The organism is Fictibacillus phosphorivorans, from assembly GCF_007673525.1.
GTDB classification, from domain to species: domain Bacteria; phylum Bacillota; class Bacilli; order Bacillales; family Fictibacillaceae; genus Fictibacillus; species Fictibacillus phosphorivorans_C.
Genome location: NZ_VDZU01000004.1, coordinates 1 through 55,842, shown reverse-complemented (window position 1 = coordinate 55,842; position 55,842 = coordinate 1). Strand labels below are relative to the sequence as shown.

Sequence of the window (55,842 nt, the reverse complement as noted above, 5' to 3'; positions counted from 1 at the left end):
AATAATGTTCTGTGCAACGGTTTTGGACAACCCAGATACATATTGAAGAAGAGACGATGATGCGGTATTAACGTTAACTCCAACTTGGTTAACTGCAGTTTCAACAACAAAAGAAATTTCTTCACCAAGTCTTTTTTGAGAAACGTCATGCTGATACTGACCTACTCCAATAGACTTCGGATCGATTTTAACGAGCTCCGCCAACGGATCTTGAAGTCTTCGGGCAATGGATACCGCACTTCTTTCCTCAACTTGAAGGTCTGGAAATTCCTCTCGAGCGACTGTAGAAGCTGAATACACACTCGCTCCCGCTTCGTTAACAATCACATATGCTACAGATTTCTCTAAGTCCTTTAAAGTCTCTGCAATAAATTGTTCTGTTTCACGTGACGCTGTCCCATTTCCGATCGCTGCGATTTCGATATCATACTGATCGATCAGTTTTTTTACAACCGCTGCCGATTTTTCTACTTCTGATCGCGGTGGTGTAGGATAGATCGTCTGGATATGAAGCACTTTTCCAGTTTCATCAACCACTCCTAGTTTGCAACCCGTTCTATAAGCAGGGTCAACACCTAAAACAACTTTCCCTTTTAGTGGTGCTTGTAATAGAAGACTTCTTACATTTTCAGAAAAAATATGAATCGCACGCTCTTCCGCTTGTTCGGTTAGAGCCGCGCGAATTTCTCGTTCGATGGAAGGCGCGATCAATCGTTTATACGCATCTTCAATCGCCTCTAATATAATAGGTGCAGCAGGTGAGCTCGAACGTTTCACTACTTTCCGTTCCATCTTTGATACGATCAGTTCTGAAGGAGCAGCGATACCTACTCTTAAAATATTCTCTTTTTCGCCGCGATTCACCGCTAAAACACGATGCGGAACAATCTTTCGGATCGGTTCTTGATATTCATAGTACATTTCGAATACTTTTTTCTCATCTAATTCTGCATTTTTCCCATCAGTTTTGATCTCGCCCTTGGAAAATGTATCTTCGCGAATCCACTTTCGCATATCTGCATCGTCAGACAGCATTTCAGCGATGATGTCTTTCGCTCCAGTCAATGCATCTTCAGCAGAATGCACTTCTTTTTCTTCATTTATGTAGGATGCTGCTTCCGTTAGTGGATCATCATTTCTTTGTTCTAACAACCATAAAGCAAGTGGTTCGAGACCTTTTTCTTTCGCTACAGTTGCTTTCGTTCTTCTCTTTTGTTTGTACGGACGATAAATATCTTCAAGATCTTGTAGCTTTTGTGCTTTTGCAATTGCTGCCGTTAATTCTTCAGTCAATTTTCCTTGTTCTTCTATTAAACGAAGGATTTCTTCTTTACGTGAAGCTAGATTTTGCAGATATGTCCATCGGTCCATAATGTCTTTAATCTGTACTTCATCTAAGCCACCCGTTAATTCTTTTCGATAACGCGCAATAAACGGGACCGTGTTTCCTTCTTCTAGTAGAGCAATAACCTGGTTAATTTGTTTTCCTTTTACGTTCAGTTCGGATTCCATTGTTCTCAATGCTTGTTCATTAATAGGTTGTCCCAATAAGAACACTCCTTTTTCAATCAATTAGTACTATTATAAACCAAGGAAGTGGTGGCGTAAAAATTGCAATCTTGTGAGTAGTTGATTTACGTTTCAGATGCTCGCTTTCCACGGGGCATGCGGTGAGCCACATTCGTACGTTTCACTTTTAAGTGTCTCACCTGGCTAGTTGCAGCGGCTAGCCCCTTCCACTTCAAGGACTGCCCACCTTTAGAAGTTCCTTGCTCCTGCGTCTAAAAGTTAATTCTCCGCAGTGAGCTTCCTCGTCGCATGCCATGCAAGAAGTATCTCATGTGGCTGGCACGCACCTTCCACTACAATCAACAGTCGAAGAAGTAACTAAAAAGATTTAAATGCAACAATCTTTTAGAAAACAGCCAAAACAAAAAAACACCACTCTACATACTGATGAAGGTGATGTTTTACGAAATCAAATTTATTTGTCCGACGAGACAGGTTGCATCGTCATTAATATCTTGAGGCAATCCACTGATATAGAGGACCGATTCTTTTGGTGATATCATTTTCGTTAACAACGAACGGCTCTGTGTATGAATGTCCATACCATCCGAATAAAGCATCAGTGTTAACTCTTTTTCGAACTTAAAGTCTTGTACTTTAAATTTTTCAGGCTTTCCTGCAAGAAAACCGACTTTCGGCAAAGGGTGTATGGCTCTTTGTCTTTCTGCAGAGATCATAAAACGGATGTTACCAACTCCTGAATAAGTAGCGGTATGATTATGATAATCGACTTTAACAATAGCAATCACGGCACCACGAGTATGTCTCAGACCTTCATTACAAAGATGCATTAACCCTTCGACAGTTTCATGATGATTTCGATCGATAATATCAGTAGCGGCCCCAGAAGCTTCTTTCGCCATCTTACCACTTCCTAGACCATCCGCTACTGCACAAATCAAATAATCTTCCGTTTCTTTTACATAAAAACTATCTCCGCAAAGATCATTTCCCTTTTTCGGTTTCTGATAAGAGGAAACAGATGCCTTGCTAAACTGATAGTGTTCGATCATTTAAGAGCCTCCGAAGGTGATACGCGCAACGCTTCTTTAAGCTTTTCAAGTGCTCGACGCTGAAGTCGGGACACATGCATTTGAGAGATATCTAGGCGTTCTCCCGTTTCCTTTTGGCTTAAATTCTCAAAATACGTACATTGAAGAATTTCGCGTTCGCGTTCGGAAAGAACGGCAAAAGCTTTTTCCAAAAGCATTCTTTTATCAATCTGATCAAAACCAACATCGTTGGAACCAACTAGATCGAGTAATGTAACCGTACTTCCTTCTTGATCCGCTTCAATGGAACTATCTACAGATAGAGCTTGATAACTTTTGCCCATCTCCATCGTCTCTAGAACTTCCTCTTCAGAAACTTCTAGGTACTCTGCGATTTCAAAAATTTTCGGTGATCTTTGTAAACGCGTAGTTAGTTCTTCAACGGCTTTCTTGATTCTTGGTCCAAGTTCCTTAATTCGACGAGGTACGTGAACACTCCATGTTTTATCACGGATAAAACGTTTAATCTCTCCGACGATGGTCGGAACAGCGAAAGATTCAAATGATCTTCCAAACGTTTTGTCGTACCTTCTAAAAGCCGCAAGCAATCCAATCATACCGACTTGTACTAAATCGTCATGAATGCTTTTGCCTTTAGAAAACTTCCGAGCTAGTGAATGAACTAAGTCTTGATACTGCAACACGAGGTTCGTCTGAATCTCTTCGTTCTTTGGGTCTTGCTGCAGTTCATCAATCCAAGCATAGACTTGTTCTTTACTGTGAAGGCGCTGGTGAGATTCTGTCGACATGTTCCTCCACCTCATCTCTGTGAAGATACTTCGTCATCATTACAACGACACCGGCTTCACTGCTTATTTCTACCTTGTCCATTAATGTATCTATCAGAAAGAGGCCTAAACCTCCCTCATGCAGTTGATCAACTGATTTACCATCTACAGGGCCAAGATTTTTAGAGATAGATTCGACATCAAAGCTTTTTCCTTGGTCGACAACCGTAATTTCCATGCGGTCATCATATATATTACAGCCAATACGAACTTGGCCTTTATCTTCAGTATCGGTATAGGCATGATTAACAACGTTCGTTACAGCTTCTGATACTGCAATTTTGATATCTTCAATTTCGTCAAACGCAAAACCCATGCGGTTGGCCAGGCCAGAGATCGTTAACCTGACGACACCTACATAATCCGGTTTTGCAGGGACCTTCATTTCAATATAGTCGGACGCTGTTCTCATAGCGCCTCCCCCTTTACTCCACTTTCAATATCCATTACTTCCGTTAATCCAGTAATTTCAAAAATGCGTTTAACGCGTTCTGTCATGCCTCTTAATTTTAAAGAGCTATGATTTGCTTTAGAAGATTTTAAAGCTCCTACGAAAATACCTAGCCCTGTGCTGTCCATATATTCAATTCCGGAAAGATCTACGATTACGATGTTTCCTTCTTTCTCTGTTAATGGAAGCATCACTTCTTTTAACTTAGGAGCTGTATAAGCATCCACTTCTCCTGTAAGGTTTAACTCGTATGTTTCATTTATTTGATCTTGATTTATTTGCAAATTCATTTTATTTCCCCCCAAGCTTTGTATGGAACCATATAAGGTACCTTTACCCTAATCAAATACTGTTTAAACCAGTCGTTTTAAAATAATTAAAGTAAAATCATCTCTTAGCTCAAAGCCTTGAAGGCGATCAAGCTCCTGAAATACATTTTCAACAATCTTTTGTGAGGGCAGATCCATATACTTTCGAATAAGAGCAACAACTTCTTCTCTTTCGATGAATCCTTTGCTTGTTCTACACTCGGTCACTCCGTCTGAAAGAAGGATAACCATGTCTCCCACTTCTATCATCTTTTCGTATGGGTGATAAGTGGTTGTTCTGGATACACCAAGAACCAGACCTTTAGCGATCAAGTCATGAAACTCGTCTTCCTTTGCGTGATAGAAAAAGCCTGGTTCATGACCAGCACCCGCATAGTAAAACTTATGACTTTCAGGTTCATAAACCCCATGAAACATCGTGATGAACATGTTGCTATGAACATTTTGTTCAACGACACGGTTTAAGTTCTCTAAAAGTAGATGAGGCTTCATCTGTTCTTCAGGTAAACTGTCCATCGCATATTTAATCATAGACATACAGAGTGCAGCGGGTATGCCTTTACCGATAATATCTGCTACAGCGACACTTAAACTGTTGCCGCTCTTAACAAAATTATAATAATCACCGTTCATTTTTTTAGCGGGAACACTCACTACGCCGATGTCTAGCTGATCAAACTCTGGCACATCACTGAGCAGTAACGTCTGCTGCATACTTGCGGCAACTTCAATCTCTGATTCAAGCTGTTGTTGCTTATCACGCAAACTTTGGTGCTCACGATAAGCAAAACCGTAGCCGATCATCGCTTCAAGCAGAAAGTCAAAAGAATCTCTCATTTCTTCAGACATATCTGGAAACAGTTCATCCATCACTTGGATGTGCAAACTGACAAGATCTTCTGGTGAGATCTGCTGTTCTAATAACTTTCTGCTGAATTGCTGCCCTTTGTAGAGGGTCGTCTCTGTTTTGGCTTTTAGATAGACCGATAATAAATCTTGATAACGTTCCGTTAGTGCGTCTTTTGCGGTCAAGAGCTCTCCTCCTAACGAAGCCATTTAGTAGCTGATATCTCCGTCCCCACATCTACAGTGGATTCGATTGAGAATTCATCCATTAATCGCTTCACGCCTGGTAATCCAGCTCCTAATCCGCCAGAAGTAGTGTATCCATCTTCCATAACTTTTCGGATCTCTCGAATTCCAGGACCATTATCTAAGGCTACGATTCGCAGTCCTTTTCTTCCTAATTGATCGATTGGTTCGATGCAAATCTTTCCTCGTCCAGCGTATAGATAGATGTTACGGGCGAGTTCAGATATGGCTGTTGTTATTCTTGCTTGGTCAACGTTTCCGAAACCGAGCTCTTTAGCCATGTTTCTTCCGAGTTGACGGGCACTTACGATGTCCCACTCGTTGCGTACTTCCACACAGGATTGGATGTCCATAATCATCCCTCCAGTTCCAGACGCAATTTATCAAGCCCCTGTTCTAAGTCAAGTGCTGTCGAAACTTCCCTCATTGAAATTCCAAGGTCAATTAGAGTAATAGCAACTGCTGGTTGTATTCCTGTTAATACAACTTGAGCTCCCATTAATTTTGACATCCTTACTACATCTCCAAGAACTTTAGCTATAAAGGAGTCGATCATGTCTACTGACGTTAGGTCAATAACCACTCCTTTCGCACCTGTATCGTGAATTTTATTAAGCAAGTCTTCTTGAAATTGAAGAGCTGTCTGATCATCCATTTCAACTTGAATGGTGATCAATAAATATTCGTGCAATTTTAAAATAGGAATTCTCATTTTTTTACTCTCACTCCCTATTTATTGCTAATTAACTGCTGATTTGTAATTTCTAGAGCGTTTTCCATACCCTTTTGAAGCGTACTCTTCGTTGGGAACAAACTAAGGTCGATTCCTAAGCTTACGATCGTCTGTGCAATTTCAGGACGTATTCCTACAAGGATACACGTAGAACCTAATAGACGCACAGCATCCGCTGCTTGAATAATATGATGAGCAACCATCGTATCAACGACAGGTACACCCGTAATATCGATTAGCACTACTTCCGAGCGATATTTGATCACACCGTTTAAAAGGTTTTCCATAATCAGCTTCGCGCGTTCCGTATCAATCGATCCGATAAGAGGCATAACACTGATATTTTTGAAGACTGGAATCAATGGAGCAGAAAGCTCTAATAATGCCGTCTTTTGAACGGAAACAGTTCTTTCCCATATTTGAGAGGAGTTTTCGACAACGCGATTTAGAATCGGGTCTAACCAGCGATCGATCTCACGGTAAACAGCTGCTACCTTCTCTTTGTCGTTTTCCGTCTCTACTAAAAGATTTAGAACAACGCGGCGTGCCGCTTGTAGTCCTTGCGTTAAATAACTTAATGGTAAACCTGTATGAAGAACTTGATCAAAAAAATCATCAAGTGTTCCGTCTTTAGAAATATCATGAAAATTAATGTGCTTGATTAGCATAGAAAAAAACTGTTGGTCCGTCTCTTCACTAAACTTCAAAGTAGTTCCAACAAGTTCTTTTTCTTTAAAAAGCTTAACTTCCTTAAGCCAATTATTTTTTAGGGTTTCTTGATTTTCATTAATCATCTGTACAATCAAGTTGTCCAATTTTTCTTGCACCCCCACTACATGTAGTCTCAATTTCTATTATTTCACTTCTGAATATATTGTGCAATGTTTACTCTTTTACTAACTTTGGATATATAACCCAAGATTCTGATTGTTAAACATGTATTTTTTACAAAATATTTAAATAGTATTCGTATACTAGTTACCATTATAAGGGGTTGGTTCCTTGTTATGTGGCAAGATGAACCAATATGCAACTTAAAACTGAAAAAGTCATTTCTTCTCAATTCCATACATCAAACCCTGAAATCTCTCATGAATCCTTAGTGCATGAAAGGTAAACAGTACCTGTTCTTCCAGTTTCCCTTATTAGATCTGTTGATAAAATAAAAAACCGCCAGACATCCCCGTCAGACAGTTTCCTAAATGATGTTATAAAATTAAAAATCAACCAGACCAGTACTGATCTGCAATGCGTCGTCTACCCTGCGCATCATGTCTTCATCCAGTTGTGTTATTTTATCTGTTAATCTTTGCTTGTCAATCGTTCTGATCTGTTCAAGCAAAATAACTGAATCCCGTTCAAAGCCGTATTTTTTCGAATCTATTTCAACATGTGTTGGAAGTTTTGCTTTCTGTATTTGAGCTGTGATTGCTGCTACGATAACAGTTGGGCTAAAACGGTTCCCGATATCATTCTGAATGATCAGTACAGGCCGAATCCCACCCTGTTCTGATCCAACTACCGGTGAAAGATCTGCAAAGTAAACGTCTCCGCGTTTGACTATCAAGGACTACACCCCGCTAACTAAGCGGTCCAAGGTATGATCGGCTTCCTCCTCTAACATAAATGCTTCTGAAGCAATCGTTAGATTGATCTTAGCCATTTCCATGTAACCCTGTTTCATCTCATCACGAAACTGACGCTTATTCTTCCGCTCACGAAGAAACATCTCAGTAGCTTGATGGATAAATTCGCTGCGGTCCAAATTCTCTTTCTTTATGACACGATCTACCTCACTTAGTAATTTCTGAGGAAGACTAATCACTATTCGTTTTGTGTTCAATTCGGACACAACATACACCTCCAGCGCAAAGCTATACTACGATCAAATTCCTTTTAACCACATTTAATCTTATCACTTCAATAATCCATTTGCAAAGCGATTTCAAAGTATTTATTCTACAAAATTTTCAATAGTCCTTCTAATATTCTGCTAAAAATTTAGAATTACATTCATATTTTCTAAAATTCGACCCTTTTTTGTATAAACTCTCGGCACTCGAGCAGAAATGAGGCACGGAATTTCATAATTTATCGTTTCGGCGACACGTGCGATCTCATCCATTTCTATTCTTTCCGCTTCCTGACTTCCTATTAAAGTGGCAACTTCACCAACATCTAATCTCTTTGGAAGTCTGACCATGCATTGATCCATACAGATCCTGCCGATGATCGGCATCCGTTCGCCCTTTATAAGCACTGAGGCTCCTGGAGAAAATCTTCTTTGCCAGCCGTCCGCATAGCCGATTGGAAGTGTACCTACCCACTCTTCTTCTGTTGCTGTATAAGTAGCTCCATAGCTTACAGTATCCCCAGGCATCAGTTTTTTAACATGAATGAGCCTGGAATGAAGGCTGAACGCTTCTTCTAGCGGAAAAGGCAAGTCTTGTTTTAATTCGTTAGATGGCGCCAACCCGTACATGCTGATTCCGAGGCGAACAAGATTGAATGGCCCTTTCACTTTCCTGAGAGCTGCTGCGCTGTTGGCGCTGTGGATGAGGGTTGGATTCAATCCCCATGTTCGCAACGAGTCTATATATTTAATAAACCTTTTTCTCTGTTTCTCAAAAAGTTCTGATTCCCATTCATCGGCTGTTGCAAAATGAGTAAACACCCCTTCTGCTTCAAAAACAGAAGATTGTTTGATGAAGTGCGCTACGTCTTGCAGCTCACTTTCTTCTTTAAATCCAACTCGCCCCATACCGGTGTCGATCTTCAGATGAAGCTTTATTTGATGTTTTGTTTCTTTTACATGCGATTGTGCCTCGATTAGCCATTCTTTTTGAAAGACTGTAAGGCTTATTTCATTTTCTGCCGCAAGATTAGCATATTCCGGACGTACACGGTTCATAACTAAAATCGGTGCCGTGATTCCTTGTTTACGCAAAGCTAATGCTTCATCGAGCATAGCAACAGCTAGCCACTCAGCTCCTGATCTCACAGCCTCTTCTGCCACTTGAAGTGCTCCATGACCGTAACCGTTCGCTTTTACGACAGCCATAATTTTTTGTTCAGGGAGATGTCTCTTAAAAGATTTTATATTTTGACTGATCTTATCTAGGTCGATTTCCGCCCAAGTGTCTCGATAATAATGATGTTTATCCATGATGTTGGCCTCCCCAGTTTAGATTACTGCCTTCTATTTTACCCTCTTACCGCCATTTATGTAAGCATCCTATCGCTTCAATCCATAAATATGTGTGTGCAATCCAAAAGTTTTAAGTGTTTATCCACGAGTTTTCGTTCTTATTCCAAAAGTTTTGGCATTTTATCCACGAGTCTACAATTCTCGACAATTTACGGACGTGTTAAATCCATCATACCCGCTTTCAAAACAAAACAGGCTAGCGTCTTCGCCAGCCTGCTCTATCAATACCTATATATAATGTAGAAATTATTTAATCGCCTCTCCGCTCACTGAGCGTGCAATCGCCATCAACTCATCCTGACCAAGATTATTGGAGACGAGCAAGTAATCTACACCGTTAAAATTCCATGTGATCGATTGATCCGTCATCGCCCCAACGGTAAAGCCCAGATCAACTGGTTCTCCACTCGACATCGTTAGGCGTGAAGCTGTTTCTACAGCTGTGTTCTTCTGCTGCATCAATGTAAATGATTTATCTTCGTCCGCATAGTTCAATACTACTTTGGAGTCATCTGCGCCTTGTGCCACTTCTCTTTCATTTACGATGTTTAAGTTCGCTGTATAAGTCGGATACAGCACTTCGAACTCTTCTCCAGCACCTGAGAACGTAGGAACCTCAAATTGAGCACTGCTCATGTTCGACTCCATATCGAAAGAGTTCTTATCAAATTTTGCATTGAACTTAACCTTTGAGAAATCCAGCCTGACTAGCTCTTTTTGGTCTTGATCCATAATTCGCACTTGTTGCGGATCAAGATCTTTGTTTAATGTGATCTCTTGCTGATAGAGGTTTTTGTTTTGATAATTTGTTTTTGTATGGAAGACATAGCTTTTCTCTTTTGATTTAAACCCTCTGTCCGTATCATTTAAAATGTCCGAGATGAGAGATTGGAATAAATAAACTTGGCTGTTGTTTTCTGGCCAGTCGCTTTGGAAACGGAAACTTTTATTTAGAGCTGGCGTAAGAACGAAAACTCCATCTTTGTTACGCAGTATCATCTGGCTTTGATCTTTTTCAGCATTTTTTAAGCTGACTCGGTAAAAATCCGGCTTCTTATGCCAAATTTCTAAATCATAAGTCAGTGGCTTTTCTCCTGTGCTCAATGTCATCTTGGCTTCCGCTTTGTAACCTGTCATGGATTCCATTCTTTCTTCTAACGAATCCAAAACATCGTTCTGGCTTTGTGCACCACAAGCTGACAGAACCAACACGATCATGAACGCCGTCAACATCATTGACAGTGTTTTCTTCATTTTTTGCCATCCCCTTTGTCCCAAAGTAATTTCGACATTGAAGGGGGACCAACTCTCTGCACCTTGCAAAGGACTACCCCTTCTACCGCATTACAATATATGAGACAACCCTGGACAATATGCAGACTAGCTTGACGAGCTTTCTAAAACCACTTGTGCGATCGCGTATTCTTTCGTATGAGAGATAGAAAGATGACATAAATATGGATAAGGGGAAGTAAGAAACGGTTTACCCTTTTCATCTGATTTAATCTCCATGTCCTGCCATGAAAGTTCAGCGCCGATTCCAACACCGAGAGCTTTGGCCATTGCTTCTTTTGCGGCAAAACGCCCTGCAAGATATTCAAATCTTCTGTTGCCGTTTAAAGAAGAAAATCTTTTTTGTTCGAACGGTGTTAACACCCGCTCCAAAAATCGAGGCTGGTGAGAAACAACCTGTTTGATTCGTTTTAGCTCGATCATATCGATGCCTGTTCCTACAATCATTTATAAAAACTCCTTTACAGCTATATCTTTCGCCCTATCTACCAACACATGGTAAACTTAAGGTAGATGTATAGTATGTTTTGAAAATTTGGCTGTTTTGTAACTTTGTTGCTCTTGTATGAAGTTGATTTCCGCTTCAGTGCTTCGCTTTCCGCGGGGCAGGCGGTGAGCCCCTTGCCACTTTGCGCCCTTAAGGGTCTCACCTGAACGCTTCAAAGAAGTACTGCGTCTAAAAGTTAATGCTACCGCAGTTAGCTTCCTCGTCGCATGCCTTGCGAGAAGTTGCTTTAAGTGGTAGGCACGCACCTTCCACTCCAATCAACATTCAACGAAGAGAAAGAAAAAACAGCCTATACTTTATAAAAAAAGGGTGATCTATTTCCATGTTTATAAGAGATGAAAGCTTTCAGACCTTTATTAGGCGTTATCCTGTTGTTACTTTTTTAGTAGCTGCACACATTATCGTTTTTCTTCTTATTAATTTTACCCCTTTTTCTACCTCTTTGTATCATTTTATGGTCGGGTCTAATTATTACATCACCGCTGGAGAGTACTGGCGTTTGTTTACCCCCATTGTTACACATGAGGCTGCAGGTCATCTGATCTTCAACTCGTTCTCGCTTGTCTTGTTCGGTCCTGCGCTCGAAGGAATCCTTGGGAAAGTAAGATTTATTATCGGGTATCTTGGTGCTGGTTTGATCGCAAATATTGCTACGTTACTCTTGCTGCCACTTTCTTACGCACATATTGGTGCCTCAGGAGCTATTTTCGGTTTGTTCGGGATCTACGTTTATATGCTTTATAACCATCGTCAATATATCGACCAAGCCAACACACAGATTCTTCTTGTTGTGTTAGGAATCAGTCTAGTAACCACGTTCATGAATGCAAGAATCAACGTGATGGGTCACCTGTTCGGATTGATCGGTGGAGCGGCTCTTGCACCAATCATTTTTGCTTCCCTTCATCGCAGGAAAAAACGATGGTAAAACAAAAAGCACCTCATCACACTTGAGGTGCTTTCCCTATTTGAAGATGCTCGATCAATACATCTTTTAATGAAGTTTCAAAATAGACGGGCCAATCCACGTCTAGTGCAGTCAGCTGCCTAGCATGCTTCGGCTTTACGCCGATAATTTTTACGGGTTTTCCGTTCATATATTGAAGCATGCGGAACAGTTCGCTTAACTTCTGAACGCCACCTTCATCAATTTCTCCTGTAGCAGAGAGATCAAAGAAGATTTCTTCAAATTGCCCTTCGTACGCCGCTTTAAGAGCGTTCCCTGTAACAGTAATCATCTTGCTCTCGTTCACATCCCCAAACAGAGGAACAAACGCCATCTTTTCAGAGATCGGTATGAACGGTCCAGACAATTCATCAAGCCGTTTCATCGCATCTTCTAACGCTTCCTTCTTCTCAAACAGTTCAAAATCTGTAGAAGATAGTCGCAGCCTAAGTTCTAAAAGCTTATCTTCAAGCCCCTGAACATGCTTTCCAATTGGGATAAAAACAACGTGAGCAAATTCCCCTTCCCAACAAACAGATATATCACAAAGCAAGAAAGGGTGATTCCTCGCCTTTATATTTGCTTCAAACGTTTTTTCTCCTTCAAAAGGCATCATATACTTCATTAATTTGTTATGACTTTCTTCGTCAAAGCAGTCCCGAATCGTTTCAGTCTGCAAGTCCAACAACTCAATGGCTTTTGCGGATCTATTAAGAATAACTCCTTGTTTATCTATCTTTACGTATGGTACGGGTAGGACACTGCTCATTTGTAGACGTTAATCCTCTCTTCGGTATATTCATCCAGCCACTTTTCTACCTGTTGGAGATTTTTGATAATGATTCCTTGCTTATTTACATATGGTTCTAGATCGTATTTTTCAGTTAGTCTTCCGCCTACTAAAATATCAGGTTTATTCGGCAATGCTGCGAGTGCACGCACATAATTTTTTAGCACCGGTAGATTATAAACGATGGAAACGGATAACCCGATGACTTCAGGCTTCCATTGCAGTGCTGATTTCAATGCATATTCTAACGGAAGACTTGCTCCATAATATTTTGTTTCCCAGCCTTTTTCATCAAAAAGACTATTGATCATCTTGATACCGAGATAATGCTGTTCTCCCTGCAGACATAAAAACATAGCTTTCTTTTTATTTGTTGCTTCATCTGCTGATACTTGAAACAGCCTAGAAAGAACAAAGTCACAAACTCCTGTTGCTAGATGTTCATCAGCGACGGAAATTTCATTATTCTCCCATAGGTCTCCAATCATATACATTGCAGGAGTAAACAGGTCTCGAAACAAAACCATTCGATTTTGGTCTGGCTGCTGTTTGATGAAACGCAATGCCTCAGCATGATTTCCTTCTAAGAACAGACGCGCCAACTTTTCAGCTTCTGAAATAGCCATGGATGGGACCTCTCCTTTTACTAGTGTGATTCCACTTTACTGCATAGAACATCATTTGCTTGTTTTAAATATTGAATATAAATACCAACACGGGTATTTTCAAACGTTTGTTTTTCCTGTTCTTCTAACAAAACCTCTATTATAAAATCAAAGTTATCCATTAAAAGCTGTGTACTCATCCCAAACTTTTGTAAGATACCATCTAACCAGATCGCATAATCGATAAAGAACGTGCTATTATCGAGTTCATATGCCGTCTCTAAGTGCTTAAAATGATGATGGTTATCTTCTATACACTTCGCTCTCCCCTTGTCACCATATCTTTCGACAAGAGAAGGATCTTTTTGGTAAATTTTTTCTGTTACTCTTTCTACCATAACATTTATGTTAAATTCCGTCATTTGGCAACCACCTTATATTGCTTTACTGTGGGTATGACAGCTGCTAATTCTTGATCAGGATATTTCTTTTCAAGGTCATGTATCTTCTTAAATTCCTCACTTCTTACCCACTTTAGATAAGCTTCTTTTGAAGTGAAAATAAGTTGAACGGTAAGCTCACCCGCCCGTTTATCGTTCTGAAGCAATAAAAAATCAACAAAACCATCGGCGTTATCTACTGATCTAGAACGGTTCTTATATATATTTATTACTTCGTCTGCTTTTTCATTTGGAACATCGAACGTAGAAAAGACGGTATACATGAAACATCACCTCTTGGATGTATTTAAATGACAAAATGTTTATCTCATAAAAGATTCAATAAAGACTCTATTTTTCCTGCTAGCTAATTTGACTAACAACATCTTTTAAATTGAACCATCCATATTACAGGAAAAAAGTGTAGAAGTCGAATCTAAGTGAAATAATTTGGCAGAAAGAAAAGCAATATAATTAATAATTTGTTGATTTTAGTAAGCTTTAACCACAGAAAAAAGGATAGAGCTCCCTTTTAGAGCTCTATCCTTTACTTTAATAAAGATCAAACATATTCACATCATGATTGGTCTGTTTTAGATAAGTAAACAGCTGTCCACGGTGATGGTAGCTATGCGTTACGATTTCCACTAGCCATCTTGCTTGCGTAGCACCTTTTTCAGCATAAAACGCCTTTGTTTCTTTCTTAAGAAAATCTTCTTCGGAAAGAGATAAAAAATAAGACTTGGCTAGATGATATCCTTCTTCTAAAACATGAGTTAATTCTGTAACATTTTCTGCTGATAACTTCTTTTCAAGCTGACGAATTTCTTGCTCTGATTTTTCCTGTAATATCGCTAAGTCGATATGAGGAATCTGAACCAAATGATTGGCTAGTTCTAAAAAAGAACGCATGTTTTCAACAGGTCGAAAATCGTAAACAGAAGGATCTGCTTTTTTTAATAATTGATTGGTCGTACGAACCACAACATACAATTCTTCGAGTAACGTCTCTGTTAAGGAAACTGTCGCATTCATCTTTTCTTTCCTCCTGCTATGTATAATAATTACCTGTATTATCTTCTTCGTCTCAGCCGTTTTTTCCTTCGTTTAATCCAGAAGCAATCTCCTGATGCGAGGAGTTACTCATCAAAATATTTTCCGAATTGTCTTCACAGATTAAAAGCATGTCGTAATAAGCACGAACAAACACTTCTACGATAAATGGATCATACATTTTTCCTGAATGGTTCTCGATCTCTTTCTTTGCTTCCCAAGGCGTCAATCCTTGACGATATGCACGGTTACTCGTCATCGCATCAAAAGAATCAGCGACTGCTAAGATACGAGAATAAATCGGTATATCTTTTCCTTTCAAACGGTGTGGATAGCCTAGACCATCGTATCTTTCATGATGATGAAGAATTCCAGTTAAAACACGGTCCGAATATCCGAAAGATTTTGCTAGCATCATCCCATCAACAGGATGCTTTTTCATAATTTCGTACTCTTCTTGTGTTAATTTTCCGTTCTTCAAAAGCACGGCATCTGGTGTTGAAATCTTTCCGATATCATGAATGAGAGCTGTCAACTCAAGCTCTTGCCAATCTACATTTTTGAATTGGCCATGTTTGGCAAGAATCATGGCGTAAAGTGCCACTCTCTTTGAATGTCCTTGTGTATAAACGTCTTTCGCTTCAACTGCTAACGAAAATGCTTTCACACCTTGCTGAATCGCTTCTTTTTCTGCAACCGATTGATAAACAATTCTCTGCGCCATGAACAAAAGTGAACAGAAAATCACATAAATCGAGATAAACGCCAGATAGTCTTTGAGTGGTTCGTTCGATAAAAATAGATATGAAATCAAGCCACCTATACTTGAAACATAATATAGCCTCTTATCATTTAAAAGTAGAGCAGATACAGGCAAAAAGAAGTAAGCAGCCTGCACGATCGGATATGTAACGAAAAAGTAGGAAATCGAAACAATATAGATGCTGCACATAACAAAAGCCAATTTTGTGTATTGTTCTTGTATACGGTTGACTCCCCATGCAGGAAGAAAACCAATTAAAAATAAGAAAAGAAAGGTGTAGAAACTTTCTAATGGTTCTATAAAAAAATGATGGAGAGCCTGTATGAAGGCACTCCCCACAATAAATAGCTGAGCTAGCTGTATATTACGTATCATGAATGAAACTCCAATTGTCGAATTTTGTAATTTAATGTAATTATATACTATGAAAGCTTTTTATCCTATAGTTTGTTGGAATTCAAAACACCTTTGCATAGCTCACTTTATTTTTAACAAACAAAAAACCGCCTATTGACGGTTTTATTTCACATAACTGCGTGCAACTTGTCTCATTTTTTTATGTTTGTGTTTTTGACTTCGCATTCTTAAGATCACTAGGAACGCGAGCAAGAGCAGCAGTCCACTGTATAAGAAGATACTTGCCTTCACAACAGATTGCATGAACGTCGAATCTACTGGTTCAACTGATTTACTATCGACCGTTGCGGAAGCTTCTTTTTCCTTTTCTTTCTCTTTAAATAATGTATGTGAGAGTAACACATATCCCGAAGAGTCTTTAAGTTGAAGCTCTCCATCTGAACTCACTTCTTGAACGGGTTCTTCTCCTTTTGGCAAGGTAACAGCCAAATCTTCTTTTAACGGATAAGTCTTTCCGTTTAACGCTTCTATCTTTGTACCAGCAGATAATGTTTGTCTTTCAAAGTTCGCAAATCCATAATCCCCAAGTGCCATCGTGTCCCAATATGCCGCTCGACTAGTAGGAGCCTTCAGAGTAACGATGATAACATCAAGATTATCTCTAGAAACAGCTGTAACTAAAGTATGCTTGGATTCATCAACATATCCGTTCTTCACACCAATCGTACCCTCATAATCCCACAAAAGCTGATGGTGATTTCTTAACGTCGTCTCCCAGCCTTCTCCGACCCAAGGCAATTCCTTTGTTGATACGATTTCACGAAATTCTTCATTCTTCATCGCGTATTGAGTAATCTTCGCCATATCTTCGGCTGTTGTATAGTGTTCCTCATCAAAAAGTCCGTTCGGATTAACAAAATGAGTATTTTCTGCTCCCACTTTTTTCGCGAACGCGTTCATTTGGTCTGCGAATGAATCGACATCCCCTGCCACGTATTCTGCAATCGCAACTGCTGCATCATTACCTGAGTTGATCAAAAGGCCTTGAACAAGCTTTTTCAGTGGTACTTGCTCACCTTCCATCAAATAAACTCGTGTCCCTTCAGCTCTCACTGCGTCGCTGCTTACAACAACAGAGTCATCCAACTTGCCTGATTCTATAGCCAGAATCCCTGTAATGATTTTTGTAATACTTGCTGGATACATTTGTTCCGAGCTGTTTTTTTGATATAAAATATCTCCTGTTTTCGCATCAATCATTACAGCGCTTTCGCTTTTAATATCTGGTGTGTTCTCCCCCGTCGCTTGAACAAACTGTGTGTTCACAAGCATAACCAGTGAAAAAACAAGAATTAGGCTAAGTTTTTTCATTTAATTCCGCTCCCGTTAGTCATTTAATCTTCATATCTCTTCGTTGTTTGTTTTGTTTCTTTTATGGTTGAAATCAAAATGAAATCTAGTAATATTCGCCATAAAAAAACAAGCGTTTTATCAATTGATACCGTTCGACAAAATCCGCCTGTTTCCTTTTATATATCGTTCATATTTTCAGTTTATTTAGTCAAAATGTTTTCTGCTTTTCTTTCCTCTTAATAAATCTCCCGTCCACCCTTTCATTCTTAGCCAAATATATATAGCTAATGTGGAGACAACGATTGAGATCATAGCGTAAAGGTAACCGAATTTCCAATCAAGTTCAGGCATATTCTTGAAATTCATACCCCAGACTGCCCCTAAAACCATTCCAGGAGTGAAAATAACGGTAAATACGGTGAGTGTTTTCATAATTTCATTTCCACGATGAGAAGAAAGAACTTCTTCAAGGTTTAACAAAGTATCAATGTCTTGTCTGTAATGAGATAGAAGCGAAGTTGTTCGGTCGATCCTAGTTTCAATTCGCTTATATGCTCGTGTTTCCGTGATTTCATCTAGAAAAGCTTCCTTAATGGCCATCTGCGTTTCATGCACGGGGAGTGTTAAATCGCTCCAGTTGATCAACTCGATGCGTCGATCATAGATGCTGTTTAATAAATTCGTATGATTATTTCTTTGAACATCCCTTTGGAGTTCTTTAAGCTTCACTTCTAATGCATCAATACCATCCAAGAAATAATTGACCAATTCACCGAGCAGTATGATAAAACCTTCCACAGGTGTTTTTTCTTCTAAAATCAAATGATCACACGCTTCACGGTTGTCTCCTTGGATACGTGAGAGATCTAATCCTACTGTTATTAAGGATTTGGGACGGATATAAAAATGAAATACCTCAAAATCAGATTGGTTCTTCGGATCTTGTTTATACGTGAGAGATCCACGAACAATTTGATCACCGTCACTGTCTTTTTCAATTCTTAAATAATTGACTTTATCTTCTTTAATATTACTGAGCCAATTTTTGCAACCTTTCGTATCTGCAATCAAGTCATGAATTGTTTCTTCGTGACACTCATGACGATGCCACTTCCAACCGTAAACACTCATTTCTTCCATAAATCATCCATCCTTTGTATACTGATCGTTTTAAATAACGGTATATTCTTTTGCACCTTTTTTTCTTAACCACTTTAGTGAGAATTGTATGAGATCAGGATGACTCTGCAAATCTGTATTCTTTGAATAAATCCAGATGTAACCCTTCTTTTCGGTTTCCTGTACCTTTAATAAGGCAATCGCTATAATTTCATGCTCTTCTTCTACAATCACAACGGTTGCATCATCATGACCCTCTAAATATTGAGAAAGTTTCTTATGATATTCCGGAGCGTCACTACACCATTCCAACAAACGGTTAAGGTCTTCCTTTTCTGCGAATATCGGTTTCACTGCCAACCTCCTCCATTAGAGTTCCCTTATAAAAATGAGAACAAACACTAGATTATTTTTTCAGATGGTGCCAGATAGCTTTGTAAAAGTTCTCGGTCTTCTGGAAAGGATAAAGTAAGTACTTCTAACTCTTTCAAGGATACCCACCTAATATCGTGTATTAAACCATCCGGATCTTGGATGACCGAAGAACCGCTCACTAGATCTGTTAAAAAATAGTGAACTTTAAAATGGATGTTTTGAGAGATTCCTTCTTTAATATGTAGCTTCTTAGTAACTTTTACGACATATCCCGTCTCTTCCCACACTTCTCGCATGGCGCATTCTTCAAGACTCTCGTTCCCTTCTCTGCCTCCAGAAGGAATACTCCACTTCTTCTCCTCAGCGGCTGTTCCTTGTAAAACCATCAATAACTTTCCATCGTTTACACAAATACAACTAGCACCTTCCCATTTCATATCTATTCCCCCTTTACAGCTATTTTCTGGACATGAAAAAAAAGTCCTGCGAGATAACCACAGGACTTTTCTACAATTATATGACTTTAAATTTCCAGCTATATGACTTGAGTTTGATCGGCTACTTTTTGAGTATTTACGATTCGGCATTTACAATGGTCCCAAGTATAGAGCGTCTTGCTGTTTTGCTCTAACAAAGAAAGAGAATCATCCGTACATTCTACGATCTTTGAATGAGGAATATCATGCTCCTTTTGTTCACCAGTCTTCATATCAATGTATACGATTCGTTCGCTCTTTCCCGTTGCAAGATCCAATTCATAGACTAATAGCTGGTCATCTACTTGGTAAAGAGCACGAGGAGAAATGGATAGCTTGTATTCTGTAACCACTTTATCTTTGTCATTTAACACCATGATTTTCTTTGGATCTCCGTTAAGAACTGGCGCACCTGACACGTATACAAGATCTTCATGACATAAAATATCAGTAGGTGCCATGTTGCTTCCTAAATTTATGCGCTTTTTCTTACCGTTACGGATGATATAGAGAACCGCCTGATCTTCTTCAACAATATAAGAAGAAATATAGAGAACATCTTGGTTCATCTCTACTTCCCAAAGGAACCCATTCACTTTCCACTCTTTAACTAACTCTGGGCCATCTTTAGAAAAGATTAACACTGAGCCTTTTGAACCATCACCCTCACAAGCGACTACAACACTCGATTCAAATTCGTAAAAATTGGGTTGTCCCTTAATAACTTGAGATTTCAAGCAGCCGTTTTTATGGTCAAAGGTGAAGAGCTTGTGGTCTCTTGACTGATCATCTACCTTTTTGGAGAACCAGTAATTCTTCTGTTTGTCCATGAATACTTCGGAGTAGGCAAAAGCGCCTTCCTCATTTCTTACTATACTTCCGGCCACTTCAGGATCACGTGAGACATACAGCGATTGATTTTTCTCTGCAGTTCGTGATGATAATTGATACATTTTAGCCATAGTACTCTCTCCCTTCAAATTTGACGCCGGCTCCGTGCTGACATAGGATTTATGTAAAACGTTCTTTTCAAAATTATCAATTTCTAGCAAAAACTTTGTATTTTCTGTTATATTTATCTTATCAGACATTCCATTTATTCTGTATTGGGAAAAATAGTAGGATAGATACTTGTTTAGTGGGGGTTCTGCATGACAATTTTCCCAAGTTCTGAAAGGGGGATTTTATGGTCGGTCAACGAATAAGATATTATAGAAAAACCAAAGGCCTAACCCAGGAAGAACTGGCACAGGGAATTTGCTCTGTTTCCTACTTGAGCAAGATTGAGAAAGGGGACGCCAAATCAAGCGAAGAAGTCATTAACCTGCTTTGCGAACGTCTAGGTATTTCGCCTGAGGAAGTGGATAACAATGAAGTTCTAGAATTTCTAAACGAATGGAACTTGTTAATGACTAGTAGAAAATTTGATGAGGCATCTGAAAAATTTCCTCAAGTAAAAGAAAAGGTATCTTCAGTAAGGGACCCCAACATTCTTATCAGATATAAACTTTTTTGTTCCAGATATTATTTAGTATTAGAAGAGCCAGACTTACAAAGTTGCTTTAGCCTTTTAGAAGAAGTTAAAGGTTTCTATGAGCAATTATCTCCGGAACTTAGATTCTATTATTATGTTTTCTGGGGAATGTATGCTAACTACAATAATAATTACAAAGAAGCATTAGAATACTTACATTCAGCCGAAAATCAGTATATTAGTAATTTAAAAGTTAACGAACTGGACATTGCTGTTTTATACTATCTACTTGCTTTGACTTATAATTTCTTAATGCGAATAAACTCTGTAACCAATTATGCTTATAAAGCAATATCAATTTTTGATAGTGAATATAATTATAGTAGAAGTGCAGATTGCCAGGTACTACTAGGAATCAGCTATCGACGTGCGAAAAACTATTCACAGGCTGAATTTCATTTAAAACAAGCATTAAAATATTCTACTTCTTTTAAAGATGATTTTTTGAGTGGAGTAATTTATCATAATTTAGGGTATGTAAACTCTTGTAAAAACGATAACCTTCAAGCTATTGAGTATTATAAAAAGAGCTTACTCTATAAAGATTCTCAATCTGATGAAAAAAAATCTAATACTCTTTTTTTGTTAGCAACAGAATATTTTAATCTAGGAGATTATGACAAGGCTTTAAAGCTGATTGAACAAGGATTTGAATTTGTCACAACTGGAAGTGAAGTTTATTATCATTTAACTATCTTAAAACTCAGAATCGAACAAAAGTCCGATGAGTTTGAAAATTTATTAGTGAAAATTGCAATCCCTTTCTTCGAAAAAAGAAATATTTGGGAATATGTCTCTAAATATTCTGAACTACTTGCTGATATGTATTTTGATCAAAGTTCATATAAAAAAGCGAGTCAGTATTATAGAATTGCAAATAATGGGAGAAAAAACATTTTTTAATTTAATAGGGGGAAGTTTTAATGAAAAAAATTGGATATTTAATACTTACATTAGGAGTTATTATATCTATATATTCAACCACTAATTTAATTGCTCATGATGATAGTCCTAAGATTAACAGTCCTAAATTTTTTGTGCATGATGACAGTCCTAAAATTAATAGAATAATGCAAGTTACACATGATGACAGCCCTAAAATTTCTCATGATGATAGCCCTAAAATTAACAGAGTAAATTTCTTAGCTCATGATGACAGCCCCAAAATTAATCTTATTAAACTTTAGGCAAAACATTACTAAAAAAACCTTACTCTAAAAACTTTAGAGTAAGGTTTTTTTCATGCCCTAATAACCACCTTAGTCCCAATAGGCACAATCTTCGATAATTCTAAAACATGATTATTATGCATTCGCACACATCCTTTGGATACGTTTTTTCCGATGGATGATGGTGTATCTGTGCCATGTATCCCGTAATGCGGACGTGAGAGTCCCATCCACATGACTCCAAACGGTCCGCCTGGATTTGGTGCTTTATTAATTATCGTATAGGTTCCGGTCGGTGTAGGTGTTAGCATTTTCCCGACACCTATTGGATATCGTTTGATTACTTTCCCATCTTTTACGAGGGCAAGTCTTTTTCGTGTTGTTGAAATATAGATCTCATAAGGCATCATCATACCTCCCGCTTTAGCTTATGCAGGACAAATATGAAATGACTCTATTTCGATGCCTTAAAGCATTGTTCACTGTGTGAGGCTTGTATTCGGCCAGTAGCTTCTAAAAAGCTTTCTGCCGTTGTTAAACCGACATGCTTAAATGTCTTTTTCAGCACTTTCTGCTTTTCCACTGTAGCATATGGCAGTTGCTTTAAAAACTCTTCGAAGCTGCCAAACTCTTTTACAAGTTCGTGGACTCTCTTTGCGTTTTCAATCGTCGCTTCAATCTTTTTTCTATGCCTAACAATCCCAGAATCCTCTAGTAAACCTTCAACCTCTTTTTCACCAAACTGCATGACCTTTTCTATCTCAAACTGTGAAAACGCATTTCTAAAGTTCTCCCTTTTATGAAGAATGGTCTTCCAGCTTAAACCAGATTGAAATAGTTCTAGTGTTAAACACTCGAACAATGCATTGTCTCCCGCTACATACTGACCCCATTCGTTATCATGATACTGTTGCAGCATCTCACTTTCTTCACTCCACTTGCATCGGTTCATCTCACATACTCCTTTTTTAAAAAAATAAAAAGCGCAGCCGGGCTGCACTTTTGTTATTGTGTTGCACGCATTTCTGAAAATGGATAGATGACGACTTCTGAACGACCCTCAATTGCTTTCGTTTCAATTAAACCTAGTCCGTTTCGTGAATCCATACTATTCAGACGGTTATCACCCATTACGAAAACTTTTCCTTTTGGGACTTTAAGTGGTCCAAAGTCTTCTGTTAGATACACCCCTAAGCTTTTCGCTTCCGATTTATTTTCCTGTAGATAAGATTCCTTCACTTTTTTATTATTAACATAGAGGTCGTCACTCTTCATTTGAATGATGTCCCCTTCTAAACCTATCACTCGTTTTACATACCGCTTATCGTCACCTTTAATGATGACGATATCGCCTTTTTGTGGCTCGGAAAACGCATAAACAATTTTATTAACATACAGCTTTTCTTGATCATGAAGAGTAGGTGACATAGATGCACCTTCTACCATATATGGAGCAAAGAAATAGGCTTTTGTGATGAATACAAAGACTAAAGCGAAGCCAATCGCCTTTAGCCAGCTTACCCATTCATTTTTTTGCTTTGTTTCTTTTTCTTGTTCTATCATATCTTCATTCACCTCGGCGCAACGATTTCAATTTTTAATCGATCTGGATCTTCAAAGAATAAAGCATAATGATTTTTTCCACCTGCAAAAGGAAACTTATCCTCATACAAAAAGGAAATATTTTTCTTCTTCAATTGTACACGAAGGTGCTCTATTTGCGCACGTGATTTAGCCCAAAAGGCCAGGTGATTAAGTCCTGAACGCTTTCGGTGAAAAGGTATATCATTATATATTTCTTCTGTTTGTACAAAAACAAGATACGAAGATTCCATTTTGTAGCTAAAACCTTTTTCCCACTCTTGAAAAAGAGAAAAGCCTAACTCCGGCAGCAGCCATTCATAAAACATCTTCGTTTTCCCTAGATTTTGTACGTTCATTTCGATATGATGCAAGCCTTGTGGTGATGTCATGATTTCTCCTATTTACCCTCTACTTAAAAAAAGGTACTCTATCACTTTTAATCTTTCGTGAAATAGCCTACAATGGTAAAGATTTCCGTCTCACTACAGGAGGGTTATACCTATGAACGCTAAAACAAAACACGCAGCAATCTTCCTGGCTATTTCTTTGCTTTGGTTGAAAACATATATTGTTTATAAAGTTTCATTTACGCTGCCTATCGATCATTTCCTGCAAGAAATTTTATTATTTTTAAATCCATTAAGTTTTCTCGTACTCTATTTTTGTTTAGCTAATCTTGCTTCACCTGCTAAAAGAAGACGAATCATCTTATGGCTTTCCTTTATTTATAGCTTTATCTTGTATGCGAACGTCGTCTATTATCGATTCTTTACCGATTTCCTTACGATTCCGGTATTGTTTCAAACAAAGAATGTTGGTGATATCGGAAACAGTGTTTATGAACTGATCTATTTCACAGACATTTTCTTTTTTGTTGATCTGTTTTTGTTAGCTTATCTATTAAAACAGACGAGATGGAAGTCTGATCATCTATTAAGACCAGTGGACCGGAGAAAATTATTTTTATACGGTATTGCTATTTTATCTGTTCATTTAATCCTCGCAGAAATAAACCGGCCGCAACTTTTAACTCGTACATTTGATAGAGAAATTCTTGTGAAGAGCTTAGGAACCTTCAATTATCATCTGTACGACATCATGCTCCAATCAAAGTCTTCTATGCAAAAAGCACTAGCAAGCAATATGGATGCAGAGGAAATTCTTCAGAATGTGAAAAAAGAAACCGTTAATAACCCTGAGCTCTATGGAATTGCCAAAGGAAAAAACTTAATCATGGTCTCTCTCGAATCTACTCAAAATTTTGTACTGAATTATGAAATTAACGGTGAAGAAGTGACACCTTTCTTAAACGAACTTGCTAAATCCAGCTATTATTTTAATAACTTCTATCATCAAACAGGTCAGGGAAAGACTTCAGATTCTGAGTTTTTGATTGATAATTCCTTATATCCACTGCCAAGGGGTGCTGTTTTTCAAACCCATCCATTGAACGAATACAACGCGATGCCTGAAATTTTAAAATCAAACGGCTACTATTCAGCAGTTTTTCACGGGAACAATAAAAGCTTTTGGAACCGGGATGTTATTTATAAGACAATGGGCTATGACAAGTTTTATAGTGAGGAATACTATAACGTTACAGACGAAAACTCGATAAACTATGGCCTCAAAGATATACCCTTCTTTGAGCAATCCATGCCATATCTAAAGAAGCTTCCTCAGCCTTTTTATGCTCGATTTATTACCTTGACGAACCATCATCCTTATTTGATCAATGAAAAAGAACAGTGGATTGAGCCTTACCCTGTAGAAGATGGAACGGTTAGCCGTTATTTTACAACCGTTCGCTACGCGGACGAAGCATTGCGCCAGTTTTTTGAAGAACTGAAGAGCTCGGGATTATATGAGAATTCAGTGGTAGTCGTATATGGAGACCATTACGGGATATCAGAACGGCATCAAGAAGCGATGGCCGAAGTATTGAGCAAAGCTACGCTCACAGCTTACAATCAAGTAGAACTTCAGCAAGTACCCTTATTCATTCATGTCCCAGGAAAAAAAGGCAAGCAGATTGATACGGTCGGTGGACAGATTGATCTAAAGCCTACGCTGCTACACTTGCTTGGTATTGAATCAAAGGATGACGTTCATTTTGGAACGGATCTATTTTCAAAAGAACATCATGAATTAACCGTTCTCCGTAACGGCTCGTTCGTAACAGACAACTATATTTATACAAATGAAACGTGTTATGTAAAACCTTTCGGAGCACCTGTAGAAGAGGAAAAATGTAAGCCTTATATCGAACAGGCAAAAGAGGAACTCGATCAGTCAGATCGAATTATCTATGGTGATTTGCTGCGATTTTTAAAATAATTATAGCCCCTTTGTGAGGGGCTATGTTTTTTTGTGTCTATAATGATTCATTTAAATCCTTCTTTTACTTCTTTTGATATTCTAATTATAGAGCTAAGCCCTAGGATTAAACATGAAATAAAAAATATGCTGCTCCACTCACCTATGAAGATTAAGTAAAAAATGCTTACCAAAGCAGCTAAAATAATCATACAATCTAGAATAAAACCAAGCTTCACACTCATATCCTTAACCTCCTAGTCTTTTGCAAAGAAGCAGTTTGAATTTCAATTAATTCCTATCTATAACCGTCTTTAATTTTTTTAGATAATCTCAAGGCAGAACCAACAGCTACGAATAGGAATGTTAAGAAATAAATACTCTTCCACTCATCTATGTGGATAAAGTACAACATACTTAATAGGCCCATTAGAAATAAGAGTAATTCAAAAATAAAATCTAACTTCTTTCTCATTTCTTTAACCTCCTAAGTGACATTGCAAAGAAGCAGCTTTATTTTATTATAAAAGATAATTTGTTGAAGGTGGAAATATGTTGAAACCTCTTTTTGCTTATTTTACAGATATTCATGGTAATTTGGATGCACTTCAAGCTGTTATTGATGACGCTACACGTATAGGAATCTCTCGTTTTATTAGCGGCGGTGACATGATTGGAATCGGTCCGTTTACAAACGAGGTGCTTGAACGGTTATGTAACCTGCCGTCTATTATGATGGTTACGGGAAATCATGATGAATCGATTTTGGCGTTAAAATATGGTCTGCCTCACCCGAAGAGTCACAGACATGCAAAGCAACATCATCAATGGATTGCTGACCAGCTAACAGATACTTATGCTCATATATTGAGCACGCTTCCCCGAGAGCTAATAGTTGAAGAAGATGGTTTCCGTTTTCTGTTCACACACTATCCCTTCAAGGAAGGAAAAAAAGAATCTCCAATAGTTGAAGATCCTTTTATGCCAATTATTAGTGAACCGGATTCTTTAGCGATGGAAGAGCTTTTTAAGGGCTCACTTACCTATGATTTTATAGGATTTGGACATCATCATATCCTTCATGACTATAAGATAAATCAAACTTATTTAGTGAATCCAGGTGCACTAGGATGTAATAAAGTTGCCGAAGCTCGATATGCCATCATCTATATCACTGATGAAAAGGATCTTAAGATTGAATTTAAATCTGTAGCCTACGACCAAACAAATCTGTTTAAGGCTTATAGAGAGCTTGAAGTTCCAGATGGTCCGTTTTTAATGAGAGCTTTTCATAGTTAGAATATAGCCCTTAACTTTGCTTCTCACTTTATTACTGTGCATCTTTGTAGTAGAAATCATTTATTTTGTTTTATTCCATTCATCTAATGTCATCATATTAAATTCTTCTTTGACATCCAGTCTTAAAGAAGCAATTAATTCGATGCTATTTCCGTCTGGATCTTTAAAATAAATGGCTGCGTGAGCATGTGGGTTATTTGGTAATACTAATGGTTGTTTTTCTGGTGGATATCCAAAATTTGTAGAGACTTCTATAGCCCGTTCTTCTAACCATTCCTTAATACCTAACATACTATTTTTATCAATTTGAAAAGCGATATGCCTTAACGATGGGTGATAGGGTGTTTTAACCTTTTCCGTTTCCCATAATCCCAACCAACTTCTTCCTTTCTCAATCCAGAAAAACACTAAATTTTCTTGTTGATAAGCGATTTCTAAATCTAGTTTCTTATAAAAGTCTATAGACGTTTTAAGATTACTTACCGGTAAATGTGCTTCATATAGTCCTTTAATCATTTCATTACTCCTATTAACTTATCTATATATTATCTTCTAATCTTATTTGGGATAAAAACTAGAGATTTAAGGTTTAGTCGTTTGTATAAATTCAATCTCTTCTCCGTCTGGGCCATCATAAAAAACAGTTCTCCAACCGTTTGGAAGGTCATATGGTCCTTCTTCTAAAAAGATCTCCTTACAAGATAGTTCCTTTATTTTTTCCGTCACAGAAGTCACGCTGAATGCAATATGACTGCGTGCCACGTGACTTCCTGAATTAGGCATCAATTCAAGCTTGTATCCTTCTCCTACTAAAAAAACGAGCTCTGTATCGTTCCACATGAAACTTTCTTTCTTTTCAATAGGAAGAATCTTTTCATAGAATTCACACGACGTTTTCATATCACTTACATACAGCCCGATATGATGCAGCATCTTATTCACCTACTTACAGAATTAGATTCATATCGCCAAACTCGTGCCAGAGGTAGCGCTTTTGAATAGCATCATTGTAAGCTTTATATAACTTGGATCGGTTTACGAATGCAGAAAGCAGTTGCAGATGACTCGCCTCCGGTTCATGCATCCCTGTAATCAACCCATCACATACGGCCAGTTTCGTATTTTCAGTAATATATAGATTCGTCCACCCACTATCTGCATGGACCATTCCGTTATGCTGTGCCACTGTCTCTAGCGTCCTTACAACTGTTGTACCAACTGCGATCACGCGACCTCCATTGTTTTTCGTTTCAGAAATGAGGTCAGCCGTTTCATTCGGTATATGATAATTTTCAAAGTTTTTGTCCGGTCCTTTATGCCACTTATCATCCAGCAAATAACTTAGACCCGTATGAAGCGTAATATAAGCGATCCTAACGCCTTTTTTCTGAAGCCGAAACAGAAGCTCCCAACTGAACGCCCTTCCAGCAGAGGGCATCTCAACAGACCCTGGAATGGTTGCAAAAACCGTTTGATAGTAATCTAGATTCCAAGGCTTCTGAATGTATTCGTATCTGACAGGCTCTCCTAAATCATAGATTTGGTTAAACAGCGAAGAGCAGCATAGATTAAATGCTAATGATACAAAAGGTGTATCTTCTGACTGTTCTATAATAGTAGCCGTTAATGTCGGCGAAAAACGGATGATATCACCTTCCTTTACAGTTCCGCTAACAGGAAGTGCTTCCCATGTCGATTCATTCTTTCTGTGAGCCAGTCGGATTTCTACCTCAGTGCCATCTGCTTCTATACGACTCTTTAAAACGGCTGGAACTGTTCGGCTCGCGTTAAGTACAAGCAAGTCACCTTTTTTCAAGTACCTATCTAGTTGATAGAACTGAGTGTGATTGGTCATTCCAGTGTCTTTATGAAGCACCATCATTTTTACATAATCTCTGCGTAATCCTCTTCGTTCTGGTGGTTCTTTTGCGTTTAGTTCATCTGGAACCTCAAATTTCATCGCTGTTTCCATTAGAACTCACTCCCTCAAGCTGAAACGTCTGTGCTTCAAATCGCTTTCCTGTAATGAGTGAGGATGCATCTGATGCCAAGTATCCAAAAACTGCCGTCAGATCCTCAGGTTTTGAAAGCTCATAATCACAGTCTGGTACAGCACGTGCATGCATGTCTGTATCCATCTCGCCAGGATCAACCATGTTCACACGTACACCAAAATCACTTACTTCGTCTGCCCACGTTTCTGTTAGTCCTTCAAGTGCAAATTTTGAGATGCCATAAGCTCCCCAACCGGCATAACCCGTTGCCCCCGCCTCTGATGTGATATTAATGATGCTTCCTTGTTGTTTTTGAAGCATGATCGGTAAGACCCTTCTTGTGACTAAGAATGGTCCGATCGTATTAACACGAAGAACTTCTTCAAAATCTTGTTCAGGATAATCAAGCAAATAAGGAATCGGGCTAGGACCAATGATGGATGCGTTGTTGATCAACACATCTATTGCTCCAAAATGCTCTTCTGTCAGTGCTACGAATCGTTCTACATCTTTTGATTTTGACATGTCTGCTTCTATCGCTAGAACATCTGCTCCAAGCTCAACCGCCTCTTTCCTTACACTTTGAAGGGCATCTCCGTTTCTTGCACATATCGCCAAGTTATATCCTTCCCGGGCAAAATATAGGGAAAGCGCTTTACCTAAACCTTTTGAAGCTCCAGTGATCATGATTACTTTTTTCATTACGTGTTCCTCCTGAATTTATATTTTATACTTTTTATACATTTATGTTTACTAAGTATTTTTATTATAGTGACACTTCTTTTCTTTCGTCAATGATAAAGTTTACAAATTTTTCGACAAATTTCCCGGAAAATAAAAAAACCTCTGCGATAGCAAAGGTTTTACTTAAGGCGAAAAGATGCTCCGTCTATTATTTCAACGTCGTTCCTCTCTTTTATTTCCCTCATAAGCTGAAAAAGAGCTAAATCTTTTTTCTTCGATTCGATCATACAATCTATTCTCTCCACACTACCTTTTACTTCTTTTAAAAAATCAAAAAACATATTAACATCCACATAGTCTGCATGATTTCTAAATTGTTTGTCGCTCTTTGGGCTCGAGATATGCATCTTCAATGGCAGCGGAGATGTTTTCCATGACTCTACTACTCGTGGCCAGTGCTGTATCCAGTTCTCGTCATGATGGTATGCAAGGTGATGGTGATAATCGAACACAAGGGGAATCTGCAGCTTTTCACAAAGGTACAGAGCATCCGCCATTGTAAAAGATGTATCATCGTTCTCAAGCATGATCATTCTTTGGATTGATAACGGAACGCTTCCCCAATTCTGTACGAATCGCTCCAGTGCTACATCGGTTTCTTTATAGTTTCCACCTACATGCATCACGCAACGATGCTCTGTATCCATTCCCATGCTTTTGAGTATTTTGTAGTGCAGCTGTAGCGTCTTTAGAGAGTTTTTAAGAATCTCTTTTTTCGGAGAATTTATTAATACAAAATGGTCCGGGTGAAAGTCTAGCCTCATTTTATGTTGTTTTGCATATTGTCCCATCTCATGGAGTGCATCATGCAAAGGACTAATATAATCCCAGTCTAAGAGCTCACTATGATTAGCTAGTGGAATGATTCTGGATGTCATTCGATAAAACCGTACATCGTTAGCCACGGCATGCTTTAACACTCGAAGCGTATTGGTTATATTGGCAAGCGATATGCGCTCAAGTTTCCTCAAACCCGCTTCTCTATTCTGCAGCTGACTGAATTGTTTATAGGTCATCGTTTTGGATGGAGAAGCATTTTTTAATTCCATGCTCATTGCCACAAAACCAAGCTTAATTATGGTCATCTGTCACACCTCATTTTCATCATTAACAGTATGACCCTATTACTTTTATTTTTAACCCATAGGCTCATAGGTGTTAAATTGATTTCTTCTGAACTACAAAAAAACTGCCCTCAACGCTGAGGACAGTTCGAATATTTATTCAGGGTAAATATCTTTTCGAACCTACATACGTTCCCTTCCAGTACTTAGAATCAAGTGATTGTATTCGTACTCCTTTTGAAGTAGCGGCAATGAACTCTCTATTTCCCATATAGATGCCTACAAAAGAAACACTTTTACCATTTGTTTTAAAGAATACGAGATCACCTAGTTTTTCTTTTCCTTTTAAAACAGGTGTGCCGCCTTTATACTGCTCAGCAGATGTTCTTGGCAGACTTTTGTTTACAACTGTTGTTTTGAATATATATGTGGTAAACCCTGATGCATCAAACCCTTTTGGTGTTGTGCCACCCCATTTAAACGGAGCTCCTTTGTAGAGTTTTGCTGTTTCTGTTACTTCTTGATCATAAGATGGAGATGCTTTTGCAGCAGATACACCGCCTAAAATGAATAGAGCTGCGAGTCCTAATGAAACTACTGCGACGAGTAAACGTTTCATGTTTAACATCCTCTCTTTAATGAACTCTTTCACTCTATTAGTCGAATATTACACAACGAAAGTTACCCGCTTTCCATAGAAAAAAGACTGCAAATTGCAGCCTTTTTCGACATTCATTTTTTACTATTGATAGAAGTTTGCTCCGGTCACTCCTTCAATCTCTTCACTAAGCTTATAAGGACCGATTGAATCTATTTTCGTATTGTTAAACTTTACAGACTCAAACCCGTAGCTTTCAGCTGTTAATAGAATCGCGTCGATCATCATCAGATCTTCTGTATCATCAGCAGATAATTTTATAGAATCAGGAAAGGTTATCTCTACGTCATCCTTGTTTATTACTCTCACACCTAGTACTGTGTTTTTTGGTAACAGCGGTTTAAGGCCACGCTCTTGCTCATCATCCATCATCTCAAGAGCATCTTCAAACTCCTTTGGCATCGATTTCGTGTCTATCCCCGTTGCAAACAGACTTACGATAAATGCATCTGTTGATGGGGCGTCATAACGAAAATGAGGAGCACCAGGAACTTTAAGATCCCACTCAGATACTGTTCCATAACGCTGGAATTCGTAGCCTTTGTCACCATTCATACGCAGTTCGACTTTCGCCTTCTGATCCTCGTTAGCAAAAGTCATCGTGATTAAAGCCTGAAGCAGAGGTTCTTCGGCTCCATCAATAGATCCTGCTGGCAGATCAACAATCACCGACTCTTCTTCCTCGGTAATTTTCGCCTTTTCTAGTGGACTATCCGCTAATCCAACATCTTTAGGATTAAATGCTTTAAGTTCTTTATTCACTTTATTAACGTAAAAGTCTTGATCAGTTAAGAAACTAACAGGTATGACAAGTTGTGCTTGATCATCCAAATAACCTACAGTCACCCAGTCTTTGTTCATCGCTTTCAAGTTCTTTTCTAGATAAGGCGCATGATACGCAACAGATGGTTCAGCTTTCATGATCCCAGCAGAGTTTTGATCTTTATCCGCTGAGTCATCTAACGATTTTTCTTCCCTCTTATCCGATTGCTCAGCAACTTTGGAGTTCTCCATCTGTATCCCGTTCTTCATTAGATCTGGAGCGAAGACACCAAATATGACAAGCGCGCATGCTGTAGCGAGTGCCGGTATACTCCATGAAGGAAGGCGTTTATCTTTACTATCCTTATAATTAATATTTGCCTGAACCTTTAAGAAAAGATCCTGCTTAGATCGACGGTCTCTTATTGGGGGCAAATGCTTAAGATGCTCTTCAATTTTTTCATCATTCCACTTAATTGGTTCCATCTTTCAATTCCTCCTCCAGGCCCGGTTGCTGATCCAGCCATTTGCGCAATTCTTTTATAGCCCGGTGCTGGGTGGTCTTTACTTTACTTTCGGTCCAACTTAGTATTTGCGCAGTTTCTGAGATCGATAATGATTGAATGTACCGAAGTACAAGCACTTGCTGCTGATCGAGTGAACAACGTTTCATCATTGTATATAAATCTCGGTAAGACTCTTTTTTTGCAACTAATTCTTCTGGAAGGGGATCTCCATCACGCAATACACCTTCACTTTCTTTTATATCAAAGAATAGGAACCGTTTGTTGCGTCTGGATTGTTTTCTAAGCCAGTCAATGGCCACGTGCCTGGCAATGGAATACAACCATGTCTTCTCTGAACTCTTGCCTTCGAAACTTTCGTAAGCGTTTAATACCCGGATATATACTTCTTGCACAAGATCTTCTGCCGATTCGCGATTTCGTACCATATAGAAGATAAATTGAAATAACGCCGTATGATACTCATCATACAATCGGTCGAACGTTTCCTTCACTTCGGATGGCCCCCTATCTCTATGTATTTATGTAGTCGAATTTACTTATAAAAAGTTACATTACAAATATGTTACTTCTAAGTCTACTCTTTTTTATATCATATCGATAGGACCATTTGGTCGATAATTCCCAACAAAAGTGGAACTTCTTAGACAAAACTAGCCAGTAAATATGTCTTGGGCAGGATAGATACTGTTTAGTTTAAGAATGCTGACTTAGCATCGATACCGTAGCCGGGTATTACTGATGTGGATGGAAGAATTTTTTGAATAACTCCATATACATTGAAATTTTTTCTGCAAGTTTAGTTCACAAATCTGCGAGACGACTTATTTAGAAAAGTAGACACACGCTGTATAAAAAAAAGACACCAAAAAAACTGGTGTCTCCTCTTTATTTTGTAATTACATAGCTCAAAAACATTTCTTCGATGGTATCCCAGGCTATCCGGTATTGCTCTTCTTCTCCTAAAAAAGAATAATGAAGCACGTTACCATCACGAAGAGCCCAAAAGATTCGTGAAATGTTTTGCGGATCTAACTCTTTTTTGATTTCTCCCGATTCCTGGCCCTCTATAATAATCTTCACGATATATTCGATAAATCGATTATATCGCGCTGCAAGAATAGTTCGTAGATCATCTTGTCGTGATCCATAGAGCCAGAATTCAATATATACACGCATCGTCTGCTGATCATCTTCTTTTAACTCTTGTTTTTTCCAACGTTTAAATAGATTTTCAAGCTTTCTGCTTGCACTTGTAAGAGAAGCGTTCTCTTGTTCCATATCTTCGAAAAATTCATCTGTTCTTTTCTTTAACAGCTGAAGATAGATTTCTTCTTTACTAGCAAAATAGTTATAGATGGCACCTTTACTGATGTTCGAATCTTTAACGATGTCGTCTATAATCGTAGCTTGGTATCCCTTTTCACTAAAGCATTTTAAGGCGCTCTCAAGAATGTGGTTGCGTTTCTCTTCTTTATACTCAGCTGAAACTTTAGGCATGATGCTTCCTCCATTTATGACACGTCTTCTTTAATTATAACAGAGTTTTCAGTCTATTTCGGAAAAAGTTTTCACCGGCCGAGACACGTTAGTCTGTTCGATTACCCGTTCCATATGAACTTGTTCAACATACGTTGTAAATCCTGTTTCGCGTAACAGTTGGTTTAGATAATCCTCTTTTTTAGGTATGTTAATCGTTATCCTTTTTACAGATTCCTCAGCTGGGGCGTATACGGTTTTTACTAATTCTCTCACCGTCTCCTCTTGGAATTCATTCTGTTCGTCAGTTAAACATTGATAGAGTAGAATTGTGGATAGCTTCCCTGTTTCATTATAAACTTTTTTATACACAGCATATCCGAGTGGAATTTCGTCTTTCATTCCTACCACACAAATACAGTCTCTTAAACTCTGAAATTGCGTCTGCCATGCGGTACTAGGTTTAAAAAAGGGCAATCGTTGTATATCAAATAGAGATACTTCTTTGATCTGTATTTCTGAACTTGCACTGTTCCAAGCAGTAATGACCCCTTCATGCTGAAGATACGTCAGTTCTTCAAACGTCTCATAACCCATGCTTTTATATAGTTGAATAGCAGCTTCATTTTCTTTTACCGCTTCGAGTCTTGCGATTTCAACATTCTCTTCTGCATATATGTTTAAGCAGACGGATATGAGTTTCTTGCCAACACCCATTCCTCTATAATCTGGAGCGATTGCGGTTCCACCGTTCCATACGTATCGTTTGTTGTTAATCGTTCGAAAACCGTTCAGTACAAACCCTGCCAATTTGCCATCGTAAACAGCCACGACCGACTTTTCTAATGAAATTCCTTCACCTGCAATCTTTTGTATGAATCGATTAAGGTCCATGGTCATATCAGAGAAATAATGCTTCCACGATTCGTTCCATAACGAAATCGCTTCATTAAAGGTTAATTCACTAAATCGTTTAATGACTAACACTACAATCACTCCTCAATCTTCTTTTTTAAAACGACTGGTCGTTTTATTAAATTTTATATAAAAAAGAAATGTATGACCAACATAATCGTTCGACAAAATCAGAATTCCTTTTCCGAAATTAAAAAACTGATATCCAAAGAAAAATTCCCTCTAGATATCAGCTTTTCACATTTATGATCTCTCATCATTAAATAACATCTTAAAATGCTCATAATACTCTTCAACTTTTTGATCTTCTTGCTTTAAATAATCGTTTAATTGTTGTTCTGATGACAATTGAAGAGCCTTCTCTCCAAATTCACTCATATCATCTAGTACACCAGAAGTTTTCTCTCCGATCTCAACATCTTCTTTTAATAGTTGAGCAACTTCTGTTAATTTATTGAGCTGTTCTTCACTTAACCTTTTGTTTTGATGAATATCTTCCAACATGGAGTAAATAATCTGAGCTCTTTCTTTCGTCTGTGTTTTCATAGAATCACTCCTCTAGTTTAACTTTCCCCCATCCAGTCTCTTTATAAACTGTTTTATATTTACAAGTATTGGGTAAATCAGATGTAGTAACTTAAAGAAAGGAAGAGTGCTATGGCGAAAAGGTCTGTACTTCGTCAGAAAAGAAAACGATCACTTTGGATTCGGCGAACAGCTATTATTACTCTCATTCTTTTCTTATCCAGCGTGACATTTGGAGGGGCCATGATCTATGCATACGTGAATGGAACTCCGAAGCTTACAGCTGACGACCTGAAGGATCCTCAATCATCGATGATCTATGATATGAACGATGAGTTCATCACATATGTAACAGGCTCTGAACGACGAGAATATGTGAAGATCGATGATATACCAGAACTCGTCCAACAAGCATTTATCTCTACAGAAGACGTTCGATTTAAAGATCACATGGGAATAGATGTGAAGCGTATAGTCGGAGCCGCGGTTGCAAATGTACAAGATGGATTCGGTGCTGAAGGGGCAAGTACGATTACACAGCAGGTTGTAAAAAACTCTGTTCTATCGTCAGACAAAACACTCGAACGAAAAGTGCAAGAAGCTTACCTTGCTATTCAATTAGAACAGAAGTACTCAAAAGATCAGATCTTAGAGATGTACCTGAACAAAATCTACTTTGGCAGCGGAGCATATGGTGTTGCGACTGCTTCAAAAACCTATTTTAATAAGCCTTTAAAAGATCTATCGCCCGCAGAAGCGGCTCTTTTAGCTGGTCTGCCTCAAAGGCCGAGCAGTTATGACCCTTTCCTTCACCCTAAAGTGGCAGAAGAAAGACGAAACACCGTACTGCAGCTCATGTACAAGAATGGTGCAATTACTAAACAGCAAAAGGAAGAAGCTCTACGTACTTCCGTAACGGAATCTCTCTCAAAAGAAAAAACGAAGCGATTAAAGTATGATGCTTTTATTCAGCAAGTGATTAAGGAATTAAAAGAAAAAGGAGTTTCTGAGAGAGCGATTTATGAAGGCGGATTAAAAATTTACACAACACTTGATCCAAAAGCTCAAGCACATACCGAAAAAGTGCTATCTACTGAAGAATATGTGAACTATCCAAATGACAAATTCAAGGCCGGTGTCGCGCTGCTCGATACAAAGACTGGTGTGATTCGAGCATTAGGCGGGAATCGAACAAGCGGTGAGCAAAACGTTGAGAAAGGATTTAACTATGCGACTGATATAACACGCCAGCCCGGTTCGACCATCAAACCAATCTTAGATTATGGTCCAGCCATAGAAAAGTTTAAATGGTCTACGTATAAACAGATTAAAGATGAAGAGTTAGAGATCGACGGTTGGGAAGCCGGAAACTGGGATGATGAATTTCATGGAGATGTTTCCATGAGAGAAGCACTCGTTCATTCCTACAACATTCCTGCGATCAAAACTTTTATGGAAGTTGGCTCTGAAGATGCTGTAAGCTTTGCCAATCAGTTAGGTATTCCTATTAAGAACGCTCATCCTGCCTATGCCATTGGAGGATTTGGTAAAGGCCCATCACCGCTTGAACTAGCAGGGGCTTACACGGCATTCGGAAATCAAGGTGTCTATCATAAACCAACCACGCTTCGTAGTGTAAAATATCCGGATGGCTTTGAAACGAAGTACGAATCCAAACCTGTTGCAGCCATGCATGATTACACAGCTTATATGATTACAGATATGCTTAAAGATGTTGTTAAACGCGGAACAGGAACGCTAGCCGCTATCCCCGGGTTAGAGGTTGCAGGAAAAACAGGAACGACTAACATGCCAGAAGGTCTTGACCATATTGAGAAGGGCTCTAGTGATTCTTGGTTCGCAGGTTATACAACAAATTACACAGCCGCTGTGTGGACAGGTTATGACAAAACAACAGCAGAGAGCTACCTAACAACTGAAGACCAAAGAATAGCGAAATACATTTTCAAGTCTATCGTCTCTGAAGTGTCAAAAGAGAAAAAGACTGCTGGATTTTCTAAGCCAAAATCTGTTGAAGAAGTATACGTCAATAAAGATACTGGTTATGTAACGAAAGATGAAAACGGTTCTAATGTGACGAAAGAGCTCATCGTAAAAGGGACATCGCTTAAAGAGATGACTGCTCCGGTTAAAACAAAGAATGCCGATAAGAACGAACAGACGAAGACAAACAAAAAAGAAGATAAAGAAATGAAGGATGATAAAAAGAAAGATTCAGATAAGGTTAAAGAAGAAGAGAAAAAGAATGAAGACGAAATACAAACAGAGCCTCCTTCAACAAAGCCAGAGGATGAGGCTGATCCTCCACCACCACAAGATGACAACCCGGATGATCCTGATACAAAACCTGAACCTGAGGATCCACCGACAGTACCAGATCCACCTCCAACGGAACCTCCTCCGACAACAGAACCGCCACCGACTGAGCCACCACCAGCGGACGGTGGTCAAGGTACGGGAGAAGGAGCAGGAGCAGGCGCTGGAACATCTGGAACAACAACTACACCATAATCAAAAAAGTAACCCGCTGAAATTAGCGGGTTACTTTTCTATGAACTCATACAAAAAGGACTCTCCATTACGATAAAAACGAGGATCATAGATCCCTAGTTTCTCCTCTTCTTCAACCACCACAACAAACGGAGACCAATCATAAAGTGTTTTTGCTTTTGGATTCTCTTCAAAAAGTGGCTCTAGATCAGCTTCATCACTGGAAACCAATACATGCTCTACCTCAGGCTCAATAAAAATACTGTCTTTTACAATTTCTACTTCACTATCTTTTTTTCCGATTACTTGAAACTGGGTAGGAACAAAGCCTGCCGCTAATGCTACCTCATCATACTTTTCTTTTGCTTCGTTATAGATGACATTGCCTTGGATGGATTGTATCGCAACATGTGCAACCATCAAGATCCATACCACACGGAAAACTTTAAAACGATCTGATGGTTCTTTTTTTCTTGAAACGATAAAACCAGCGAGCATCAAGAACCAATATACAAAATCAACAATGGGAATCGTACCAAATGTGACTCGATAGCTTGAGAAAGGCTCGAGATATCCTGTTCCCCACGTGTTAAAGAGATCACTCGTATTATGAATAAACACGGCTAAGAGCGCCCAGTAGAAAAGCCTTCGATCTTTCACCTTAAATAAAAGCCTGCTAAGAAGATAGATGATAATGCCCCAAACAGGAACGAGGAAAAAAGAATGTGTTAATCCTCTATGCCACATTTGCTGCATGATGCGGCCCGTTTCCGTAAGGTTTACGACCACATCAATATCAGGAATCTGACTGCCGACCACTGTAGTAAACAATAAAGCCCTCTTGTGGGACTTGTCCATATTCATTTTATTCGCAGCGCCATACAATGTTAAACCAAACAAGGTGTGAGTTACTGTATCCATAAGTCCTCTTTCATTCTTTTTTTCTTTTATGTTAACGAAAAAAAGAACTTCTGTCTTGATAGAAGCTCTTTGTAAGGTTTCCATTATTTCCTAAGATAATTTCCGGGGAAATTCGACTTTATTTCCTACTAGTCTACACTTCTTGTTTGAACAGCTCTATCCCTTTGTACAAGAGGAATTTCTCAATCTGCTGTTTATGATGATCGTCGTGACCAACCATTCCCTTGATATATTCACATAATGTAATCCAGGAATCTCCCATCTGAATTTTCTCTCCCCAAATTGCATTCGGCAATTCTTGAAGCTTTCTAGATAAGACCAGTCTACATTCAATTACTTCATCAATCATAGCATTCTTGGTGATACCCGATTTTGCTTCATAAGAGGCATTTTTATTTATTTTTTCTACATCCCCTATTTTAGGTGGTATGTTAGATTTCTTTAAAAAATAAGAAAACCTTTCATCCCAAACGAATACATCCCATGCTTTAATATGTGCAATGATTTCACCTGTAGACCACTTACCTTCTCGAATAGGCTCTAACCAATATTCTTCAGGCATTCGTTTTAGTTCCTGAAGCCAATTTACTAAACTGCTATATTGCATAATCACTTCACTCATTAGCATGTCCTCCTAGCATTCCAAGAAACTTTTTCAATTTCATTAGGATTTTGTCCATGTCACTCCTTCTTCTGGGACATACACTAAGATGAAAGCATAAGGCACAAGAAAGAAGGAGGACTTACAGCATGTTTGGAAAAAGACAGAAACAACAACGTAACTGGGGCTATCCAGGTTACGGATATGGTTGCTACACCCCATGCAGCGGTTACGGATATGGCGGCTACGGCGGAGGAGGCGGCGCTTTCGCTTTAATTGTCGTGCTATTTATCCTTCTCATCATCATCGGTGCGTCGTGGAGATAGTAGTTCGTTAAAAGGCAAGAGATCTTACTCTTGTCTTTTTTCTTTGTAGTCATGTATTGAATCAACCTGTCTTCTTTTCTGATAGAAATACGAATGATTCTTTTTCTACCAATTTAAGGCTTGGCTTTCGATCACTCTTGCTCTTCACCTTGGTTGGGAGAGACAGCTTATTGGCTGATTGTTTGATGCCCTCTGCCATAAAATTAAAAGCTAATATAACAGCGGCAAAACTGAACACAGGAAAGAACACAAGCCATGGTGCTAAACGAAGTTGATAATAATACCCTCCTATCAGTCCTGACCATTCGTTCGAGTCTGATGCTGGTATTTCATATTCGTTTGTAAATTCTCTCATTGTTGTTCCTCCAAAAAATACGCCTAATATTCCAAGGTGAGCTAACAACAGGAGGACGGCAATCACTTGTTGTACATAGATCAGCAACAGCTTTGACCATAGATGGGGCAATATGTGTTTTGATAGTATTCTTAATCTTGAACCCCCCATTAATTTAGCACTTGTAATAAACTCTTCTTTTTCAATCAGGTTGATCTCTTCTTTTATTAGAATAGACGTGTTCGGAATTGCAATAGCTATGATCAGCAGCATTTCAAAAAATGCTTTTTCCCAAAATGTGAAGTTTTCTAACTTTATAATCGGTCCTACAACAAAAAAGATAAGAAGCGCTGACGGGATGTAATAGAACGATTGAGACAATCCTTTTATAAATGGCATCACTCTTCCCGCTCTCCACAATAGAAACGATCCGAGGAATGATAGACCGACCCTGAGCAAGCTGACGGCTAGCGCGATACCAAGTGTGTACTTGGCTCCAGATATAATTTGAGAGAACAGATCTGCTCCCATACGGTCACTGCCAAACCAGTACTGACTTGACGGTTCTATCGGCATTCCCTCTTCATTGTTTATATACTGTTCTTCATATATCTCATTATCAAGAACGATTAGATGATAAAAACTAGCCACCAGAAGACCAAACACAAACAAAAATCCTACAATAAATAAGGGATCTTTCCATATGTTCTTAATCATTTTTCACCAACCCATTTAAACGTGATCACTCGTAACAATGTGAAAAAAAGAAACATCGGAACAAATAGTAACAGCATGGAAATCGTAAAAACTGCCGGATTTCCACTAGTCCTGATCAGTGATGTGATGCCATAAATATTAAACAGAAATTCAATCATCAGCAGGTTGGATAGCATAAACCATAATATATTTCGTGACTGGTGAAACACGCTTAACAACGTATTTGGCAGGACATGGCGCCATAAGATCCGAAAGCGTCCCATTCCTTTACTTCTTGCCGTATCTACATATAGCTTTCCGTACTCTTCTTCTATGTTTAATAATAGAATTCGCAAAATAAGAAAGGTCGGTAAAATCGTTAAGCATAAAATAGGAACAAAGTACGTCTTCTGATCGTACAGAGATACAACCTGAAATAATAAGATGTTCGTTTTCTTGAAGAACCATACGATAAAGAATTGTATACCGATCGCGATTAATACATCTGGAATCGATTCAAAAACAAAAGAAAATACTCTTATTCTATTCTTTAAGCCTGATGGAAGCATGAATATGAATAGAGCAAACATTAACGCTACGATAATTGCTATAAAGAATGCAGCAAACAAAATGGTAACCGAGTATCCATAGATTCCCCACATGCTTGGAAAGAGCGGGTATGGACCACTTTCTGCAAAGTACATGATTTCTTCAGGATTCAGCATGACTCTGAACATTTCAGTTATTCCATCCAAATAACCGCTTGTGTTAAATGTCATCCCACTGAACATATATGGCACAGACCCTAGCAGAATAATTCCAATGACAGACAGAATCATGGAGAGGAAACTATCTTTTAAAATATATGGCATGACAAACCCCTATTCCTTACTTTTATATTCCGCTTTTGCTAGGTTAAAATCTCTTGGTCCAAATGGAGCGACTAATAGAGTAGAAACTTCTCCTTTGCATCCATCTACCATCAAGTTTTGATTGGAATCCAAAATATAGCTACATTCAATTTCACCAGTAGGCATACCGAATGTCTTGTTGTTGTTCTTAAAAATTGTTTTATCTTTATTCACATAGTGCAATTCACTCGTTGTCGGCTCTCCTTTTTTCGAAAAAACCGTTATCTGCAGCTTACTTTCTTTCTCTGCTTTTACATCATCTAAAAAAGCGAACATTGGAACAAGATGCTCGGTTTTGGTCGCCCCTGTCATTAGTTCTATTTCTTTTTCAGATAGGTTTTGAATGACCACATGATTCTTTTTAATTGCATCTTTAACCGTGAACTTCGATTCCTTTTCAGCTTCTTTTTCAGAGCAGCCTGTAAGAAGAACCCCTAAAATAAATAAAGCACCCCATTTTTTCAAAAAGTAACCCCCTTGTTATTACAATTACTTTCCTTTCAAGAATTTAGACGTACAAAGGCCCCTCTTTTATTCAAAAGAGAGGCCTTTATTTTTATAATTCTAATGTTTGTGGTTCGTGTTCACCGTCATTCATAAGTCGAATCAAGCTTGGTTTGATTTCAAGCAAGATATAGTTGGGGTCATTCGGACCTTCAAAATAGTGTTTCATTTGTTCGTTCCAAAATTTTTCTTTTAACCCTTGATCATCTCGAATGGTAGCTGTACCTTCAATTTCAAGATAAGGATCGTTGTATCCTTCACCATCATAGCCGACTAGTACGTGAACATTTGGGTTATCTTGAATTTCATCGGCTTTATGAGTCTCGATACTTGTTGGCGTGTAAAACGTAAGTTCGTCGTGGAAGAAGGTCATATAGCGAGAATGCGGCTTGTTCTTCTTTACCGTTGCCAGCACGCCCGTCTGTTTTTTGTCTACTACTTCAAATACTTTATTTTTCATCTGCTCTTTATCCATGTCATCCACTCCTTAAAAGTTTGGCTCTATTATATCTACCTTTTAGGATGGAAAATAAAACATCATGTTATACATAGATTAGACAGAGAGTTTTTTATTTACAAAGTCGCATTCGTTACCCTTGCTCTTTCAACGGTGTCTATGAGATCATGAGCCACTTAAATCAACTCATCCAAACTGCGCTGCATGTAAACGGCTATAAATTCCTTTTGATGCTAACAAATCGTGATGATTGCCTTGTTCTGCTATTCCTTCATTCGTCACTACCATTATTCGATCCGCATTTTTTATCGTTGCAAGTCTATGTGCGATAACGAGTGTGGTTCGTCCTTCTGTTAATTCTTCTAATGCTTTTTGAATCGCAACTTCAGTTTCCGTATCTAATGCAGATGTAGCTTCGTCTAGGATCAAGATCGGCGGGTTTTTCAAGAACATACGAGCAATGGCTAGTCTTTGTTTTTGTCCTCCGGAAAGCTTTACCCCTCTTTCGCCAATCACTGCCTCAAGTCCGTCAGGTTGATCCTTAATAAAGTCATCTAATCGAGCTCTCTTCGCTGCATCCATAATTTCAGCATCTGTAGCATCTAAGTCACCGTATGCAATATTTTCTTTAATCGTGCCTGAAAAAAGAAAAACATCTTGCTGCACGATACCGATCTGTTTTCGTAATGATTCTAGCTTCATCTCTTGGATGTTGATACCATCAATTGTGATCGATCCACTTTGAACATCATAAAAACGAGGCAACAGACTGCATAGCGTTGTCTTTCCTGCTCCAGATGGTCCTACGAATGCGACTGTTTCACCAGAGCGAATGGATAGATCGATGTTATTTAAAACTGTTCGATGACCTTCATACCCAAAACTCACATCCTGATAGTGAATCGTACCTTTTAAATCGACTTCTATGGCATCTTCTGAATCTGCTATGTCTGGCTCTGTGTCCATGATTTCAACGAACCGCTTAAAACCAGCGATTCCTTTAGGATAGCTTTCAATCACAGCATTTATTTTTTGAATGGGTCCGATCAGAATGTTTGATAACAAAATAAATGCAACAAATTGTCCATACGTTAGTTCACCTGAAATGACAAAGTACGTTCCAAACAATAAGGTGAAAAGGGTAACTAACCTCATTAACACATAGTTTGACATAACGTTTTGAGCCATGATCTTATAGGATTGAAGCTTTGTAAGACGATAATTCTTATTGTTTTCTCTAAACTTTTCCTGCTCATATCTTTCGTTCGCAAATGCTTGAACAACACGTATCCCACCGATGCTGTCCTCTACTCTGGCATTGATCTCCGCTACATCCTGAAACATTTTTCTAAACGTGATCGTCATTTTTTTATTGAAATAGATAGCTAAAATAATTAAAAGCGGAATGACGATAAAAGACAAAACTGCGAGCTTCCAATTGATCGTTAACATGAGTCCAAACGATCCAATCAATGTCATAACGGCCACAAACACATCTTCTGGACCGTGGTGAGCAACTTCCCCGATCTCTTCTAAGTCTTTCGTAAGCCGAGAGATACTGTGACCTGTCTTATTGTTATCATAATAACCGAACGAGAGTTTCTGCATATGAGTGAACAGTTGCTGACGCATGTCTGTTTCAATATTGATTCCAAGTTTATGTCCCCAGTACGTGACAACAAAATGAAGAAACGTATTCAAAAGATAAACGAGCAACAAACCTAGACATGCCAAAGAGATAATCTCCCAGTTCCCATCAGGAAGAAGCTTATCGATCACTTGGTTCACAGCTAACGGAAAGGCCAATTCCAAAATTCCAACCAGAATGGCACAAGAAAAATCAAGTATGAACAACCATTTATAGGGTCTATAATAAGCAAAAAAGCGAGCTAACATGTATAGACCTCCTTTACTGTTTTAATTGAAATAGCACTAATTGAAATCCATTCTCAATTATACAGAATAAAGGATTTTCTTACAATTTAAAATGACTTAACCGTTGTTCTTTTTTAAGAGGTTATTCTTTTGTTATCTCTTATCGCTCTTACGCAAGTTGAATGTAGCCCAAGGTTGCTGCCTGCGACGAGATACAGCTTGCCTCATAAAAAGGGAGCGGCATGGAACGGAAACCAGCACTTACAAAATCAAAAGAAGTTAACGAAAACAGCCTAAAAAGTAATTGCTAAAATATCTTTTCACGTCATATGCAAGTTGATTGTAGCGTAAGGTTGCCGACTCCTATGGGACGAGCGGTCAGGTGGAGACTCCTAAAGGCGCAAAGCGGCAGGAGGCTCACCGTTCGCCCCATGGAAAGCGAGCAACCTGGAGCGGAAAGCAACCACTTTCAAGAATATCAATATTTACGAAAATACTTTTTAAAAGCATGCAAAAAACCTCCCGTATCGCTACAGGAGGTTTTTATGTCTATTCTACTGTTACTGACTTCGCTAGGTTACGCGGCTTATCTACGTCACAGTCGCGGTGAAGCGCTGCGTAGTAAGAGATCAGCTGCATTGGAAGTACAGATACTAACGGCGTCAAGTAAGGGTGGATCTTCGGAAGAACGACGCGGTCGCCTTCTTCTTGCAGACCATCCATAGAGATCACGCATGTGTAAGCTCCACGTGCCGCTACTTCTTTCACGTTACCACGGATGCTTAAGTTAACATGCTCTTGAGTTGCAAGAGCGATAACTGGTGTACCGTCTTCGATCAATGCGATCGTACCGTGCTTCAATTCTCCTCCAGCAAAACCTTCTGCTTGGATGTAAGAGATTTCTTTTAATTTTAGTGCAGCTTCTAAACATACGTAGAAGTCAGCAGCACGCCCGATGAAGAATGCGTTACGAGTTACAGCTAAGAACTCACGAGCGATCTTCTCCATCTCTTCTTTTTGATCACAAAGAACTTCCATCGCGTTTGCAACGATCGCAAGCTCTTGTAGCGGATTGAAGTCTAACTCGATGCCTTTTGCACGAGCAGAGTCAACTGCTAAGATCGCAAGTACGGCGATTTGAGCTGTGTATGCTTTCGTTGATGCTACTGCGATCTCAGGACCAGCATACAAGTTAAGCGTGTAGTTTGCTTCACGAGAAAGTGTAGATCCCGGAACGTTCGTAATTGTTAATGCTTTGTGTCCAAGTCTCTTCACTTCAACCAATACGGCACGGCTGTCTGCAGTCTCACCGGATTGTGAGATGAAAATGAACAACGGCTTTTGTGATAAAAGCGGCATGTTGTAAACAAACTCACTCGCGATGTGTGCTTCAACAGGAATATTAGCGATGTTTTCGATCAGCTGTTTCCCAACAAGACCTGCATGGTAGCTCGTTCCGCAAGCGATGATATATACGCGGTCCGCTTCTTTCATCGCGGCACGGATATCATCATCTAGCTTAAGATCACCATTTTCATTTTGGTATTGATTGATGATGTTACGCATTACGAAAGGCTGCTCATCGATTTCTTTTAACATGAAATGAGGGTACGTGCCTTTTTCGATGTCGCTTGCATCTAATTCAGCTGTGTATGGTGCACGTTCAACAACTGTACCGTCAAGAGTCTTGATCGTATAGCTGTCACGTGTCACGATTACGATTTCTTTATCCATTAATTCAACGTATTGGTCTGTTTGAGAAAGCATAGCCATTGCGTCACTCGCAATAACGTTAAAGCCTTCACCTTTACCTACCAATAACGGGCTCTTGTTCTTACCAACATAGATGGTTTCAGGGTTTTGGTTGTCGATTAGTCCGATCGCATAAGAACCTTTTAACTCAGACAACGTACGGCGGAATGCTTCTTCCACTTCCATGCCTTCGTTTACAAAGTATTCTACAAGCTGAACGATAACTTCTGTATCTGTTTCAGACAACAATTCAACACCTGAGATGTATTGTTTCTTCACCTGTTCATAGTTCTCGATTACACCGTTGTGCACAAGTGTAAAACGCTCTGTTGAACTTTGGTGTGGATGAGAGTTAACTCGGCTCGGAACTCCGTGTGTTGCCCAGCGTGTATGTCCGATTCCAACGGATGCTTCTACTCCAAGATCTACGTTTTCACGCAGATTTGCAATACGTCCTTTTTCCTTGAACACATGAACTCCGTCTTCATTAAGTACAGCGATACCAGCTGAGTCATATCCGCGGTATTCTAATTTTTCTAATCCGCGTAAAAGGATTTCCTTCGCATCATTATTCCCAATATATCCAACGATTCCACACATAAATAAACGTCCTCCTTAAAGCCATCACACTCTGCTGACGGCTTTCATAAGGGGGGCCGTGAGCGGGGCTCACAACCCCACCTATGTTCTCTATTTTTATTTTTTTCACTTGCTTTCGTCTTTGTACAGGAAGTCACCTTACCTGGTTTAAACAAAAGCTTACGGAAGTGATGTTCCGAGAGGCATCCGCCGAAATATCGATGAACCTCTTCCTCGTCAACTGCTTTTTTCCCGGTCAGCAGTTCAGGCGCTTTGGATGAATGATTAACTGTTAACTCCTTCCTTTTATTTGAAGTAAACAAAAATAATCATACACGGGTTTTTCAAAACCGTCAATTATTATTCTTTCCCGATTTTAGAAAAACTTGAAACATAATGTTCCATATTATAAAAATATGCATACACAGCTCTTCCGGTGAGCCGCATATGCATATGTTTCGTGCCCTTTTTTATTTTATGAGGGAGGGTTTCTTATTAATTTATACGAGCTCAGCCTTTACTACTTCTACGATTTTATCCGCATGCTCTTGGCAAAGTTCTTCTGTTGGAGCTTCAACCATTACACGCACGAGTGGCTCCGTTCCAGAAGGACGAACGAGAACTCGGCCGTTTCCTTCAAGCTCTGTTTCTACTTTGTCGATGGCAGCTTTGATCGCATCGTTGCCGTTTAATTTAGACTTATCCGCAACCTTCACATTGATAAGAAGCTGCGGGAATTTTGTCATCTCACCTGCAAGCTCTGATAATGGCTTTCCAGTTGCTTTTAAGATTGAAGCAAGCTGAATGCCAGATAGAAGTCCGTCTCCAGTCGTTGTGTAATCTAAGAAGATGATATGACCAGACTGTTCTCCACCTAGATTAAAGTCGTTCTTGCGCATCTCTTCCATTACGTAACGGTCACCTACTGCCGTTTGCGCCGATTTCATCTCGTTTGCTTCTACAGCTTTATAGAAGCCTAAGTTACTCATTACGGTTGAAACGACTGTATCTTGCTTCAAACGCCCTTGCTCTTTCAGGTGCTTCGCACAGATGAACATGATTTGGTCTCCATCGACAATGTTTCCTTTTTCATCGATCGCGATCAAACGGTCTCCATCTCCGTCAAATGCAAGTCCCATGTCGCAGCCTTTTTCCTTTACAAGTTCAGCAAGCTTTTCAGGATGTGTACTTCCTACACCTTCATTGATGTTTAAGCCGTTCGGACTTGTACCCATCGTTGAGATATCTGCTTCAAGATCAGCAAACAGATGCGGTGCATGTGACGATGTCGCTCCGTGCGCACAGTCTAAAGCGATATGAAGACCAGAAAAATCTCCAGGAATCGTTTGTTTCAGATAATGCATATACTTTTGTCCGCCTTCAAAATAATCGCTGACTGAACCTAAGTCGCCGCCTACAGGACGTGGAAGTTCATCCGTTTCATTATCTAAAAGGGCTTCAATCTCATTTTCTTGCTCATCTAACAGTTTAAAACCGTCTGCTCCAAAGAATTTGATGCCGTTATCCGCTACAGGGTTATGTGACGCTGAGATCATTACACCCGCTTGTGCGCCTAAAGCTTTTGTTAAGAAAGCAACTCCAGGAGTCGAGATTACGCCTAAACGCATTACTTCCGCACCGATGGATAGAAGTCCCGCTACAAGAGCACCCTCTAGCATCTGCCCCGAAATACGTGTGTCACGCCCGATTAAGATTTTAGGTCTTTCTGTATTTTTTGTAAGAACATATCCTCCAAAGCGCCCTAATTTAAATGCTAGTTCAGGCGTAAGTTCTGTATTTGCAACTCCTCTAACTCCGTCGGTACCAAAATATTTTCCCATTATTGCTCTCTCCTTCAACTATTGACTGCTAGTCTCTGTTTGAATTTCCACACTGGCTTCCTGAACTGTACCTGTCAGTTCAACATCCCCTGGATTTTTCCAATCTATCTTTACTTTATGTGTGCCTTGATCGAGTGAACTCACATCTACGATTCCTTGCAGATCAGACTTTTTAAGAGAGTTAAGCACACTCTTTTTTCCTCTTACCGTTACATCGACAACTCCATCTGCTGGATCTAAAAATGTTGCTTGTTTGTCAGCGTCACTTCCAAGCAGTGTTAATGGAACATCACTAAACGTTTTTGTCGACTCTTGATCGACTTCTGGTTCTGCTTCCGTTTCGGCATCTGCTTCTGTTTCCGTCTCAGTACCCGTTTCTTCAACGTTAACATCTACCGTTACTTCTTTTAGAGAAACGTCGTCGATCCCATCTGGTACAGGAACATCAACAGTAAGTGTCGTATCTTTTTTGATCTCACTTAAATCTATCGTTATCTCATTAAAAGAATCAATCTTTTCTAGAGAAGTTGTTGTACCCGTTAATGTGATCTCGCTCGGATTCGATGTGATCGATTGAAGAGAAAGTCCCTCATCTAATTTCCCTTTCGTTTCGATAGAGATCGGTACCGTTTTCTTTGGCTTCTTGATCGGCACGGTTACTTCAGCTACTCCTGGGTTGATCTGAACATCGATTAAATCTCCTTGTTGATTGTATGCACGCAGTGGAACTTTTGTTTGAATTCCTTCATCTGCATCCGTTACATCAACAAACCCTGTGATGAATGAGATCTGATCAATCATCCCTTCGGCACCTGTCACATCAACCGTTCTCGGTGAGAACTCAACTTCACCTACTGTATATCCTTCAGGCATTTTTCTTTTGTTCTTCAAATCCACGTTCACGTTCATTTCTTTTGTTACTTTTTTATGCAGAATAACATCTACGTAATCTGGATTTATCTTAGCCTTTACACCCTCAGGCAGACCTTGAACTTGAACTTTTACCCGTTTGTTTCCAGGTTTCATATTCGTGAGGTCAATATAGACTTCGAATTCTTTATCTACTTTTGTCGCTTTTGTAATCAAACGGCTGGATCCAGTTAATGTTAGGTCAACCGATGATGGCATATCGGTAAGTACATATTGATTGTCATCAAAATAAGGTTTGATCTGTACGTTCTCGATCGTCTCACTTTCGGTATACATTTTAGAGAATATTGAATTGTTCGCTGCTTCTTCCTGCGTCTCCATCGTTACAATCGTATACATCATGAGGGCTAGGAGGAAAGCAATAATTTTTACAAACCATGAACTACTAAGGAGTTTGTCCATTTTTCTTTCCCCTCCAATTCCAGCGAGTTGAGGAAGTGGACTTGTTGGCAATAATCAATTCTGCGTTTAACAAATTTCTTAAAGACTCTTCGTCCAGGTTACGATAGATCTCTCCGTTCTTCGTAAGTGAAATCGTACCTGTTTCCTCAGAAACGATAACCGTTATGGCATCTGTTACTTCACTGATCCCTAGTGCAGCTCTATGTCTTGTTCCAAGCTCCTTTGAGACAAACGGACTTTCCGTCAATGGTAAATAGCAACCAGCTGCATAGATCTGACTTTGCTTAATGATGACTGCCCCATCATGTAAAGGCGTGTTCGGCACAAAAATATTTGTCAACAATTCGGAAGATAGATGCGCTTTGATTGGTATGCCGGTTTCCACGTATTCACTCAATCCCGTTTCTCGTTCGATCGACATGATTGCTCCTATTCGTCGCTTAGACATATAGTTCGTCGACTTACAGATCGCGGCAATGGCTTTTTCCATCTCTTCTTCTTCAGGCAGTCCTGTACGAGAAAAGAACTTTCCACGTCCAAGCTGCTCTAGAGCTCGTCTTAACTCTGGCTGAAAAATAATGATGATGGCAAGAAGACCGTATGTAATCACTTTGTCCATCAGCCATGACATCGTTCTGAGATCAAACGAACTACTTAGAAACCAAACAACGATAATCACGGTTATCCCTTTTAGCAATTGAACAGCTTTCGTACCGCGAATCAGCATGATAAGCTTATAGATCACATAGGTTACTAACAAGATATCTATGATCTGAGTAATGTAATTAAATATATTAAAATCAGCGATTGGTAACATAAATTCCCTCCCAACCCAGTTTGTCTTCCAAGTTGAAGTATTTAGTGGTTCTTTAGATGATAGTGTTTCGAAAAGTAGTATTCCTTTAAAACTTAAAATAATTTTTTAACCTACTTATTATAGCATACCTCAATGTAAAGAAAACTTGGCATGACTTTCACATGTTTTACTCATGATGGTTGGATGATTTTTTTTATTTAGTAAATTTGAACAAGAAAAAAAGCCGTGTGAGAACGGCTTTCCTGATGAGTGTCATTCATTGCTTCATCATTCGTACTAACTAAAGATTTCAACTTATACCATACCCATTCGACCACTTGACCAATTTCCTGACTGTGGCCAGTTACTTCCCCAGCCGAAGCAAGATATTGATCGCCTTTTATGACCGTTACGTCACCTTCGACCTTGCCTTCTATTCGGACATCTGCATTCTCTACAACTAAATCGCCTTTAATTGTTTCCCCAGCTGGAACGACAACTACACGTTCATTCTTTTTGATCTGCAGATTTCCTTCGCCTTTTACAACGGCGAGGTCTTGTTGATTATAGCTCGTGAACACAGATGCTGCCATAAAGAACATAAAGATCGCTGCAGCCGTTAGAGCAGGATGGCTCTTCATCCAGCGCATCCACTTTACTTGTTGCTTCTCTTTAGGCAATTTAGCCATTACAGCCTCTGTAAAGCCCTCTGGTGCCTTAATATGGGATTGCAACTGCAATTCCTTCAGTGTAACCGTCAGCAGCTCAAACTCTTCTCTACACGTCTCACAATCTTTTAGATGATTGTGAAAGTTTTGTTCTTCTTCTTTTGTTGCATCACCATCAAGTACTTTATTCATTAATTCATCATATACGGAAGCTTCACAATGCATTATTATCACCTCGTTTTTACGACCATTTGAAATACTTTCTTCAACGCTTCCCGACCTCGATGTATACGAGTTTTTACGGTTGGAACAGGTATGTCCATAATCTTGCTGATCTCTTCTAACGAGAGATCTTCAACGTATTTTAAAAGAATAGCGGTCCTGTATTTTTCAGGAAGCTTCATGATTTCTGCCTGAAGTTCATTCCACTCTTCATTCTCTGTAACCACTTCTTCAGGTAAAGGTTCTTCACTAGAAAGCTGGCTATACATCGTAGCACCATCTGTTCCTGGTACTTCTGCATCTAGATAATAATCTGGCTTTTTCTTCCTTAACCTATCGATACAAAGATTTGTAGCGATACGAAAAATCCAGGTTGAAAATTTGTATTCACTGTTGTACTTACTTATATTACGGTAAGCTCTTAAAAAAGTTTCTTGTGCTAAATCTTCTGCTTCATGTCCATTGCCGACCATCCGGAAACAATGCCGGTATATTTTATCTTTAAACAGGTCCACAATGCCTTCAAACGCTTCTTGGTCCCCTTTTTTAACTTGGGTCACCATATTCGCTATTAAGGCGTCCATTATCTTATCACCACTCGGATTTTATTTACGTACCAGCATTTCATAAGTTTCAAATCTTTTCATATTTTTTTATTTTATCATGTTGCAGAATTTGACGAAATAAAAAGGTATTTTTTTCTAAATAATGCGTTTTAAATAAATCAGACCTGGGAATATTAATCATATAAAATATTATGCTGAGGCAGAAAGGGGTAGTTTGTATGCATAGAGATTTATTAATCGAACAGATCGAACACTCCAGACAGCAAATGAATGAACTCTCAAAACATCTTCCACTAATCGCACAAGAAGTAGTTGAACTCTCACAAGAGATCGATCACCTGCTTAACCAATATCAACGCATAAATGAAAAAGAACAGTTGCATCTATAAAGAGGCAACTGTTTTTATTTTGTCTTCGTCTATTATAGTAGTTTCTCTCCAAATAAAGAACCCATTAAAGCTACAGCAACCGTTGCTGTTTTGTTCTTTTCATCTAAAATAGGATTAACTTCTACAAATTCCGCTGAAGTGATAATTTCCGCTTCAGCAAGCATTTCCATCGCTAAGTGACTCTCTCTATAGCTGATTCCTCCAAGTACCGGAGTTCCAACACCAGGTGCATCATGTGGATCAAGACCATCTAGATCAAGACTTAAGTGAACACCATCTGTATGTGCTAAGTATTCAATCGTCTCTTCCATAACTTTCGCCATGCCCAGACGATCCACTTCATGCATCGTATAAACTTTAATCCCTTTTTCTTTAATCAGCTCACGTTCTCCTTCATCTAATGAACGTGCTCCAATAATCACAATATTTTCAGGTTTGACCTTTGGTGTGTAGTCGCTTATGTTAGTAAGCCTTTCATGACCAATACCAATACTTACAGCAAGAGGCATTCCATGAATGTTTCCGCTCGGAGATGTATCCGCAGTATTCAGGTCTCCATGCGCATCATACCAAATGACACCTAGATTCTCATAGTGCTTAGAAACCCCAGCCAATGTACCTATGGCGATACTATGGTCGCCGCCTAATACAAGTGGAAACTTCTTATTCGAGATTACAGTTGATACCGTTTGTGAAAGCTTTTCACTCGCTTCAATGACACCTCTTAAGTTTTTTAGATTACCTTCGTTTTCAATACTTTGTTTTTCTGGACGAGCAATATCTATATCACCAAAATCTTCTACACGATAATCCAGGTTCTCAAGGCGTTCAACAACACCTGCATATCGAATCGCACTCGGCCCCATATCCACACCGCGGCGCATTTGTCCTAAATCCATCGGTACACCGATTACTGTAATATCTTTCAACATTTCTTCTTCCTCCCTTATGAAAAACACAAAAAAACTTGAAAATCTATCTCTATTGTAGCTGTAAGGGATTTCATGGTTCAACTGGACAAAATGTTGCATAGATATACCAAAAAGAAAGCGCTTTCGGACATCTGTTACATATTTATAAGGTTTAGGTTAAAAAAGGATAAAAAGAAGATGGCTTCGAGCCATCTTCTTTCCGTTTTTCTTAATGAGCAGAATTCTGTTTAACTTGTCAGTACTGAAATGGGGATTCTTTAGAAGGTGCTGTTTCATGAGTTGAAAAATAGACCGCTAAAACAAATACCATTCGGGGTATTTGTGGAGCTAATTCTAGAAATATCAGCAATAATTCTAGATATTACGCAGATAATACGGCGATTTTCGGCTATAATTCGGCGAGTTTTGCTCCTATATCGGCGAGTCGTCATAGTTCGACAATACTTATGAGCCACATACCCTTCACCCTACTCCAAAACTGACTCAAGTATACGAAACGTGATCACACTATTTACTAGCAGCGAAAAGTTAAGATTACTATCAAACGTGAAATATATTTTAAAGTTTTTCCTAAACAATAAAAAAACTTCAGGCATCGCCTGAAGTGAAATGATTATGTATATGGTGGAGCTTAGCGGGATCGAACCGCTGACCTCCTGCGTGCAAGGCAGGCGCTCTCCCAGCTGAGCTAAAGCCCCGAAGAAATAAATGGAGCGGGTGATGAGAATCGAACTCACGACCAGAGCTTGGAAGGCTCTTGTTTTACCACTAAACTACACCCGCATATTCTATTAGTATCGTCTAACTTTTCAATCGTTAAACATAAGATGGTGGAGGGGGACGGATTCGAACCGCCGAACCCGGAGGGAGCGGATTTACAGTCCGCCGCGTTTAGCCACTTCGCTACCCCTCCACATAAAAAAAGAGAGTTACTCTTCAAGCACTTCTACGTGCTCTGTGTCTACTATCATAAAAAGTAAACATGGTGCCGGCTAGAGGACTTGAACCCCCAACCTACTGATTACAAGTCAGTTGCTCTACCAATTGAGCTAAACCGGCAAGCAAAAAAAATGGTGGAGGATGACGGGTTCGAACCGCCGACCCCCTGCTTGTAAGGCAGGTGCTCTCCCAGCTGAGCTAATCCTCCAAAAGTATTTATAAGAAATGGTGACCCGTACGGGATTCGAACCCGTGTTACCGCCGTGAAAGGGCGGTGTCTTAACCGCTTGACCAACGGGCCATAACTGTTTGTTTAAGTATGATATGGAGCTTCCAACCGGGCTCGAACCGGTGACCTCTTCCTTACCATGGAAGCACTCTACCTGCTGAGCTATGGAAGCAAGTAAAAATGGCTCCACAGGCAGGACTCGAACCTGCGACCGATCGGTTAACAGCCGATAGCTCTACCACTGAGCTACTGTGGAATAATGTAATGAAAATCCACAACTAAGTTGGAATTTTGAGATTATAGCCCAGCGACGTCCTACTCTAACAGGGGGAAACCCCCAACTACCATCGGCGCTGAAGAGCTTAACTTCCGTGTTCGGTATGGGAACGGGTGTGACCTCTTCGCCATCATCACTGGACCTAGTTACGTATGTAACACTCTCAAAATCATTTATCCTGTTGGGACAAGATAAATTTTATTATATTTTAAAGCATTTTGCAAGAGATTTTTTAATGATTTTCATCATTTTTTTATGTTCTCTCAAAACTAGATACGACGTTTCCAAACGTTATGCATTTTAAGGATAAGCCCTCG

General features: G+C 39.1%; 64 protein-coding genes, 8 tRNA genes and 1 rRNA gene (1 of these 73 only partly in view). 9 read left to right on the top strand and 64 right to left on the bottom strand.

The features are described from left to right. The 14 genes from FS458_RS19715 to acpS all read right to left on the bottom strand — a co-directional run. A protein-coding gene (locus FS458_RS19715; protein WP_144704776.1) for a Tex family protein crosses the window boundary here: on the bottom strand, positions 1–1,512 show its 5' portion. Its footprint begins 618 nt before the window's first position; the window shows 1,512 of its 2,130 coding nt (coding positions 1–1,512); its start codon is at positions 1,510–1,512; the stop codon falls past the left edge of the window. A gap of 458 nt (positions 1,513–1,970) precedes the next feature. Next, a complete protein-coding gene (locus tag FS458_RS19710; protein WP_144704769.1) occupies positions 1,971–2,582 on the bottom strand; it encodes a SpoIIE family protein phosphatase in 612 nt (203 codons plus the stop codon). After that, the gene (gene sigB / locus FS458_RS19705) at positions 2,579–3,370 is read right to left on the bottom strand and encodes an RNA polymerase sigma factor SigB (RefSeq protein WP_137792090.1); all 792 of its coding nucleotides are present in this window, start codon (positions 3,368–3,370) and stop codon (positions 2,579–2,581) included. Before sigB ends, FS458_RS19710 begins: the two co-directional genes overlap by 4 nt. Next, the gene (rsbW, locus tag FS458_RS19700; RefSeq protein ID WP_144704766.1) at positions 3,336–3,821 is read right to left on the bottom strand and encodes an anti-sigma B factor RsbW; all 486 of its coding nucleotides are present in this window, start codon (positions 3,819–3,821) and stop codon (positions 3,336–3,338) included. The genes sigB and rsbW overlap by 35 nt, the downstream gene beginning before the upstream one ends. Continuing rightward, positions 3,818–4,150: an STAS domain-containing protein gene (locus tag FS458_RS19695; protein ID WP_144704763.1), complete on the bottom strand. Its 333-nt coding sequence runs from the start codon at positions 4,148–4,150 to the stop codon at positions 3,818–3,820. Before FS458_RS19695 ends, rsbW begins: the two co-directional genes overlap by 4 nt. 63 nt (positions 4,151–4,213) lie before the next feature. Further along, the gene (locus FS458_RS19690) at positions 4,214–5,221 is read right to left on the bottom strand and encodes a PP2C family protein-serine/threonine phosphatase (protein WP_144704760.1); all 1,008 of its coding nucleotides are present in this window, start codon (positions 5,219–5,221) and stop codon (positions 4,214–4,216) included. An 11-nt stretch (positions 5,222–5,232) separates the two neighbouring features. Further along, positions 5,233–5,634 (bottom strand): anti-sigma regulatory factor, encoded by a 402-nt coding sequence (locus tag FS458_RS19685; protein WP_066285716.1) that lies wholly within the window; start codon positions 5,632–5,634, stop codon positions 5,233–5,235. A 2-nt stretch (positions 5,635–5,636) separates the two neighbouring features. Further along, positions 5,637–5,993: an STAS domain-containing protein gene (locus tag FS458_RS19680; protein ID WP_066239455.1), complete on the bottom strand. Its 357-nt coding sequence runs from the start codon at positions 5,991–5,993 to the stop codon at positions 5,637–5,639. Between the two features lie 17 nt (positions 5,994–6,010). Then, positions 6,011–6,829 (bottom strand): STAS domain-containing protein, encoded by an 819-nt coding sequence (locus FS458_RS21230; RefSeq protein ID WP_286166508.1) that lies wholly within the window; start codon positions 6,827–6,829, stop codon positions 6,011–6,013. 401 nt (positions 6,830–7,230) lie between these two features. Further along, on the bottom strand, positions 7,231–7,581 hold the full coding sequence (locus FS458_RS19670; protein WP_066239453.1) for a type II toxin-antitoxin system PemK/MazF family toxin: 351 nt from the start codon (positions 7,579–7,581) through the stop codon (positions 7,231–7,233). Between the two features lie 3 nt (positions 7,582–7,584). Next, entirely contained in the window at positions 7,585–7,866 is a 282-nt protein-coding gene (locus FS458_RS19665; protein WP_066390801.1) for a CopG family ribbon-helix-helix protein, read from the bottom strand. Positions 7,867–8,007: 141 nt separating this feature from the next. Beyond that, positions 8,008–9,180, bottom strand: a complete 1,173-nt coding sequence (gene alr / locus FS458_RS19660) for an alanine racemase (protein ID WP_144704757.1) — start codon at positions 9,178–9,180, stop codon at positions 8,008–8,010. Positions 9,181–9,468: 288 nt separating this feature from the next. Beyond that, positions 9,469–10,476, bottom strand: a complete 1,008-nt coding sequence (locus tag FS458_RS19655) for a LolA family protein (protein WP_144704754.1) — start codon at positions 10,474–10,476, stop codon at positions 9,469–9,471. Positions 10,477–10,602: 126 nt separating this feature from the next. Continuing rightward, positions 10,603–10,962, bottom strand: coding sequence for a holo-ACP synthase (gene acpS / locus FS458_RS19650; RefSeq protein ID WP_137792096.1), 360 nt, complete (start codon positions 10,960–10,962; stop codon positions 10,603–10,605). Positions 10,963–11,345: 383 nt separating this feature from the next. Here acpS and FS458_RS19645 point away from each other — a divergent pair, with 383 nt between their 5' ends. Further along, the gene (locus FS458_RS19645) at positions 11,346–11,951 is read left to right on the top strand and encodes a rhomboid family intramembrane serine protease (protein WP_144704751.1); all 606 of its coding nucleotides are present in this window, start codon (positions 11,346–11,348) and stop codon (positions 11,949–11,951) included. 16 nt (positions 11,952–11,967) lie between these two features. Here FS458_RS19645 and FS458_RS19640 read toward each other — a convergent pair whose 3' ends face one another. The 11 genes from FS458_RS19640 to FS458_RS19590 form a co-directional block, all read right to left on the bottom strand. Then, a complete protein-coding gene (locus FS458_RS19640; RefSeq protein ID WP_144704748.1) occupies positions 11,968–12,738 on the bottom strand; it encodes an STAS domain-containing protein in 771 nt (256 codons plus the stop codon). Then, positions 12,735–13,385, bottom strand: coding sequence for a cobalamin B12-binding domain-containing protein (locus FS458_RS19635; RefSeq protein ID WP_144704745.1), 651 nt, complete (start codon positions 13,383–13,385; stop codon positions 12,735–12,737). Before FS458_RS19635 ends, FS458_RS19640 begins: the two co-directional genes overlap by 4 nt. A gap of 20 nt (positions 13,386–13,405) precedes the next feature. Then, positions 13,406–13,786: a hypothetical protein gene (locus FS458_RS19630; RefSeq protein ID WP_144704742.1), complete on the bottom strand. Its 381-nt coding sequence runs from the start codon at positions 13,784–13,786 to the stop codon at positions 13,406–13,408. After that, positions 13,783–14,088, bottom strand: a complete 306-nt coding sequence (locus FS458_RS19625) for an antibiotic biosynthesis monooxygenase family protein (protein ID WP_144704740.1) — start codon at positions 14,086–14,088, stop codon at positions 13,783–13,785. Before FS458_RS19625 ends, FS458_RS19630 begins: the two co-directional genes overlap by 4 nt. A 268-nt stretch (positions 14,089–14,356) precedes the next feature. Continuing rightward, positions 14,357–14,839, bottom strand: a complete 483-nt coding sequence (locus FS458_RS19620) for a DinB family protein (protein WP_144704737.1) — start codon at positions 14,837–14,839, stop codon at positions 14,357–14,359. A 52-nt stretch (positions 14,840–14,891) separates the two neighbouring features. Continuing rightward, on the bottom strand, positions 14,892–15,995 hold the full coding sequence (locus FS458_RS19615; RefSeq protein ID WP_144704734.1) for an HD-GYP domain-containing protein: 1,104 nt from the start codon (positions 15,993–15,995) through the stop codon (positions 14,892–14,894). Positions 15,996–16,139: 144 nt separating this feature from the next. Then, a complete protein-coding gene (locus FS458_RS19610; protein WP_144704731.1) occupies positions 16,140–17,348 on the bottom strand; it encodes a D-alanyl-D-alanine carboxypeptidase family protein in 1,209 nt (402 codons plus the stop codon). 186 nt (positions 17,349–17,534) lie between these two features. After that, complete coding sequence (locus FS458_RS19605) at positions 17,535–18,470, bottom strand: magnesium transporter CorA family protein (protein WP_144704728.1); 936 nt, start codon at positions 18,468–18,470, stop codon at positions 17,535–17,537. Between the two features lie 30 nt (positions 18,471–18,500). Next, positions 18,501–18,803, bottom strand: coding sequence for a hypothetical protein (locus FS458_RS19600; RefSeq protein ID WP_144704725.1), 303 nt, complete (start codon positions 18,801–18,803; stop codon positions 18,501–18,503). Between the two features lie 47 nt (positions 18,804–18,850). After that, positions 18,851–19,261, bottom strand: coding sequence for an NUDIX hydrolase (locus FS458_RS19595; protein ID WP_144704722.1), 411 nt, complete (start codon positions 19,259–19,261; stop codon positions 18,851–18,853). 98 nt (positions 19,262–19,359) lie between these two features. After that, complete coding sequence (locus tag FS458_RS19590) at positions 19,360–20,262, bottom strand: hypothetical protein (RefSeq protein ID WP_144704720.1); 903 nt, start codon at positions 20,260–20,262, stop codon at positions 19,360–19,362. A 224-nt stretch (positions 20,263–20,486) separates the two neighbouring features. Here FS458_RS19590 and FS458_RS19585 point away from each other — a divergent pair, with 224 nt between their 5' ends. After that, positions 20,487–21,737, top strand: a complete 1,251-nt coding sequence (locus FS458_RS19585) for a helix-turn-helix domain-containing protein (protein WP_144704717.1) — start codon at positions 20,487–20,489, stop codon at positions 21,735–21,737. A 20-nt stretch (positions 21,738–21,757) separates the two neighbouring features. Next, the gene (locus tag FS458_RS19580) at positions 21,758–22,021 is read left to right on the top strand and encodes a hypothetical protein (protein WP_144704714.1); all 264 of its coding nucleotides are present in this window, start codon (positions 21,758–21,760) and stop codon (positions 22,019–22,021) included. A 53-nt stretch (positions 22,022–22,074) separates the two neighbouring features. Here FS458_RS19580 and FS458_RS19575 read toward each other — a convergent pair whose 3' ends face one another. The 4 genes from FS458_RS19575 to FS458_RS19560 are packed head-to-tail and all read right to left on the bottom strand — an operon-like array spanning position 22,075 to position 23,976. Further along, on the bottom strand, positions 22,075–22,413 hold the full coding sequence (locus FS458_RS19575; RefSeq protein WP_370630160.1) for a L,D-transpeptidase: 339 nt from the start codon (positions 22,411–22,413) through the stop codon (positions 22,075–22,077). 44 nt (positions 22,414–22,457) lie between these two features. Next, on the bottom strand, positions 22,458–22,955 hold the full coding sequence (locus tag FS458_RS19570) for a DNA-3-methyladenine glycosylase I (RefSeq protein ID WP_144704711.1): 498 nt from the start codon (positions 22,953–22,955) through the stop codon (positions 22,458–22,460). 53 nt (positions 22,956–23,008) lie between these two features. Next, complete coding sequence (gene lepB / locus FS458_RS19565) at positions 23,009–23,566, bottom strand: signal peptidase I (protein ID WP_137792112.1); 558 nt, start codon at positions 23,564–23,566, stop codon at positions 23,009–23,011. An 8-nt stretch (positions 23,567–23,574) separates the two neighbouring features. After that, positions 23,575–23,976 (bottom strand): VOC family protein, encoded by a 402-nt coding sequence (locus FS458_RS19560; protein WP_144704709.1) that lies wholly within the window; start codon positions 23,974–23,976, stop codon positions 23,575–23,577. Positions 23,977–24,088: 112 nt separating this feature from the next. On the opposite strand from FS458_RS19560, the gene FS458_RS19555 reads away from it, so the two are divergent. Further along, entirely contained in the window at positions 24,089–25,924 is a 1,836-nt protein-coding gene (locus FS458_RS19555) for an LTA synthase family protein (RefSeq protein ID WP_144704706.1), read from the top strand. Positions 25,925–25,971: 47 nt separating this feature from the next. Here FS458_RS19555 and FS458_RS20875 read toward each other — a convergent pair whose 3' ends face one another. After that, complete coding sequence (locus FS458_RS20875) at positions 25,972–26,148, bottom strand: hypothetical protein (RefSeq protein WP_186320666.1); 177 nt, start codon at positions 26,146–26,148, stop codon at positions 25,972–25,974. A 307-nt stretch (positions 26,149–26,455) separates the two neighbouring features. On the opposite strand from FS458_RS20875, the gene FS458_RS19550 reads away from it, so the two are divergent. Next, entirely contained in the window at positions 26,456–27,202 is a 747-nt protein-coding gene (locus FS458_RS19550) for a metallophosphoesterase family protein (protein ID WP_144704703.1), read from the top strand. 60 nt (positions 27,203–27,262) lie between these two features. Here FS458_RS19550 and FS458_RS19545 read toward each other — a convergent pair whose 3' ends face one another. The 11 genes from FS458_RS19545 to FS458_RS19495 all read right to left on the bottom strand — a co-directional run bounded on the left by FS458_RS19545 (position 27,263) and on the right by FS458_RS19495 (position 35,888). Further along, on the bottom strand, positions 27,263–27,718 hold the full coding sequence (locus tag FS458_RS19545) for a VOC family protein (protein WP_144704700.1): 456 nt from the start codon (positions 27,716–27,718) through the stop codon (positions 27,263–27,265). Positions 27,719–27,784: 66 nt separating this feature from the next. Then, positions 27,785–28,135: a VOC family protein gene (locus tag FS458_RS19540; protein ID WP_144704697.1), complete on the bottom strand. Its 351-nt coding sequence runs from the start codon at positions 28,133–28,135 to the stop codon at positions 27,785–27,787. Between the two features lie 13 nt (positions 28,136–28,148). Continuing rightward, positions 28,149–29,174, bottom strand: coding sequence for an S-adenosylmethionine:tRNA ribosyltransferase-isomerase (locus tag FS458_RS19535; RefSeq protein WP_144704694.1), 1,026 nt, complete (start codon positions 29,172–29,174; stop codon positions 28,149–28,151). Continuing rightward, a complete protein-coding gene (locus tag FS458_RS19530) occupies positions 29,152–29,898 on the bottom strand; it encodes an SDR family NAD(P)-dependent oxidoreductase (protein ID WP_144704691.1) in 747 nt (248 codons plus the stop codon). Before FS458_RS19530 ends, FS458_RS19535 begins: the two co-directional genes overlap by 23 nt. 161 nt (positions 29,899–30,059) lie before the next feature. After that, positions 30,060–31,025 carry a UV DNA damage repair endonuclease UvsE gene (gene uvsE / locus FS458_RS19525; RefSeq protein ID WP_144704688.1) on the bottom strand — a complete coding sequence of 322 codons (966 nt, stop codon included), beginning with the start codon at positions 31,023–31,025 and terminating at the stop codon, positions 30,060–30,062. A 139-nt stretch (positions 31,026–31,164) separates the two neighbouring features. After that, positions 31,165–31,623, bottom strand: coding sequence for a C40 family peptidase (locus FS458_RS19520; protein ID WP_231607592.1), 459 nt, complete (start codon positions 31,621–31,623; stop codon positions 31,165–31,167). 123 nt (positions 31,624–31,746) lie between these two features. Next, on the bottom strand, positions 31,747–32,910 hold the full coding sequence (locus FS458_RS19515; RefSeq protein WP_144704683.1) for a GerMN domain-containing protein: 1,164 nt from the start codon (positions 32,908–32,910) through the stop codon (positions 31,747–31,749). Continuing rightward, a complete protein-coding gene (gene sigX / locus FS458_RS19510) occupies positions 32,897–33,442 on the bottom strand; it encodes an RNA polymerase sigma factor SigX (protein ID WP_144704680.1) in 546 nt (181 codons plus the stop codon). Before sigX ends, FS458_RS19515 begins: the two co-directional genes overlap by 14 nt. Positions 33,443–33,836: 394 nt before the next feature. Further along, positions 33,837–34,448 carry a TetR/AcrR family transcriptional regulator gene (locus FS458_RS19505; protein ID WP_144704677.1) on the bottom strand — a complete coding sequence of 204 codons (612 nt, stop codon included), beginning with the start codon at positions 34,446–34,448 and terminating at the stop codon, positions 33,837–33,839. A 48-nt stretch (positions 34,449–34,496) separates the two neighbouring features. Next, positions 34,497–35,414, bottom strand: a complete 918-nt coding sequence (locus tag FS458_RS19500; protein ID WP_186320665.1) for a GNAT family N-acetyltransferase — start codon at positions 35,412–35,414, stop codon at positions 34,497–34,499. A 171-nt stretch (positions 35,415–35,585) separates the two neighbouring features. Further along, positions 35,586–35,888 carry a hypothetical protein gene (locus FS458_RS19495; protein WP_144704671.1) on the bottom strand — a complete coding sequence of 101 codons (303 nt, stop codon included), beginning with the start codon at positions 35,886–35,888 and terminating at the stop codon, positions 35,586–35,588. 111 nt (positions 35,889–35,999) lie between these two features. On the opposite strand from FS458_RS19495, the gene FS458_RS19490 reads away from it, so the two are divergent. Next, positions 36,000–38,399: a transglycosylase domain-containing protein gene (locus tag FS458_RS19490; RefSeq protein WP_144704668.1), complete on the top strand. Its 2,400-nt coding sequence runs from the start codon at positions 36,000–36,002 to the stop codon at positions 38,397–38,399. Between the two features lie 30 nt (positions 38,400–38,429). Here the strand turns inward: FS458_RS19490 and FS458_RS19485 are convergent, their stop codons facing one another. Next, complete coding sequence (locus FS458_RS19485; RefSeq protein WP_144704665.1) at positions 38,430–39,299, bottom strand: metal-dependent hydrolase; 870 nt, start codon at positions 39,297–39,299, stop codon at positions 38,430–38,432. 133 nt (positions 39,300–39,432) lie between these two features. Further along, a complete protein-coding gene (locus FS458_RS19480) occupies positions 39,433–39,921 on the bottom strand; it encodes a DinB family protein (RefSeq protein ID WP_186320664.1) in 489 nt (162 codons plus the stop codon). Between the two features lie 128 nt (positions 39,922–40,049). Between FS458_RS19480 and FS458_RS19475 the strand changes: the two genes are divergently transcribed. Then, a complete protein-coding gene (locus FS458_RS19475; protein ID WP_144704659.1) occupies positions 40,050–40,226 on the top strand; it encodes a YjcZ family sporulation protein in 177 nt (58 codons plus the stop codon). Between the two features lie 61 nt (positions 40,227–40,287). Here the strand turns inward: FS458_RS19475 and FS458_RS19470 are convergent, their stop codons facing one another. From FS458_RS19470 to FS458_RS19450, 5 genes are all read right to left on the bottom strand, one after another. After that, positions 40,288–41,277, bottom strand: a complete 990-nt coding sequence (locus FS458_RS19470; RefSeq protein WP_144704656.1) for an ABC transporter permease — start codon at positions 41,275–41,277, stop codon at positions 40,288–40,290. Next, a complete protein-coding gene (locus tag FS458_RS19465) occupies positions 41,274–42,128 on the bottom strand; it encodes an ABC transporter permease subunit (RefSeq protein WP_144704654.1) in 855 nt (284 codons plus the stop codon). Before FS458_RS19465 ends, FS458_RS19470 begins: the two co-directional genes overlap by 4 nt. A 9-nt stretch (positions 42,129–42,137) precedes the next feature. Beyond that, positions 42,138–42,632, bottom strand: coding sequence for a hypothetical protein (locus FS458_RS19460; RefSeq protein ID WP_144704651.1), 495 nt, complete (start codon positions 42,630–42,632; stop codon positions 42,138–42,140). A gap of 91 nt (positions 42,633–42,723) precedes the next feature. Beyond that, complete coding sequence (locus FS458_RS19455) at positions 42,724–43,146, bottom strand: pyridoxamine 5'-phosphate oxidase family protein (protein WP_144704648.1); 423 nt, start codon at positions 43,144–43,146, stop codon at positions 42,724–42,726. Between the two features lie 168 nt (positions 43,147–43,314). After that, positions 43,315–45,024 carry an ABC transporter ATP-binding protein gene (locus tag FS458_RS19450; RefSeq protein WP_144704645.1) on the bottom strand — a complete coding sequence of 570 codons (1,710 nt, stop codon included), beginning with the start codon at positions 45,022–45,024 and terminating at the stop codon, positions 43,315–43,317. A 129-nt stretch (positions 45,025–45,153) separates the two neighbouring features. Between FS458_RS19450 and FS458_RS20870 the strand changes: the two genes are divergently transcribed. Beyond that, positions 45,154–45,300: a hypothetical protein gene (locus tag FS458_RS20870; RefSeq protein ID WP_186320663.1), complete on the top strand. Its 147-nt coding sequence runs from the start codon at positions 45,154–45,156 to the stop codon at positions 45,298–45,300. 252 nt (positions 45,301–45,552) lie between these two features. On the opposite strand, the gene glmS is transcribed toward FS458_RS20870, so the two are convergent. The 6 genes from glmS to sigW all read right to left on the bottom strand — a co-directional run bounded on the left by glmS (position 45,553) and on the right by sigW (position 52,777). Continuing rightward, complete coding sequence (gene glmS, locus FS458_RS19445) at positions 45,553–47,355, bottom strand: glutamine--fructose-6-phosphate transaminase (isomerizing) (RefSeq protein WP_144704642.1); 1,803 nt, start codon at positions 47,353–47,355, stop codon at positions 45,553–45,555. 479 nt (positions 47,356–47,834) lie between these two features. Next, positions 47,835–49,175, bottom strand: a complete 1,341-nt coding sequence (glmM, locus tag FS458_RS19440; RefSeq protein ID WP_144704639.1) for a phosphoglucosamine mutase — start codon at positions 49,173–49,175, stop codon at positions 47,835–47,837. Positions 49,176–49,193: 18 nt separating this feature from the next. Then, positions 49,194–50,507 carry a CdaR family protein gene (locus FS458_RS19435; RefSeq protein WP_144704636.1) on the bottom strand — a complete coding sequence of 438 codons (1,314 nt, stop codon included), beginning with the start codon at positions 50,505–50,507 and terminating at the stop codon, positions 49,194–49,196. Next, entirely contained in the window at positions 50,491–51,324 is an 834-nt protein-coding gene (gene cdaA / locus FS458_RS19430; protein ID WP_144704633.1) for a diadenylate cyclase CdaA, read from the bottom strand. The genes FS458_RS19435 and cdaA overlap by 17 nt, the downstream gene beginning before the upstream one ends. Positions 51,325–51,521: 197 nt before the next feature. After that, on the bottom strand, positions 51,522–52,196 hold the full coding sequence (locus FS458_RS19425) for an anti-sigma factor family protein (protein ID WP_144704630.1): 675 nt from the start codon (positions 52,194–52,196) through the stop codon (positions 51,522–51,524). Between the two features lie 5 nt (positions 52,197–52,201). Then, on the bottom strand, positions 52,202–52,777 hold the full coding sequence (gene sigW, locus FS458_RS19420) for an RNA polymerase sigma factor SigW (RefSeq protein WP_144704627.1): 576 nt from the start codon (positions 52,775–52,777) through the stop codon (positions 52,202–52,204). Between the two features lie 200 nt (positions 52,778–52,977). On the opposite strand from sigW, the gene FS458_RS19415 reads away from it, so the two are divergent. Next, positions 52,978–53,148, top strand: a complete 171-nt coding sequence (locus tag FS458_RS19415; RefSeq protein WP_171005666.1) for an aspartyl-phosphate phosphatase Spo0E family protein — start codon at positions 52,978–52,980, stop codon at positions 53,146–53,148. A 32-nt stretch (positions 53,149–53,180) separates the two neighbouring features. On the opposite strand, the gene rocF is transcribed toward FS458_RS19415, so the two are convergent. The 10 genes from rocF to rrf form a co-directional block, all read right to left on the bottom strand. Continuing rightward, entirely contained in the window at positions 53,181–54,080 is a 900-nt protein-coding gene (gene rocF, locus FS458_RS19410; protein ID WP_144704624.1) for an arginase, read from the bottom strand. Between the two features lie 622 nt (positions 54,081–54,702). After that, positions 54,703–54,778 (bottom strand) — tRNA-Ala (locus FS458_RS19405). Between the two features lie 11 nt (positions 54,779–54,789). After that, positions 54,790–54,863 (bottom strand) — tRNA-Gly (locus FS458_RS19400). A 45-nt stretch (positions 54,864–54,908) separates the two neighbouring features. Then, a tRNA-Tyr gene (locus FS458_RS19395) sits at positions 54,909–54,993 on the bottom strand. Between the two features lie 70 nt (positions 54,994–55,063). Next, positions 55,064–55,139 (bottom strand) — tRNA-Thr (locus FS458_RS19390). Positions 55,140–55,151: 12 nt separating this feature from the next. Beyond that, positions 55,152–55,227, bottom strand: a tRNA-Val gene (locus FS458_RS19385). Positions 55,228–55,245: 18 nt separating this feature from the next. Next, positions 55,246–55,320: transfer RNA gene (locus FS458_RS19380), tRNA-Glu, on the bottom strand. 24 nt (positions 55,321–55,344) lie between these two features. Continuing rightward, a tRNA-Thr gene (locus FS458_RS19375) sits at positions 55,345–55,420 on the bottom strand. A gap of 9 nt (positions 55,421–55,429) precedes the next feature. Beyond that, a tRNA-Asn gene (locus tag FS458_RS19370) sits at positions 55,430–55,504 on the bottom strand. Positions 55,505–55,550: 46 nt separating this feature from the next. After that, a 5S ribosomal RNA gene (gene rrf / locus FS458_RS19365) occupies positions 55,551–55,666 on the bottom strand. Between the last annotated feature and the right edge of the window lie 176 nt (positions 55,667–55,842).

What these genes read in the sequence shown, in the direction of transcription:
- FS458_RS19425 (WP_144704630.1), bottom strand. Translation starts at nt 52,196, where the DNA reads ATGCATTGTGAAGCTTCCGTATATGATGAATTAATGAATAAAGTACTT.
- FS458_RS19575 (WP_370630160.1), bottom strand. Translation starts at nt 22,413, where the DNA reads ATGATGCCTTATGAGATCTATATTTCAACAACACGAAAAAGACTTGCC.
- FS458_RS19485 (WP_144704665.1), bottom strand. Translation starts at nt 39,299, where the DNA reads ATGGATACAGTAACTCACACCTTGTTTGGTTTAACATTGTATGGCGCT.
- FS458_RS19560 (WP_144704709.1), bottom strand. Translation starts at nt 23,976, where the DNA reads ATGACATCACCACAAGGCTTGCATCATATCGAAATGAACGTACAAAAT.
- FS458_RS19470 (WP_144704656.1), bottom strand. Translation starts at nt 41,277, where the DNA reads ATGATTAAGAACATATGGAAAGATCCCTTATTTATTGTAGGATTTTTG.
- FS458_RS19490 (WP_144704668.1), top strand. Translation starts at nt 36,000, where the DNA reads ATGGCGAAAAGGTCTGTACTTCGTCAGAAAAGAAAACGATCACTTTGG.
- FS458_RS19585 (WP_144704717.1), top strand. Translation starts at nt 20,487, where the DNA reads ATGGTCGGTCAACGAATAAGATATTATAGAAAAACCAAAGGCCTAACC.
- FS458_RS19680 (WP_066239455.1), bottom strand. Translation starts at nt 5,993, where the DNA reads ATGAGAATTCCTATTTTAAAATTGCACGAATATTTATTGATCACCATT.
- FS458_RS19505 (WP_144704677.1), bottom strand. Translation starts at nt 34,448, where the DNA reads ATGCCTAAAGTTTCAGCTGAGTATAAAGAAGAGAAACGCAACCACATT.
- FS458_RS19540 (WP_144704697.1), bottom strand. Translation starts at nt 28,135, where the DNA reads ATGCTGCATCATATCGGGCTGTATGTAAGTGATATGAAAACGTCGTGT.
- sigW (WP_144704627.1), bottom strand. Translation starts at nt 52,777, where the DNA reads ATGGACGCCTTAATAGCGAATATGGTGACCCAAGTTAAAAAAGGGGAC.
- FS458_RS19620 (WP_144704737.1), bottom strand. Translation starts at nt 14,839, where the DNA reads ATGAATGCGACAGTTTCCTTAACAGAGACGTTACTCGAAGAATTGTAT.
- uvsE (WP_144704688.1), bottom strand. Translation starts at nt 31,025, where the DNA reads ATGACCATAATTAAGCTTGGTTTTGTGGCAATGAGCATGGAATTAAAA.
- cdaA (WP_144704633.1), bottom strand. Translation starts at nt 51,324, where the DNA reads ATGTTACCAATCGCTGATTTTAATATATTTAATTACATTACTCAGATC.
- FS458_RS19590 (WP_144704720.1), bottom strand. Translation starts at nt 20,262, where the DNA reads ATGGCTAAAATGTATCAATTATCATCACGAACTGCAGAGAAAAATCAA.
- FS458_RS19520 (WP_231607592.1), bottom strand. Translation starts at nt 31,623, where the DNA reads ATGAAACGTTTACTCGTCGCAGTAGTTTCATTAGGACTCGCAGCTCTA.
- FS458_RS19495 (WP_144704671.1), bottom strand. Translation starts at nt 35,888, where the DNA reads ATGAAAACACAGACGAAAGAAAGAGCTCAGATTATTTACTCCATGTTG.
- glmS (WP_144704642.1), bottom strand. Translation starts at nt 47,355, where the DNA reads ATGTGTGGAATCGTTGGATATATTGGGAATAATGATGCGAAGGAAATC.
- FS458_RS19630 (WP_144704742.1), bottom strand. Translation starts at nt 13,786, where the DNA reads ATGACGGAATTTAACATAAATGTTATGGTAGAAAGAGTAACAGAAAAA.
- lepB (WP_137792112.1), bottom strand. Translation starts at nt 23,566, where the DNA reads ATGATAGAACAAGAAAAAGAAACAAAGCAAAAAAATGAATGGGTAAGC.
- alr (WP_144704757.1), bottom strand. Translation starts at nt 9,180, where the DNA reads ATGGATAAACATCATTATTATCGAGACACTTGGGCGGAAATCGACCTA.
- FS458_RS19475 (WP_144704659.1), top strand. Translation starts at nt 40,050, where the DNA reads ATGTTTGGAAAAAGACAGAAACAACAACGTAACTGGGGCTATCCAGGT.
- rocF (WP_144704624.1), bottom strand. Translation starts at nt 54,080, where the DNA reads ATGTTGAAAGATATTACAGTAATCGGTGTACCGATGGATTTAGGACAA.
- FS458_RS19415 (WP_171005666.1), top strand. Translation starts at nt 52,978, where the DNA reads ATGCATAGAGATTTATTAATCGAACAGATCGAACACTCCAGACAGCAA.
- FS458_RS20875 (WP_186320666.1), bottom strand. Translation starts at nt 26,148, where the DNA reads ATGAGTGTGAAGCTTGGTTTTATTCTAGATTGTATGATTATTTTAGCT.
- acpS (WP_137792096.1), bottom strand. Translation starts at nt 10,962, where the DNA reads ATGATTGTAGGAACAGGCATCGATATGATCGAGCTAAAACGAATCAAA.
- FS458_RS19515 (WP_144704683.1), bottom strand. Translation starts at nt 32,910, where the DNA reads ATGGAACCAATTAAGTGGAATGATGAAAAAATTGAAGAGCATCTTAAG.
- FS458_RS19615 (WP_144704734.1), bottom strand. Translation starts at nt 15,995, where the DNA reads ATGATACGTAATATACAGCTAGCTCAGCTATTTATTGTGGGGAGTGCC.
- FS458_RS19455 (WP_144704648.1), bottom strand. Translation starts at nt 43,146, where the DNA reads ATGGATAAAGAGCAGATGAAAAATAAAGTATTTGAAGTAGTAGACAAA.
- FS458_RS19435 (WP_144704636.1), bottom strand. Translation starts at nt 50,507, where the DNA reads ATGGACAAACTCCTTAGTAGTTCATGGTTTGTAAAAATTATTGCTTTC.
- FS458_RS19605 (WP_144704728.1), bottom strand. Translation starts at nt 18,470, where the DNA reads ATGGAAGAAATGAGTGTTTACGGTTGGAAGTGGCATCGTCATGAGTGT.
- FS458_RS19570 (WP_144704711.1), bottom strand. Translation starts at nt 22,955, where the DNA reads ATGAACCGATGCAAGTGGAGTGAAGAAAGTGAGATGCTGCAACAGTAT.
- FS458_RS19625 (WP_144704740.1), bottom strand. Translation starts at nt 14,088, where the DNA reads ATGTATACCGTCTTTTCTACGTTCGATGTTCCAAATGAAAAAGCAGAC.
- FS458_RS19480 (WP_186320664.1), bottom strand. Translation starts at nt 39,921, where the DNA reads ATGAGTGAAGTGATTATGCAATATAGCAGTTTAGTAAATTGGCTTCAG.
- rsbW (WP_144704766.1), bottom strand. Translation starts at nt 3,821, where the DNA reads ATGAGAACAGCGTCCGACTATATTGAAATGAAGGTCCCTGCAAAACCG.
- FS458_RS19530 (WP_144704691.1), bottom strand. Translation starts at nt 29,898, where the DNA reads ATGAAAAAAGTAATCATGATCACTGGAGCTTCAAAAGGTTTAGGTAAA.
- FS458_RS19635 (WP_144704745.1), bottom strand. Translation starts at nt 13,385, where the DNA reads ATGGCTATTTCAGAAGCTGAAAAGTTGGCGCGTCTGTTCTTAGAAGGA.
- FS458_RS19685 (WP_066285716.1), bottom strand. Translation starts at nt 5,634, where the DNA reads ATGGACATCCAATCCTGTGTGGAAGTACGCAACGAGTGGGACATCGTA.
- FS458_RS19545 (WP_144704700.1), bottom strand. Translation starts at nt 27,718, where the DNA reads ATGATTAAAGGACTATATGAAGCACATTTACCGGTAAGTAATCTTAAA.
- FS458_RS19610 (WP_144704731.1), bottom strand. Translation starts at nt 17,348, where the DNA reads ATGAAAAAACTTAGCCTAATTCTTGTTTTTTCACTGGTTATGCTTGTG.
- FS458_RS19555 (WP_144704706.1), top strand. Translation starts at nt 24,089, where the DNA reads ATGAACGCTAAAACAAAACACGCAGCAATCTTCCTGGCTATTTCTTTG.
- FS458_RS19645 (WP_144704751.1), top strand. Translation starts at nt 11,346, where the DNA reads ATGTTTATAAGAGATGAAAGCTTTCAGACCTTTATTAGGCGTTATCCT.
- FS458_RS19710 (WP_144704769.1), bottom strand. Translation starts at nt 2,582, where the DNA reads ATGATCGAACACTATCAGTTTAGCAAGGCATCTGTTTCCTCTTATCAG.
- FS458_RS19695 (WP_144704763.1), bottom strand. Translation starts at nt 4,150, where the DNA reads ATGAATTTGCAAATAAATCAAGATCAAATAAATGAAACATACGAGTTA.
- FS458_RS19450 (WP_144704645.1), bottom strand. Translation starts at nt 45,024, where the DNA reads ATGTTAGCTCGCTTTTTTGCTTATTATAGACCCTATAAATGGTTGTTC.
- FS458_RS19640 (WP_144704748.1), bottom strand. Translation starts at nt 12,738, where the DNA reads ATGAGCAGTGTCCTACCCGTACCATACGTAAAGATAGATAAACAAGGA.
- FS458_RS19655 (WP_144704754.1), bottom strand. Translation starts at nt 10,476, where the DNA reads ATGAAGAAAACACTGTCAATGATGTTGACGGCGTTCATGATCGTGTTG.
- FS458_RS19535 (WP_144704694.1), bottom strand. Translation starts at nt 29,174, where the DNA reads ATGGAAACAGCGATGAAATTTGAGGTTCCAGATGAACTAAACGCAAAA.
- glmM (WP_144704639.1), bottom strand. Translation starts at nt 49,175, where the DNA reads ATGGGAAAATATTTTGGTACCGACGGAGTTAGAGGAGTTGCAAATACA.
- FS458_RS19465 (WP_144704654.1), bottom strand. Translation starts at nt 42,128, where the DNA reads ATGCCATATATTTTAAAAGATAGTTTCCTCTCCATGATTCTGTCTGTC.
- FS458_RS19550 (WP_144704703.1), top strand. Translation starts at nt 26,456, where the DNA reads ATGTTGAAACCTCTTTTTGCTTATTTTACAGATATTCATGGTAATTTG.
- FS458_RS19595 (WP_144704722.1), bottom strand. Translation starts at nt 19,261, where the DNA reads ATGAAATGGGAAGGTGCTAGTTGTATTTGTGTAAACGATGGAAAGTTA.
- FS458_RS19580 (WP_144704714.1), top strand. Translation starts at nt 21,758, where the DNA reads ATGAAAAAAATTGGATATTTAATACTTACATTAGGAGTTATTATATCT.
- sigB (WP_137792090.1), bottom strand. Translation starts at nt 3,370, where the DNA reads ATGTCGACAGAATCTCACCAGCGCCTTCACAGTAAAGAACAAGTCTAT.